Annotated in this window: 66 protein-coding genes and 1 pseudogene (2 of these 67 cut by a window edge); 27 read left to right on the forward strand and 40 right to left on the reverse strand. The window is 63.9% G+C overall.

Annotated features, from left to right (window positions below):
- From ACZ60G_RS03500 to ACZ60G_RS03510, 3 genes are all read left to right on the forward strand, one after another.
- Window positions 1–781, forward strand: the 3' portion of a protein-coding gene (locus ACZ60G_RS03500; protein ID WP_465806935.1) for an MFS transporter. Its footprint begins 674 nt before the window's first position; the window shows 781 of its 1,455 coding nt (coding positions 675–1,455); its start codon lies beyond the left edge, outside the window; its stop codon occupies window positions 779–781.
- A 395-nt stretch (window positions 782–1,176) separates the two neighbouring features.
- Window positions 1,177–1,560, forward strand: a complete 384-nt coding sequence (locus ACZ60G_RS03505; protein WP_465806936.1) for a VOC family protein — start codon at window positions 1,177–1,179, stop codon at window positions 1,558–1,560.
- A gap of 109 nt (window positions 1,561–1,669) precedes the next feature.
- A complete protein-coding gene (locus ACZ60G_RS03510; RefSeq protein WP_465806937.1) occupies window positions 1,670–3,010 on the forward strand; it encodes a family 1 glycosylhydrolase in 1,341 nt (446 codons plus the stop codon).
- Between the two features lie 60 nt (window positions 3,011–3,070).
- Here the strand turns inward: ACZ60G_RS03510 and ACZ60G_RS03515 are convergent, their stop codons facing one another.
- Complete coding sequence (locus ACZ60G_RS03515; RefSeq protein ID WP_465806938.1) at window positions 3,071–3,517, reverse strand: hypothetical protein; 447 nt, start codon at window positions 3,515–3,517, stop codon at window positions 3,071–3,073.
- A gap of 129 nt (window positions 3,518–3,646) precedes the next feature.
- Window positions 3,647–4,366 (reverse strand): SDR family NAD(P)-dependent oxidoreductase, encoded by a 720-nt coding sequence (locus ACZ60G_RS03520; RefSeq protein WP_465806939.1) that lies wholly within the window; start codon window positions 4,364–4,366, stop codon window positions 3,647–3,649.
- An 89-nt stretch (window positions 4,367–4,455) separates the two neighbouring features.
- Here ACZ60G_RS03520 and ACZ60G_RS03525 point away from each other — a divergent pair, with 89 nt between their 5' ends.
- Window positions 4,456–5,079, forward strand: coding sequence for a TetR/AcrR family transcriptional regulator (locus tag ACZ60G_RS03525; RefSeq protein ID WP_465806940.1), 624 nt, complete (start codon window positions 4,456–4,458; stop codon window positions 5,077–5,079).
- Here ACZ60G_RS03525 and ACZ60G_RS03530 read toward each other — a convergent pair.
- Window positions 5,031–5,681, reverse strand: a complete 651-nt coding sequence (locus tag ACZ60G_RS03530; RefSeq protein ID WP_465806941.1) for a hypothetical protein — start codon at window positions 5,679–5,681, stop codon at window positions 5,031–5,033. The genes ACZ60G_RS03525 and ACZ60G_RS03530 overlap by 49 nt on opposite strands.
- 18 nt (window positions 5,682–5,699) lie before the next feature.
- On the opposite strand from ACZ60G_RS03530, the gene ACZ60G_RS03535 reads away from it, so the two are divergent.
- The 3 genes and pseudogenes from ACZ60G_RS03535 (at window position 5,700) to ACZ60G_RS03545 (ending at window position 8,665) form a co-directional block, all read left to right on the forward strand.
- Window positions 5,700–5,936 carry a hypothetical protein gene (locus ACZ60G_RS03535; protein WP_465806942.1) on the forward strand — a complete coding sequence of 79 codons (237 nt, stop codon included), beginning with the start codon at window positions 5,700–5,702 and terminating at the stop codon, window positions 5,934–5,936.
- Window positions 5,937–6,161: 225 nt separating this feature from the next.
- Window positions 6,162–7,704, forward strand: a pseudogene (locus ACZ60G_RS03540) (sulfatase-like hydrolase/transferase).
- Window positions 7,705–7,807: 103 nt separating this feature from the next.
- Window positions 7,808–8,665 carry a MerR family transcriptional regulator gene (locus ACZ60G_RS03545; protein WP_465806943.1) on the forward strand — a complete coding sequence of 286 codons (858 nt, stop codon included), beginning with the start codon at window positions 7,808–7,810 and terminating at the stop codon, window positions 8,663–8,665.
- A gap of 57 nt (window positions 8,666–8,722) precedes the next feature.
- On the opposite strand, the gene ACZ60G_RS03550 is transcribed toward ACZ60G_RS03545, so the two are convergent.
- A complete protein-coding gene (locus tag ACZ60G_RS03550) occupies window positions 8,723–10,042 on the reverse strand; it encodes a cryptochrome/photolyase family protein (RefSeq protein ID WP_465806944.1) in 1,320 nt (439 codons plus the stop codon).
- 167 nt (window positions 10,043–10,209) lie between these two features.
- Between ACZ60G_RS03550 and ACZ60G_RS03555 the strand changes: the two genes are divergently transcribed.
- The 3 genes from ACZ60G_RS03555 to ACZ60G_RS03565 all read left to right on the forward strand — a co-directional run bounded on the left by ACZ60G_RS03555 (window position 10,210) and on the right by ACZ60G_RS03565 (window position 13,860).
- Window positions 10,210–10,629, forward strand: a complete 420-nt coding sequence (locus ACZ60G_RS03555; RefSeq protein WP_063040952.1) for a YciI family protein — start codon at window positions 10,210–10,212, stop codon at window positions 10,627–10,629.
- A gap of 9 nt (window positions 10,630–10,638) precedes the next feature.
- Window positions 10,639–11,916: an RNA polymerase sigma factor gene (locus ACZ60G_RS03560; protein WP_465806945.1), complete on the forward strand. Its 1,278-nt coding sequence runs from the start codon at window positions 10,639–10,641 to the stop codon at window positions 11,914–11,916.
- 480 nt (window positions 11,917–12,396) lie between these two features.
- Window positions 12,397–13,860, forward strand: coding sequence for a short-chain fatty acid transporter (locus ACZ60G_RS03565; RefSeq protein WP_465806947.1), 1,464 nt, complete (start codon window positions 12,397–12,399; stop codon window positions 13,858–13,860).
- 91 nt (window positions 13,861–13,951) lie between these two features.
- On the opposite strand, the gene ACZ60G_RS03570 is transcribed toward ACZ60G_RS03565, so the two are convergent.
- From ACZ60G_RS03570 to ACZ60G_RS03585, 4 genes are all read right to left on the reverse strand, one after another.
- Window positions 13,952–14,152, reverse strand: a complete 201-nt coding sequence (locus tag ACZ60G_RS03570; RefSeq protein WP_465806948.1) for a DUF6186 family protein — start codon at window positions 14,150–14,152, stop codon at window positions 13,952–13,954.
- Complete coding sequence (locus ACZ60G_RS03575) at window positions 14,149–14,553, reverse strand: hypothetical protein (protein WP_465806949.1); 405 nt, start codon at window positions 14,551–14,553, stop codon at window positions 14,149–14,151. Before ACZ60G_RS03575 ends, ACZ60G_RS03570 begins: the two co-directional genes overlap by 4 nt.
- Before the next feature lie 237 nt (window positions 14,554–14,790).
- A complete protein-coding gene (locus ACZ60G_RS03580) occupies window positions 14,791–15,447 on the reverse strand; it encodes a response regulator (RefSeq protein WP_465806950.1) in 657 nt (218 codons plus the stop codon).
- On the reverse strand, window positions 15,444–16,556 hold the full coding sequence (locus tag ACZ60G_RS03585) for a sensor histidine kinase (RefSeq protein ID WP_465806952.1): 1,113 nt from the start codon (window positions 16,554–16,556) through the stop codon (window positions 15,444–15,446). Before ACZ60G_RS03585 ends, ACZ60G_RS03580 begins: the two co-directional genes overlap by 4 nt.
- 167 nt (window positions 16,557–16,723) lie before the next feature.
- On the opposite strand from ACZ60G_RS03585, the gene ACZ60G_RS03590 reads away from it, so the two are divergent.
- From ACZ60G_RS03590 to ACZ60G_RS03605, 4 genes are all read left to right on the forward strand, one after another.
- Window positions 16,724–17,416 (forward strand): hypothetical protein, encoded by a 693-nt coding sequence (locus ACZ60G_RS03590; RefSeq protein WP_465806954.1) that lies wholly within the window; start codon window positions 16,724–16,726, stop codon window positions 17,414–17,416.
- A 22-nt stretch (window positions 17,417–17,438) separates the two neighbouring features.
- A complete protein-coding gene (locus ACZ60G_RS03595) occupies window positions 17,439–18,158 on the forward strand; it encodes a hemerythrin domain-containing protein (protein WP_465806956.1) in 720 nt (239 codons plus the stop codon).
- Window positions 18,159–18,232: 74 nt separating this feature from the next.
- Window positions 18,233–18,517 (forward strand): hypothetical protein, encoded by a 285-nt coding sequence (locus tag ACZ60G_RS03600; protein ID WP_465806958.1) that lies wholly within the window; start codon window positions 18,233–18,235, stop codon window positions 18,515–18,517.
- A 95-nt stretch (window positions 18,518–18,612) separates the two neighbouring features.
- The gene (locus tag ACZ60G_RS03605; RefSeq protein ID WP_387290730.1) at window positions 18,613–18,900 is read left to right on the forward strand and encodes a putative quinol monooxygenase; all 288 of its coding nucleotides are present in this window, start codon (window positions 18,613–18,615) and stop codon (window positions 18,898–18,900) included.
- Between the two features lie 425 nt (window positions 18,901–19,325).
- Here the strand turns inward: ACZ60G_RS03605 and ACZ60G_RS03610 are convergent, their stop codons facing one another.
- Window positions 19,326–19,559, reverse strand: coding sequence for a hypothetical protein (locus ACZ60G_RS03610; protein ID WP_433622908.1), 234 nt, complete (start codon window positions 19,557–19,559; stop codon window positions 19,326–19,328).
- Between the two features lie 216 nt (window positions 19,560–19,775).
- Here ACZ60G_RS03610 and ACZ60G_RS03615 point away from each other — a divergent pair, with 216 nt between their 5' ends.
- On the forward strand, window positions 19,776–20,147 hold the full coding sequence (locus ACZ60G_RS03615; RefSeq protein ID WP_465806961.1) for a hypothetical protein: 372 nt from the start codon (window positions 19,776–19,778) through the stop codon (window positions 20,145–20,147).
- Window positions 20,148–21,001: 854 nt separating this feature from the next.
- Here the strand turns inward: ACZ60G_RS03615 and ACZ60G_RS03620 are convergent.
- Window positions 21,002–21,454, reverse strand: coding sequence for an Lrp/AsnC family transcriptional regulator (locus ACZ60G_RS03620; protein WP_465806962.1), 453 nt, complete (start codon window positions 21,452–21,454; stop codon window positions 21,002–21,004).
- A 156-nt stretch (window positions 21,455–21,610) separates the two neighbouring features.
- Here ACZ60G_RS03620 and ACZ60G_RS03625 point away from each other — a divergent pair, with 156 nt between their 5' ends.
- The 3 genes from ACZ60G_RS03625 (at window position 21,611) to ACZ60G_RS03635 (ending at window position 24,405) form a co-directional block, all read left to right on the forward strand.
- Window positions 21,611–22,549, forward strand: a complete 939-nt coding sequence (locus ACZ60G_RS03625; RefSeq protein WP_465806964.1) for a DMT family transporter — start codon at window positions 21,611–21,613, stop codon at window positions 22,547–22,549.
- Window positions 22,550–23,585: 1,036 nt separating this feature from the next.
- Window positions 23,586–23,807 (forward strand): hypothetical protein, encoded by a 222-nt coding sequence (locus ACZ60G_RS03630; protein WP_465806965.1) that lies wholly within the window; start codon window positions 23,586–23,588, stop codon window positions 23,805–23,807.
- 268 nt (window positions 23,808–24,075) lie between these two features.
- Complete coding sequence (locus ACZ60G_RS03635; RefSeq protein ID WP_465806966.1) at window positions 24,076–24,405, forward strand: hypothetical protein; 330 nt, start codon at window positions 24,076–24,078, stop codon at window positions 24,403–24,405.
- 51 nt (window positions 24,406–24,456) lie between these two features.
- Here the strand turns inward: ACZ60G_RS03635 and ACZ60G_RS03640 are convergent, their stop codons facing one another.
- Window positions 24,457–24,801, reverse strand: coding sequence for a YrdB family protein (locus ACZ60G_RS03640; RefSeq protein ID WP_465806967.1), 345 nt, complete (start codon window positions 24,799–24,801; stop codon window positions 24,457–24,459).
- 279 nt (window positions 24,802–25,080) lie between these two features.
- Between ACZ60G_RS03640 and ACZ60G_RS03645 the strand changes: the two genes are divergently transcribed.
- Window positions 25,081–25,410: a hypothetical protein gene (locus tag ACZ60G_RS03645; RefSeq protein ID WP_465806968.1), complete on the forward strand. Its 330-nt coding sequence runs from the start codon at window positions 25,081–25,083 to the stop codon at window positions 25,408–25,410.
- A gap of 159 nt (window positions 25,411–25,569) precedes the next feature.
- The gene (locus ACZ60G_RS03650) at window positions 25,570–26,769 is read left to right on the forward strand and encodes an FAD-dependent monooxygenase (RefSeq protein ID WP_465806970.1); all 1,200 of its coding nucleotides are present in this window, start codon (window positions 25,570–25,572) and stop codon (window positions 26,767–26,769) included.
- Between the two features lie 673 nt (window positions 26,770–27,442).
- On the opposite strand, the gene ACZ60G_RS03655 is transcribed toward ACZ60G_RS03650, so the two are convergent.
- Entirely contained in the window at window positions 27,443–28,714 is a 1,272-nt protein-coding gene (locus ACZ60G_RS03655; protein WP_465806972.1) for a diguanylate cyclase domain-containing protein, read from the reverse strand.
- Window positions 28,715–30,974: 2,260 nt separating this feature from the next.
- Here ACZ60G_RS03655 and ACZ60G_RS03660 point away from each other — a divergent pair.
- The 5 genes from ACZ60G_RS03660 to ACZ60G_RS03680 all read left to right on the forward strand — a co-directional run bounded on the left by ACZ60G_RS03660 (window position 30,975) and on the right by ACZ60G_RS03680 (window position 36,124).
- Window positions 30,975–33,131, forward strand: coding sequence for a hypothetical protein (locus tag ACZ60G_RS03660; protein WP_465806974.1), 2,157 nt, complete (start codon window positions 30,975–30,977; stop codon window positions 33,129–33,131).
- 111 nt (window positions 33,132–33,242) lie between these two features.
- Entirely contained in the window at window positions 33,243–33,788 is a 546-nt protein-coding gene (locus ACZ60G_RS03665) for a hypothetical protein (protein ID WP_465806975.1), read from the forward strand.
- 722 nt (window positions 33,789–34,510) lie between these two features.
- Window positions 34,511–34,828 (forward strand): hypothetical protein, encoded by a 318-nt coding sequence (locus tag ACZ60G_RS03670; protein ID WP_465806977.1) that lies wholly within the window; start codon window positions 34,511–34,513, stop codon window positions 34,826–34,828.
- A gap of 176 nt (window positions 34,829–35,004) precedes the next feature.
- Window positions 35,005–35,907, forward strand: a complete 903-nt coding sequence (locus ACZ60G_RS03675; RefSeq protein ID WP_465806979.1) for an SAM-dependent methyltransferase — start codon at window positions 35,005–35,007, stop codon at window positions 35,905–35,907.
- Between the two features lie 58 nt (window positions 35,908–35,965).
- A complete protein-coding gene (locus ACZ60G_RS03680) occupies window positions 35,966–36,124 on the forward strand; it encodes a DegT/DnrJ/EryC1/StrS family aminotransferase (RefSeq protein ID WP_465806981.1) in 159 nt (52 codons plus the stop codon).
- Window positions 36,125–36,253: 129 nt separating this feature from the next.
- Here ACZ60G_RS03680 and ACZ60G_RS03685 read toward each other — a convergent pair whose 3' ends face one another.
- From ACZ60G_RS03685 to ACZ60G_RS03700, 4 genes are read right to left on the reverse strand one after another with little or no spacing between them, the layout of a single operon-like run.
- Window positions 36,254–36,556: a hypothetical protein gene (locus tag ACZ60G_RS03685; RefSeq protein WP_465806983.1), complete on the reverse strand. Its 303-nt coding sequence runs from the start codon at window positions 36,554–36,556 to the stop codon at window positions 36,254–36,256.
- Between the two features lie 12 nt (window positions 36,557–36,568).
- Window positions 36,569–38,047 (reverse strand): hypothetical protein, encoded by a 1,479-nt coding sequence (locus ACZ60G_RS03690; protein WP_465806985.1) that lies wholly within the window; start codon window positions 38,045–38,047, stop codon window positions 36,569–36,571.
- On the reverse strand, window positions 38,044–38,355 hold the full coding sequence (locus ACZ60G_RS03695; protein WP_465806986.1) for a WXG100 family type VII secretion target: 312 nt from the start codon (window positions 38,353–38,355) through the stop codon (window positions 38,044–38,046). The genes ACZ60G_RS03690 and ACZ60G_RS03695 overlap by 4 nt, the downstream gene beginning before the upstream one ends.
- Window positions 38,356–38,378: 23 nt before the next feature.
- On the reverse strand, window positions 38,379–38,696 hold the full coding sequence (locus tag ACZ60G_RS03700; RefSeq protein ID WP_465806988.1) for a WXG100 family type VII secretion target: 318 nt from the start codon (window positions 38,694–38,696) through the stop codon (window positions 38,379–38,381).
- A gap of 816 nt (window positions 38,697–39,512) precedes the next feature.
- Here ACZ60G_RS03700 and ACZ60G_RS03705 point away from each other — a divergent pair.
- A complete protein-coding gene (locus ACZ60G_RS03705; RefSeq protein ID WP_465807613.1) occupies window positions 39,513–39,776 on the forward strand; it encodes a helix-turn-helix domain-containing protein in 264 nt (87 codons plus the stop codon).
- A gap of 219 nt (window positions 39,777–39,995) precedes the next feature.
- Window positions 39,996–41,228: a hypothetical protein gene (locus tag ACZ60G_RS03710; RefSeq protein WP_465806990.1), complete on the forward strand. Its 1,233-nt coding sequence runs from the start codon at window positions 39,996–39,998 to the stop codon at window positions 41,226–41,228.
- Window positions 41,229–41,449: 221 nt separating this feature from the next.
- Here the strand turns inward: ACZ60G_RS03710 and ACZ60G_RS03715 are convergent, their stop codons facing one another.
- From ACZ60G_RS03715 to ACZ60G_RS03830, 24 genes are all read right to left on the reverse strand, one after another.
- Window positions 41,450–42,730: a tyrosine-type recombinase/integrase gene (locus ACZ60G_RS03715; protein ID WP_465806992.1), complete on the reverse strand. Its 1,281-nt coding sequence runs from the start codon at window positions 42,728–42,730 to the stop codon at window positions 41,450–41,452.
- Between the two features lie 19 nt (window positions 42,731–42,749).
- Window positions 42,750–42,944: a helix-turn-helix transcriptional regulator gene (locus ACZ60G_RS03720; protein WP_465806994.1), complete on the reverse strand. Its 195-nt coding sequence runs from the start codon at window positions 42,942–42,944 to the stop codon at window positions 42,750–42,752.
- Window positions 42,945–43,152: 208 nt separating this feature from the next.
- Window positions 43,153–44,361 carry a hypothetical protein gene (locus ACZ60G_RS03725; protein WP_465806996.1) on the reverse strand — a complete coding sequence of 403 codons (1,209 nt, stop codon included), beginning with the start codon at window positions 44,359–44,361 and terminating at the stop codon, window positions 43,153–43,155.
- Complete coding sequence (locus ACZ60G_RS03730; RefSeq protein ID WP_465806998.1) at window positions 44,354–44,659, reverse strand: hypothetical protein; 306 nt, start codon at window positions 44,657–44,659, stop codon at window positions 44,354–44,356. Before ACZ60G_RS03730 ends, ACZ60G_RS03725 begins: the two co-directional genes overlap by 8 nt.
- Window positions 44,656–44,895: a hypothetical protein gene (locus ACZ60G_RS03735; protein WP_465807000.1), complete on the reverse strand. Its 240-nt coding sequence runs from the start codon at window positions 44,893–44,895 to the stop codon at window positions 44,656–44,658. The genes ACZ60G_RS03730 and ACZ60G_RS03735 overlap by 4 nt, the downstream gene beginning before the upstream one ends.
- Window positions 44,888–45,073 (reverse strand): hypothetical protein, encoded by a 186-nt coding sequence (locus ACZ60G_RS03740; protein WP_465807001.1) that lies wholly within the window; start codon window positions 45,071–45,073, stop codon window positions 44,888–44,890. The genes ACZ60G_RS03735 and ACZ60G_RS03740 overlap by 8 nt, the downstream gene beginning before the upstream one ends.
- On the reverse strand, window positions 45,070–45,384 hold the full coding sequence (locus ACZ60G_RS03745) for a DUF7768 domain-containing protein (protein ID WP_465807003.1): 315 nt from the start codon (window positions 45,382–45,384) through the stop codon (window positions 45,070–45,072). Before ACZ60G_RS03745 ends, ACZ60G_RS03740 begins: the two co-directional genes overlap by 4 nt.
- A complete protein-coding gene (locus tag ACZ60G_RS03750; RefSeq protein WP_465807005.1) occupies window positions 45,381–45,707 on the reverse strand; it encodes a hypothetical protein in 327 nt (108 codons plus the stop codon). Before ACZ60G_RS03750 ends, ACZ60G_RS03745 begins: the two co-directional genes overlap by 4 nt.
- On the reverse strand, window positions 45,700–46,023 hold the full coding sequence (locus ACZ60G_RS03755; protein WP_465807007.1) for a hypothetical protein: 324 nt from the start codon (window positions 46,021–46,023) through the stop codon (window positions 45,700–45,702). The genes ACZ60G_RS03750 and ACZ60G_RS03755 overlap by 8 nt, the downstream gene beginning before the upstream one ends.
- Complete coding sequence (locus tag ACZ60G_RS03760) at window positions 46,023–46,340, reverse strand: hypothetical protein (protein WP_465807009.1); 318 nt, start codon at window positions 46,338–46,340, stop codon at window positions 46,023–46,025. The genes ACZ60G_RS03755 and ACZ60G_RS03760 overlap by 1 nt, the downstream gene beginning before the upstream one ends.
- A gap of 3 nt (window positions 46,341–46,343) precedes the next feature.
- Entirely contained in the window at window positions 46,344–46,775 is a 432-nt protein-coding gene (locus ACZ60G_RS03765) for an endonuclease VII domain-containing protein (protein WP_465807011.1), read from the reverse strand.
- The gene (locus ACZ60G_RS03770) at window positions 46,772–46,975 is read right to left on the reverse strand and encodes a hypothetical protein (protein ID WP_465807012.1); all 204 of its coding nucleotides are present in this window, start codon (window positions 46,973–46,975) and stop codon (window positions 46,772–46,774) included. The genes ACZ60G_RS03765 and ACZ60G_RS03770 overlap by 4 nt, the downstream gene beginning before the upstream one ends.
- Window positions 46,972–47,484: a WhiB family transcriptional regulator gene (locus ACZ60G_RS03775; protein ID WP_465807014.1), complete on the reverse strand. Its 513-nt coding sequence runs from the start codon at window positions 47,482–47,484 to the stop codon at window positions 46,972–46,974. Before ACZ60G_RS03775 ends, ACZ60G_RS03770 begins: the two co-directional genes overlap by 4 nt.
- A 74-nt stretch (window positions 47,485–47,558) precedes the next feature.
- Complete coding sequence (locus ACZ60G_RS03780; RefSeq protein WP_465807015.1) at window positions 47,559–47,855, reverse strand: hypothetical protein; 297 nt, start codon at window positions 47,853–47,855, stop codon at window positions 47,559–47,561.
- 396 nt (window positions 47,856–48,251) lie between these two features.
- A complete protein-coding gene (locus tag ACZ60G_RS03785; RefSeq protein WP_465807017.1) occupies window positions 48,252–50,576 on the reverse strand; it encodes a bifunctional DNA primase/polymerase in 2,325 nt (774 codons plus the stop codon).
- Between the two features lie 2 nt (window positions 50,577–50,578).
- On the reverse strand, window positions 50,579–50,815 hold the full coding sequence (locus ACZ60G_RS03790) for a hypothetical protein (RefSeq protein WP_465807019.1): 237 nt from the start codon (window positions 50,813–50,815) through the stop codon (window positions 50,579–50,581).
- A gap of 268 nt (window positions 50,816–51,083) precedes the next feature.
- On the reverse strand, window positions 51,084–51,320 hold the full coding sequence (locus ACZ60G_RS03795) for a hypothetical protein (protein WP_465807021.1): 237 nt from the start codon (window positions 51,318–51,320) through the stop codon (window positions 51,084–51,086).
- 193 nt (window positions 51,321–51,513) lie between these two features.
- A complete protein-coding gene (locus ACZ60G_RS03800) occupies window positions 51,514–51,849 on the reverse strand; it encodes a hypothetical protein (protein WP_465807023.1) in 336 nt (111 codons plus the stop codon).
- Window positions 51,842–52,456, reverse strand: coding sequence for a hypothetical protein (locus ACZ60G_RS03805; protein ID WP_465807025.1), 615 nt, complete (start codon window positions 52,454–52,456; stop codon window positions 51,842–51,844). Before ACZ60G_RS03805 ends, ACZ60G_RS03800 begins: the two co-directional genes overlap by 8 nt.
- Window positions 52,419–52,913, reverse strand: coding sequence for a hypothetical protein (locus ACZ60G_RS03810; protein ID WP_465807027.1), 495 nt, complete (start codon window positions 52,911–52,913; stop codon window positions 52,419–52,421). Before ACZ60G_RS03810 ends, ACZ60G_RS03805 begins: the two co-directional genes overlap by 38 nt.
- The gene (locus ACZ60G_RS03815; RefSeq protein WP_465807029.1) at window positions 52,910–53,329 is read right to left on the reverse strand and encodes a DUF6915 family protein; all 420 of its coding nucleotides are present in this window, start codon (window positions 53,327–53,329) and stop codon (window positions 52,910–52,912) included. The genes ACZ60G_RS03810 and ACZ60G_RS03815 overlap by 4 nt, the downstream gene beginning before the upstream one ends.
- Entirely contained in the window at window positions 53,329–53,508 is a 180-nt protein-coding gene (locus ACZ60G_RS03820; protein ID WP_465807031.1) for a hypothetical protein, read from the reverse strand. The genes ACZ60G_RS03815 and ACZ60G_RS03820 overlap by 1 nt, the downstream gene beginning before the upstream one ends.
- Window positions 53,509–53,715 (reverse strand): hypothetical protein, encoded by a 207-nt coding sequence (locus ACZ60G_RS03825; RefSeq protein ID WP_465807033.1) that lies wholly within the window; start codon window positions 53,713–53,715, stop codon window positions 53,509–53,511. It abuts the gene before it with no gap.
- Window positions 53,712–53,716, reverse strand: partial view of a helix-turn-helix transcriptional regulator gene (locus ACZ60G_RS03830; RefSeq protein WP_465807035.1) — the 3' portion only. It continues 283 nt past the right edge of the window; 5 of the gene's 288 nt are visible here — the last part of the coding sequence; the start codon falls outside the window, past its right edge; the stop codon is at window positions 53,712–53,714. The genes ACZ60G_RS03825 and ACZ60G_RS03830 overlap by 4 nt, the downstream gene beginning before the upstream one ends.

Raw genomic sequence — 53,716 nt, forward strand, 5'->3', positions numbered from 1 at the left:
CGGCGGCGGCCTGGTGTGCCTCGTGCTCGGCATCAACCGCGGGTCCAGCTGGGGCTGGACCTCCGGCGCGGTAACGGGTCTGTTCGTCGGCGCGGCAGTGCTGCTGACGGCGTGCTTCTTCGTCGAACAGCGGGTGCGCGAGCCGCTGATCGATATGCGCATGATGCGCACCCCCGTCGTACTGGGCACCAACCTCACCGCATTCCTCACCGGCGCCGGAATGTACGGCGCATTCGTGCTGGTACTCCAGTTCGTGCAAACACCGAGCCGGTTCGGCTACGGCTTCGATTCCGACGCCCTCGGCGCCGGGATGACCCTGCTGCCGCTCACCGCGGGCACCCTCTTGGGCGCTGTCGCTGTTTCAGCGCTCATCAGGGCCGTCGGCCCGAAGTGGCCGATGTTCTTCGGCACCATCGTGGCGACCGTGACCTTCGGATTCCTGCTGCTGTTCCACGAACAGCATTGGCACTTCTACGTCGCCACCGGCATGCTCGGCCTCGGACTGGGCCTGGCGATGGGCGCGATGCCGACACTGCTCAACAGCGGCGTCACCCCGGAACAAACCAGCGTCGCCAACAGCGTCAACCAGACACTGCGCTCGGTCGGCGGCTCGATCGGCACCGCCGTAGCCACCGCAATCCTCGCCTCCCACAGCATGGCAGGCACCCCACTACCCACCCTCGACGCATACAGCATCGCCTTCGCGATCTCCGGCGCAATCTGCATCCTCGCCGTCATCGCCGCCGCCCTGGTCCCCTACCGCCACAGCGCCGTTGAATGAGCCCCTGCCCCTGCTGCTTTGGGTGATCGACCGGATGCCTCCGACTCCTCGCTAAGGAAGCTGACGTTCGCCGTATGGCACCAGATGGGGCGACCACACACCCTGGATGCGATGGGTGACAACGCGGTTGAAGCGGGCGAGTGCGCAAGGAAGTACGAACCAATTCGGTTGGGACACAGGCGACATGAACGGCCGACACGTCACGGAAACGATGGCACTGCGCCAGCGGCGGGACCATGCCCGCGGCCGTCCCGAGCGACCGGCGAATCAGGTTGGCTGCCAGTAAGGTTGACCATCGTGCGATCGTCTCGGCACCGGCCGCTAGTAAGCCGGCCGAAGCCCGTGATGCCATGACGCACCACCTGAAAACCGCCCGGCGTCTAGGGTCTGAGCGTATGAGCTGCCGCCTGTCCGAACTGATCGTCAAATGCACCGACCCCGTTGCCCTGTCCCATTTCTGGTGCGCCGTGCTCGATTACGTCGAGCTGGGCAGGGAGGAACCGGAGGACGGCATCGAGATCGGGCCGCCGTCCGGATTCGGCGGGGCCGCTCCGACGCTGGTGTTCAGCCGGGTCGACGAGCCGAAGACCGCGAACCTCCGGCTGCACTTCGACGTGAACCCGGTCGACCGCGACCAAGACGCCGAACTGGAGCGGCTGCTGTCGCTCGGTGCGCGACCGGCCGACGTCGAGCAGACCGGTGACGAGCCCTGGCACGTGCTGCAGGATCCGGAGGGCAACGAGTTCTGCCTACTGCGTCAGCGGTTGCCGGAGCTGTAATTCGCGAATAACCGAGCGCCCCATAGCGGGCGAACGCTGGGCACCCCCCAAATCTGCCCAGCATTCTTGAATCGTCCATCGCCAGCGGCGATCGAGTTACCCTGAATTGATGCGTTGGTTCCGTCGGTACGTCCTGGCCGCGCTCGCCGCCGCCGCGTCGACCTTGCTGCTGTGCACGAACTCCTCGGCCGTCCCGCCGATCCGGTCGAACGCGCTACCGGTACTGGACTCGGATTTCCTCTGGGGTGTCGCGTCATCCGGCTTCCAGTCCGAAGGCCATGCGCCCGATAGCAATTGGACGCGTTACATCGCGAACTCCGGCACCGACGAACTGCGCGATTCGGTCGACTTCTATGACCGGTACGCCTCCGACATCGACCTGGCGGCCGAGCTGGGTGTGAAGGTGTTCCGGATCGGGATCGAATGGGCTCGCGTGCAGCCCGCGCCGGGCGCCTGGGATGCCGGCGCGTTCGGTTTCTACGACGCGGTGATCGCGAAGATCGTGGCTGCCGGGATGCGACCGATGATCACCCTGGACCACTGGGTCTATCCCGGCTGGGCCGCCGACCGCGGCGGCTGGCGCAATCCGGGTATGGTCGGGGATTGGCTGGCCAATATGCGCACGGTCGTCGACCGCTACGCATCCCGAAACCCGTTGTGGGTCACCGTGAACGAGCCGGTTGCCTACATCGTGCACGAGACCAGCCGGGGCGCGGCGAGCGGACCCGAGATGCTCGATCGCCTCGCACAAGCCCACAACGCCATATACGACTACATCCACCAGATCCAGCCCGGCGCCCAGGTGACCAGCAATGTCGGCTACGTGGCCGGCTCGGAGGCGCAGGTCAACGGCGAGTTCGTCGATCGCATCGCCAACCGGCTCGACTACGTGGGCGTCGATTACTACTTCGCCTACGATCCGGTGCAGTCGCTGCTGAGTTCCATCACCAGGGCCATCGGGTCGGCAATGCCGCAGCTGCCCGGACAGCGCATCTGGGAACTGCCGGTGCGTACCGAGGGCATCTACTATGCGCTGCAATACTATTCGCGCCGCTTTCCGGGCAAGCCGCTCTACATCGTCGAGAACGGCATGCCCACCGAAAACGGTATTCCCCGCGGTGACGGCTATACCCGCAGCGATCACCTCCGCGACACCGTCTACTGGATCCAGCGCGCCAAGGCCGACGGCATGAACGTCATCGGCTACAACTACTGGAGCCTCACCGACAACTACGAATGGGGCAGCTACACACCACGATTCGGCCTCTACACCGTCGACGTGCGCACCGACCCGGCCCTCACCCGCCGCCCCACCGATGGTGTCGGCACCTACACCCAGATCATCGCCACCGGCGGTCTCCCCGCCGACTACCGCCCCACCCGCGGCCCATCGCTCTGCGTGCTCGTCGACCCACCGGCCAGCTGCCTGAGCCCGGTCGCAAACCCCTAGCGTGCGTCGCAGTGTAGGGACGAATCAGATCACGCAACGCTCCGATGACGTGGTGCGTGATCAGCGGCTCGAAGCCGCTGAGTGTGGAGTTCGTTCAGCGCCATGTAATAGACGTTCCGCGCTGCGGGCACGACGGTGCGCGGCATATATGGCCTGCGTGTGCATCGCCGTCAGGGCGACCAGCAGATACAGGCGCCAGTTCGCCGGGTCCAAGCCGGTGACCACTGACATCGTGAGCAGTCCGAACCAGACCGCTGCCTGTGCCGCGTGGAAGCGGCGCTGTCGACGCGCGGCCAGCTCGCCCTGTGCGAGCGGGGAAGCCCAGGCCGAGGCGTCGACACCGGCGGGCAGCTCACCGATCGCTATGGCATGCGACACCTCGCGATTCGCCTTGCGGTCGGCCGCGTTGAATTCCCGCACGGGAAGCAAGTATCTGTAGAACACCAAGCTCGAGGCGAGGGCGATACCGAAGAGGGCGACCACAGCAACGGTCAGGACAACATCCATGCGAATAGCGTCGCCGCTGGGGCTGTTGCAGAAAACCGACCCATGGGTGGGAATCGCACCACCCATGGAGGGCTGAGCAGAGAGGCTGCCGCGGCTCGCCACATGGTGCGTTCCCGCGCTCCAGCCGTGTCACCGGCCGAGAGCGTCGAAGACTGCCTCGGCGCGGTCGCGCGTCTCATATATTCCCCATGCGGAATCGGCAATTCGGTCGGGATCGAGCGTATATCCTTCTGCGACACCGTATTTCGCTGGGTCAGCGGTGACCATGGCATGGATGTCGCCGCGTTCGACCAAGCCGCCGATGGTGAGCGTTCCGGCGTAGATACCGCGGTCGGCCAGCGCGGCGTTGAGGGTGAGCGCGTAGTTGCGCAGCGCCGCGGCGGCCAAAGCCAGTTGGCCCAGCATCGGCATGGGACGCACACTGGACAACCCGCCCGCGAAAACCAGCCCGCCGGTACCGCGTTCGACCATGCCTGGCAGCACGGCGCCGACGACGTGCACCGCTGGCCATACCCAATCGAATGCCGATCGCGCGATCGCGACATCGATCTCCGCGATCGGGACCGGCAGCTGCGTCGGGCCGGGACCGTAATAGACGAACTCGACATCTCCGCTGGCGCTGATCACATCCAGGACCTCGGTCAGTCGATCCGGATCGGTGACATCGGCTGTGTGGGCGGTGGCGTCGATGCCCTGCGCGGCGAGATCGGCCAGATACGCACCGTGCCTGGAGTCGCTGCGCGAGATCAGCGCGACCCGGAATCCTTCCCGACCCCATCGACTGGCCATGGACATACCCAATCCCGGTCCGACACCGACGATTACGGCTGTGCCTGCGTTGTTCGCCATCTCTACCTCCAAATATTGAGGGGTGCCTCACTTTCAAGAAGAGGCTAGCACCAGACTGAGGGGGCCCTCAAGTTTGTATGATGGTCGTCGTGACTCGACCGATGCGCCGCGACGCGGCCCGCAACCGCGACCGGTTGCTGCAGGAAGCCGCCGGCGTGTTCACCGAACAAGGACTGTCCGGATCGCTGGAAGAGATCGCACGGCGGGCCGGAGTCAGCATCGGCACGCTCTACAACCACTTCCCGACGCGCGACGCCCTCATCGACGCACTGCTGCCGCCTCGCCTCGCCGCCGTGGACGAACTCGCCGAACAGGCGGCGGCTGAGCAGGATTCGTGGGCCGCACTCACCGGTTTCGTCGAAAATCTGCTGACGCGACTCGCCGCCGACCGTGGGCTGCTCGAAGCATTCACCGGCGATCACCCCGCCGCCGCACAACTCGCCCAGGCATGCGCGCGGGGGATGACACATCTGTCGACGGTGCTCGACCGCGCTCGCCGCGACGGGACGCTACGCGCCGATGCCACCGACGACGACGTGGTGAAGCTTGTCTGGGCGCTGTCGCTTCTCGGCGACAACGCCGGCGAATCGGCATGGCAGCAATCCCTGCGGTTCGTACTCGACGGACTCCGCGCTAGCCGACGCACATCACACCATCGGCCCGGTCAGGAGTCGGCGGGTGTCTCCACGGCGATTTCGCCCCCCAGCTCGTAACCGTCACTCAACTGCAGTCCGTCGCCACTCCAAAACCGCCCGGGGTCATACCAATTCGGGCTTCGGTCCTGCGACAGCAGCCCCATCGACTGATAGGTCGCGGCCACGATCTCCGCGCAATACGCGCTCTCCAACTCCTGGACGACCGTTCGGCGCGACCGGCGTCGCGGGAGGCGTGCCCGGCCGCGTAGCCAGCGTCCGGCGAGACCGGCAGTGGAAGGAAAGGGGGTTCCGTCGAATCGGGCGATGGTGCGCAGCAAGCCGTCCTCCATCTCTTCGGTTGCCGGACGGTTCAATTGGCGCAACCACGCCTGCTGACCGTAGCGATGCGCCCACACCAGTACCGCATCACGCAGGTTGTGCAACTGGACGCCACGGTGCGCGACACCCGACCACATGTCGGGCAGCGATCGACCGAGCTCCGCATGCCAGATCAACGCGGGCAGATCATCGAGCACGACCGACATTCCCACATGGTTCACCGGACTGTTCGTTGTCATCCGAATCGCGCGATCGGCCGCCGAATGCCCACGGAACAACCAGATATCGCCAGTTCTGGTGAGCTCGAGCGCCCGATCGAGACTGATGCTCGTCCCCGTCATGGAAGTAGCCTATGCGGTATGAGGTGGTGGAAGGCAGTGGGATTGGCAGGTGCGGCCGGTGTGGTCGCCACCGGCGTGGTGGTCGTGCGCGCTGAGCGCCGTCGCCGCGCCTACACCCCGGACCAGGTCCGCGAACAGCTGCACGTGCGATTCGCGCAGGCAACATCGGCCGAGTCGACCACCGAACCCGCCACTCCCCTACCCCCGAACACCCTCGGCATCCGCAGCCGCATCCGCCGCCTGTTCCACCGCTGACTCGGGGATCGAAAGCGTGTCGCTCAACCCGATATTCGACGTTCTCCGTTCGACTCGAGAGTGATGGGCACAAGCCTGCGACCGGGGCCAGCACACGACAAGCGTGCGTCGTCCCGCTTGGTGGCGTCCCTTCGTCGGCGCTGTTCGTATCATTCGAGCAACTCTCTAGCAATCATCAACGACCAGTGGTTGGCTGAGAAAGGGGCATCGAAGAGGAGACATACCATGACCAAACCGTTCAGGGGTGTAGTCAACCTCGACATTCGCGACTCCGTACCGGACTGGGGTCCGTACGAGCAACCAAAAGCACCCCCCAGCTCACCGAACGCGCTGTACATCGTCCTCGACGACGTCGGATTCGGCGCCCTCGGCTGTTACGGCGGGCCGATCGATACTCCGAACATCGACAAGATCGCCGCGAACGGTCTGCGCTACAGCCAATGGCACACTACGGCCCTGTGCTCGCCGACCCGTTCTTGCCTGATGACCGGGCGTAACCACACCACCAACGGGATGGCTTGCATCAGCGAAGCGGCCATCGGATTCCCGGGTGCGAACGGGCACATTCCGTCCGAGTGCGCCACCCTGCCCGAGGTTCTGGTCGAGCACGGTTTCAGCACGGTGATGGTCGGCAAGTGGCACCTGTACCCAGAGGACGAGATGAATCTGGCCTCCACAAAACGTAATTGGCCCATCGGCCGCGGCTTCGAACGCTTCTACGGATCGCCGCCCGCGGCGAAACCCGCGACCAGTATCACCATGCCGTGGACCTGGTCCCAACTGTGCTGGACTGCCTCGGGATCGAACTCCCGGCCACGGTCAAGGGGTACTCCCAGCTCCCGCTGCAGGGCGTGAGCATGCGATACAGCTTCGACGCGGCAACCATCCCGACGGCCAAGCACACCCAGTTCTACTCGATGCTCGGCACCCGCGGCATCTGGCACGACGGCTGGAAGGCCGTCACCACCCACCCCGCCGTCAGCGGCTGGAGTCACTTCCCAGAGGACACCTGGGAGCTCTACCACACCCAGGTCGATCGGTCGGAGCTGCGCGACCTCGCCGCCGAGGAGCCCGGGAAGCTCGCGGAACTGATCGGGCTGTGGTTCTACGAAGCCGGTGCCAACCAGGCGTTCCCGCTCGACGACCGGTCCGCCGTCGAGGTGCTGACGACCCCGCGTCCGCAGCTCGCGGCGCCGCGCAACCGGTACGTCTACCGGCCGGGTGGGGCCGAAGTTCCCGAGTCGGTGGCGGTCAACATCCGCAACCGCTCCTATTCGATCGGGGCACTCGCCGACATTCCCGGACCGGGTGCGGCGGGGTGCTGTTCGCGCATGGCGGCCGATTCGGCGGCCATACGCTGTACGTCAGGGACAATCGGCTGCACTACGCATACAACTTCCTCGGCAGCGAAGAACAGCGAATCGTCGCCACCGAGGACCTACCGACCGGCGAGAACGTAATCCTGGCCGCCTCTTTCGACAAGGACGGTGAGGACCCACCCGGCACCGCCCACGGCACCTTGAGCCTGTTCTACGGGGACCGGAAGGTCGGCGAAGGCCGGATCCGAACGCAGCCAGGCAGATTCACCCTCGCCAGCGAGGGTCTCAGCGCCGGCCGCGACACCGGAGAACCCGTCACCGACGACTACCCGGGCACCGCGCCCTGGGCGTTCACCGGCGGCACACTGTACCGGGTGGCCGTCGACGTCAGCGGCGAACCGTATGTCGACCTCGAGCGCGAAGCCGCCGCCATGCTCTCCCGCGAATAACCCACACCGCGTCCGCCACCCGGTTCCTGATGCCGGGTGGCGGCACATGCGAGCACCGGAGCCGAGAAGGCATTCTCGAGCCACGAACAGGCAGAATCAGGTCATGCCGCACCGTTCGATGCCCGCTCCGGACCAGGCCGGTTATTCGGTCCGCACGGCGGCCGAGCGGCTCGGGATCCCGACTGCGACGCTGCGTAGCTGGAATCGCCGATACGGAATCGGGCCGCAGCCGGAGCGGCCCGGGCGGCACAGGTTGTACACCGAAGCCGATATCGGGGTGCTGACCCGGATGCTCGAACTCATTCGTGCGGGCGCAACACCGGCCGGCGCGGCCGCCACGGCGCGCGGACCCGCGCTGGCCTTCGGCGACCGGCAAGCCCTGCTGTCCGCCGCGTTCGCCCTCGACACACCGATGGTGTGCGAACTGCTGGACAAGCATGTGCGCGCCTATGGGGTCGTCGACACATGGGATCGCCTGTGCCGCCCCGCTTTTGCCGATATCGTCGCCCGCCAGCTCGACGGCGAGGGGTGCGTGGATGTCGAGCATCTGCTGTCATGGTGCATCATCGCGACTTTGCACCGGACCGTACCGCCGACGCGCACCCATGATCCGGTGCCGACGATCCTCGCCTGCACGAGCGGCGAGTCCCATTCCCTGCCACTGGAGGTGGCGCGCGCCGCGCTGGCAGAGCGTGGCACGGGTGCGCAGATGCTCGGACCTGACGTACCCACCGACGCGCTGCACCACACGCTCACCAGAACTACCGTCCCCGCAGCCGTCATGCTCTGGTCCCAGCAAGAGGCGACGGCTCTGACCTCGGCAGTACTCGCTTGCATCGACGCCGGTGCCCGGGTCTACCTCGGGGGACCTGGCTGGGACCATGCGATCCTGCCCGATGCGGTCATTCGGATAGGCAGTCTGGCCGAGACGGTCGAGCGGCTCGGCCGGACTCCGGTCTAGCCGGGCACGCAGTGGTCCGGGTCCGAGCGCCCCAGGCAATACCGCGCTGAATCATGCTCACATTCCGTTGAATTCGACGATCGGCGGCGGGTAGTCGGCAGCACGGACACCCGCCCGCCACGGTCGATGGATCTCCGCGCCGGGCAACATCGCCAGCTCGGGCAGCCAGCGCCGCACATAATCGCCTTCGGGATCGAACCGCTCGGCCTGGCGCAGCGGGTTGAGCACACGACTGGAGCGGGTGTCGGTGCCCGTACCCGCCATCCACTGCCAATTCAGCCGGTTGTTCGCGATATCGGCATCGACCAGCCACTGTTCGAAATGTTCGGCCCCGGCCCGCCAATCCACACGCAGCGTCTTCACCAGGAAACTCGCGGCGATCAGCCGGGCACGTCCCGGCATCCACCCCTGGGCGAGCAGCTGTCGCATCCCGGCGTCGACCATCGGGTATCCGGTGCGCCCCGCCCGCCAGGCCGCCTCGGCCCGGGGATCCGAACGCCACGGTTCGTGCGGTGCCTTGTAGTCGGACACGGCCACCTCGCACCGGTCGGCAAGCACCTGGTGATAGAAGTCGCGCCAGGCCAGTTGCCGCACAAAAGCGTATCCGCCCGGATCAGCCGTATCGGTGCATGTCACTACCTCGGCCGCGGACAAACAGCCGAAATGTAAGAAGGGTGATAGTCCCGAGGTGCCATCGGCGGCGGGCACATCCTTGTCCTCGGCGTAGCGGCGCACCGGCCCGGACAGCCACTGCTCCAACATCTTTCGGCCTGTAGCCTCGCCGCCCACCGCCAGTTCGGGTGAACCGGCACCGATGTCGGTGGGGTCCGGTATCGGCTCACTGGTTGTCCGCGGCACCGTGACCATGCCGGGCGCAGCGAGCGGTCGCCGTATCGGCGTATCGAGCCACCGGCGGAAGTACGGCGTGAAAATCGCGTAATGACCGCGCCCGGTATCGGGCCGAATCGCACCCGGATCCACGGCGGTGATCGAAGCCGCGTGACACCGCACGCCGCAACCGATGCGCGAAAGCCGCTCCCGCAGCGCGTGCTCCCGGCCACGGCTGTAGCGGGTGACGTCGGTGGCGAGGTGCAGACTCCGCGCACCGACATCGATCGCAACCCGCTCGACCTCATCGACTACCCGGCCGCGGCGGATGATCAGCCTGCCACCCCGTGCCCGCAACTGCTCGTCGAGCTCACGCAGCGCCGCGGCCAGGAACCGCATCCGATTGGGCGCATTTCGCACCCTGGCCAGGATGTCGACATCCAATACGAACAGCGGCACCACCGACTCGGCTTCGCGGCATGCGGCGGTCAGCGCCGGGTTGTCGTTGACGCGCAGATCCCGGGTGAACAACACGATGGAGGCGGCCATGTCCTCACTGTAGATTCATATTGATGCACAAACGATGCAGTTGCATTCGCGTGCCGCTATAGGCGTGGAAAAGATTTTTCGGCGGCGCGTCGATCTTCGGCATTCTCCGTTCGACTCATGGGTGAGAGGGTCCGAGAGAGACCCGGATACCCGAGGAGAAAAGAACCATGAAGTACATGCTGATCTGGCGCGCCACCGACGAGGCCTACGCGGGGATGGAGAATTTCGACTTCGACAAGATGCTCGAGACCGTGGGTCGGTACAACGAGGAGATGATCCGGGCGGGCGTGCTGGTCGCCGCGGAGGGTCTCGACGATGCCGCCGATGGCGTGGTCGTCGACTATTCCTCCGAGACGCCGGTGGTCACCGACGGACCGTACGGCGAGACCAAGGAGCTGTTCGGCGGGTTCTACATTCTCAACGTGGCATCCAAGGAGGAGGCCGTGGAGTGGGCCAAGCGGTCGCCGCTAACCGGTCCCGGCTTCAAAACCGAGATCCGCCGGGTCACCACGATCGATGAGTTCCCGCAGGACAACGAGTGGATCCAGAAGGAGCGCAAGTGGCGGGAAGCGACCGGTCAGCTCTGAGCGGATCGAATGGCTGAGCACACCGGCCGCGCGGCGGTCGCCGCCATCTGGCGGATCGAGTCGGCGCGGATCGTCGGTGCACTCGCGCGGTACACCGGCGATTTCGCGCTGGCCGAGGACCTCGCCCAGGAAGCACTGGCCGAGGCCCTGGTTACTTGGCCGCGTGACGGCGCACCCCGCAATCCCGCGGGGTGGTTGCTCACCGTCGGCCGGCGTCGCGCGATCGACGCGTTCCGTCGGCGCTCCGCTCTCGATGAGAGATATGCCGTCCTCGCCCGTGATCTGGGCGAGGGCGGTGTGCTCACGGGGCGCGAACCCACCAGCGAAGCCGAGGACATGCTCTGGGATCCGGATCGCATCGATGACGACGTGCTCGCATTGATATTCATCTCCTGCCACCCCGTGCTGGCGCGGGAGGCGAGGCTGGCGCTCACCCTGCGGGTGGTAGGCGGCTTGACGAGCGATGAGATCGCCAAGGCGTGCCTCGTGCCGACGGCCACCGTGCAGGCCAGGATCACCCGGGCGAAGAAGACCTTGGCGGCGGCGCGGGTGCCGTTCGAGCTGCCGTCGGCCCGAGAGCGGGCCGAGCGCCTCGGCTCGGTGCTCAGCGTGATCTATCTGATCTTCACCGAAGGTTCCACGGCCAGCTCCGGTGATGAGCTGATCCGATTCGAGCTGGCTGGCGAGGCACAGCGCCTGGCGCGGGTGCTGGCCAGGCTGGTGCCGAACGAGCCCGAGGTCTACGGTCTGCTCGCGCTGCTCGAACTGACCGCGGCGCGCTTCCCCGCCCGTACCGGCTCGGACGGCGAGCCGGTGTTGTTGGAGCAGCAGGACCGTCGCCGCTGGGACCGTGCCGCGATCCGCCGGGGACGGGCCGCCCTGGCCCGCGCGGAGCAGGTCGGCCGTGGCCTCGGGACCTACGGCCTGCAGGCGGCGATCGCCGAATGTCATGCCGTCGCGGCCTCGGTCGAGACGACGAACTGGGAGCGCATCGTGCTCATCTACGAGGCGCTCGGCAGACTGGCCCCGTCCCCGGTGGTCGACCTCAACCGGGCGGTGGCAGTCTCCATGGCCCAGGGACCGGCTGCGGCGCTGCCGATCGTGGACAAGTTGGCGGCGGCTGGCGCGCTTGCGAATTCGCATCTCCTGTCCAGCGTTCGCGGTGAGCTGCTCACCCGCCTGGGACGCACCGATGAGGCGCGCACTGAATTGGAGCACGCGGCAAAGTTGTGCGGCAACGAACGCGAGCGAACGGTGCTGCGGCGCAAGCTCGCTGAGCTCGGCTGACGGTGAACACCCGCAGCTGTGCCCGGTGCGGCTCCATGTAGGTGAAATCGGTTGCCTGTAAGGCCAATTCGTCATTGATGAAAACAGCGATCGGACCGGTGCCCAACGGGCCCGATGCGGCGCCGCTGAAACAGCTTTTGTACGCCAACACCGGCTGGACCGGTCGCGCGCACGCCGAGCACGGCAGACAACTCGCTGATCACCGCGGCCCGCGACGCCTCGCATGCACTCGGCCTGCCCAATTCGGCGCCGCCCGGCTCGGTACCGCGCAAACGCCGCTGATAGCGGTGGATTCCATGCGGAACCGAGTCACCTGGAGTGCCACACCACCCGATATTTCTGCATTTTTGCAGACGGTACCTGCAACTTTCCCTCTTGCCTGGACACAAACGAGGCATCGATACTCGCCAGGCGAGTCTTGTGCGGTGCGTCACATGCACCGGGCAACATCGTGCGGAGAGAAAGATGAGGAACGACGGGATGACGTCCGCCGATACAGAAACCAGCACCGACAAGGTTGAAGCAGCCAGCTCTGAGAAGGGTCTCGCGCGAGTCGCGCAGTCCCTCGCCAGGTGGACGGAGAAGTGGTTCCCGGACGCCTACGTCGTCGCGCTGGCGGGTGTATTCATCGTGGCGGTCGCCGCACTGGCCAACGGCTCGTCGCCGCGAACAGTCGCGAACGCATTCGGCGACGGCTTCTGGGATCTGACCGCTTTCACCCTGCAGATGGCAATGGTGGTGCTCACCGGATACGTCATCGCCACCTCCCCACCTGTCGCCCGGCTGATCGACCGACTGGCGACCTTGCCGCAAACCGCCAGCAGCGCAGTGAGTTTCGTTGCGTTCCTCGCGATGTCGATATCATTTCTGAACTGGGGACTCAGCCTGGTTTTCGGCGGTCTGCTGGCCCGCGCGATCGCCCGTCGGGCCGATCTACGCGTGGACTATCGCGCGCTGGGCGCGGCGGCGTTCATGGGGTTGGGTGCGGTGTGGGCGCTGGGCATATCCTCCTCGGCCGCGCAGCTACAGGCCACCGCCACCTCGCTGCCTCCGGCCCTGCTGAAAATCACCGGTGTCCTCGACTTCGGGCATACGATCTTCACCTGGCAGTCCCTGCTCATGTGCGCCATCATCATGGCGCTCACTGTGCTGATCGCACACTTCTCCGCGCCGAAGGACGCAGCGATCAAGACCGCCGAGGACCTGGACGTCGATCTGGATGACCAGCCCGCGGAAGTGACTCCACGCTCGCGTCCTGGAGAATGGCTCGAGTACAGCCGCATCCTGCCGGTCCTGGCCGCGGTGTTGACGGTGGGCTGGTTGATCTCCCAGCTCACCAGCAAACCGGTGCTTACCGTGGTCAGCAGCCTGAACGGTTATCTGCTCGTCTTCCTCATGCTCGGCTTGGTGCTGCACGGGACCCCGCGCAAGTTCTTGCAGGCCATCTCCCTCGCCGTACCCGCCACGGCCGGAATTCTCGTCCAGTTCCCGCTGTACGCCGCCATGGCCGCGATCCTCACCAAAGCCAAGGGCCGGGGCGGTCTCACCATCTCCGAACACCTCGCGCACTTCTTCACGAGTATCGGCGGCGGCGGAAGCTTTGCCATCGTCATCGCCCTCTACACCGTGGTACTCGGCGTCTTCGTCCCGTCCGGCGGTGGAAAATGGCTGGTCGAAGCCCCTTACGTGATGCAGGCATCAACTGATGTCCACATGAACCTCGGCTGGACGGTGCAGATCTACAACGTGGCCGAGGCGCTGCCGAACCTCATCAACCCGTTCTTCATGCTGCCGCTGCTGGCAGTGCTCAAACTGCGGGCGCGCGACCTCGTCGGATTCACGTTCCTGCAGTTCCTGTTCCATCTGCCGGTGGTTCTGCTTCTCGTATGGCTGCTCGGCATGACATTCGAATACGCGCCCCCGATCCTGCCCGCCACCCCGTGACCTCGGCCGGTCCAGCGGGCCCTTCGGGGCATCGGCGTATTCGATTGCCTCTTCGGCGATCTCACGACCGCGGACCGCGACGAGCCTCCGGCTACCGGGCGAGAAAGTGCCAGCCGACCCACGCCCACACGAGCACAGCGACAATCCTCGCCACCCGATTGCGCGTGAGGTACGCGATCGTTTCCCCCAGGGGCGCGACCAGATCCCGGCGCACATGCGTGACCACGACCACGCCCAGCGCGACCACCAGCACCACCAAGAACCCGACGATCACGATCACCCGATCGCTCATCTCGACACCAGCCAGCAGCCGGCACCCAGCCACACCAACCATCCGGCCAACCGCAGCGGCAACTGCTCGAGTGCCGGATCCAGCAGCGTCGACAACGTCGGGTGCAGATCGCTCGCTCGCGTCCAATCCGGTTGCCGCACAAAGGCATACACTTCCCACACCGACGCGACGACCACCAACGTCGACCAAACAACCACTCCGCGCCGCAGCCGGATGGTGCGTGGAATCTGCTCGGGTCTCACGCGGAACGCCAACACAGCCACCACGACCACCGGCACCATCACCAGCACGGTTGCCTGCCAACTGAACGGCCGGGTCGCGGCCCCACCCGTCGCCAGCACAACACCGACGACCAGCAGCAGCATCCGCCGCCGAAATGGTCGCGCCGATTCCCCTGTCACCTGGGCAGAATAAGCCCCTGAGCACCGAATTCCGGCGTTCGGCGACACCGACACCGCGGCTGGTCGCTGGCATACACAGCACCGACAAATGAATCCACCGCGGTGTGCGGCAGCATCCTCACCGCCATCACCGACCACCTGGCGCCGGATTCGGGCAGTCGGTCGATGCCGATCCCGCCGCGGTCGGTCAGCTCGTCGCCGGCGAATGGTCAGCAGCGACGCCGCGGGCGGCTGATCTCACATACGACGGCGCGGTTTGAGTCCCGCATCACGTGCTGCCAGCACGGCCTGCGCTCGATCACGCAATTGCAGTTTGGCGAAGATGTGCCGCACGTGGGTCTTCACGGTCGCCATGCTGATGAACAGTTCCTCGGCTATCTCGGTGTTGGTCCGTCCGGCGCCGATCAGCGCGAGAATCTCGGACTCGCGACCGCTGAGATCGCCGAAGCCCGGCGGCAATTGCGCCGGCGCGGGCGGGCGGGCCGAGAAGTGATCCATCATTCGGGCAAGGACCACCGGCGACACCACCGGTTCGCCCGTGGCAGCGCGGCCGACCGCGTCGATAAGACCGTCTGCGGTGACATCTTTGAGCAGAAATCCGCATGCGCCCGCACGCAAGGCGTCGACGACATGCTTGTCGTGGTCGAAGGTGGTCAATGCGAGCACCCGAATATCCGCGCCGAGTGCGACAATCCGACGCGTCGCTTCGACCCCGTCGACGCCGGGCATCCGCAGATCCATCAATACGACATCTGGCTGCAATGCGGTCGCCGCCGCAACCGCTGCGGCGCCATCGGCTGCCTCACCGACCACTTCCACGCCGCCCAGTTCGAGAATCGTGCGCAATCCCTGGCGCACGAGATCCTGGTCATCGACCACCAGCACGCGGGTCATCGCACACCCGCATCGAACGGGATGGTGACCGTGACATCGAACCGGCCACGTTCGGCTCGCGAAGCGAAGGTACCGCCCAGCAACTCCGCCCGGTGCCTCATGCCGGTCAATCCCCGGCCCGGGCGCGGCTCGGCGTTGCGCGTCATCCGGTTCGTCGAGCGCAGCGCGACCCGATCCGGCAGCCAGTCGACGGCGATATCGACCTGTTCGCCCGGCGCGTGCCTGCCCGCGTTGGTGAGACATTCGCGCACAATGCGATTGACCGCGAAGACCGCGTTCCTGCACTCGGGCGGCGGCGTGCCGGTGACGGTGAGACTGTTCGCGATCCCGACCGATCCGGCGTTGTCGGCCAGCTGCACCAGGTCCGAATCATCCTGCACGCCTGCGTCATTCAGCGGGGCAAGCACGTTCAGTACTTGACGGATCTGCGCCAGCGTGTGATGCGCCGTCGAGCGGATCGCCTCCACCGGCACGACCGCCTTGGCGGGTGCGATCTTCAGCGCCGACGCCGCCGCCTCCGCCTGGATCGCGATGAGAGTGAGTTCGTGGCCGACCACATCGTGCAACTCCCGGGCGATACGGGCACGTTCGGCGGCGACCGCGGCCTCCTCGGCCCGCTCGCGTTCGTACCGCAACTCCCGGGTCAATGCGCTGATCTCCGCGTTCTGGCGACGCTGAATCGCGACCACCCGGCCCGCCACCACCGGGGCGACGACAGCGAGCACTCCGCCGATGGCCGCTACCGGCTGTTCGGGGCCGAGCAGTGTGCCGACGACCGCGGCCAGCGCCGCCCATGCGGTGACCGCGGGCACGGCGATACCCCGGCGGCCCCAGGTTCCCAAGGCATAGAACTGCAGCACCACCGCCACGAATCCCGGCACTGGGAAACCGTCGAGCGGGATCAGCCAGGTCAGCGACGAAACCAGCGCGGACGCAATCGGATACGTCCGACGCCAGGCCAGCGGGAGCATCGACCCGACCACATACACCTCGCCGACACCGCGGCCCGCGATGGGAAAGATCGCGGTCTGCACCAGCCCGGCCACGACGAATACGGCCGCCAGCACCGCATCCGACGGCGTGGTGCCCAATCGTTCGGCCAGTCTCACCGACCGAGCGTAAGTGAGGAAGGAACACGGCGTCGTCATCCCACGGGGTGAGCGTGCGACCAGCCCATACGCCGAGTCCCTTCCCGCCCGCGGGCCGATGTGTGCCCCGGGTGGCGGTTCCTACTCTTCGGTTGTCCGGATCTGTCGAGCGCAAGAGGAAAAGCCCAATGGACGCAATACATCTCGATCCAGGCGCGACGCTCTCCGGGCCACAGCGCGTCGGTGCCCGCTTCGGACTGGCGTTCACCGCATCCCAGCTGACGGTCATGGCGGCAATGGCGGTTTTCGTGCTGCCCCGAGCCGGCGCACCCGGCGCTGCCCCACTCGAACGCGGCGCGAACGTGCTGGACGCCCAGCTGCTCTATCGGCTCGGCAACTTCGCCCTCATGGCCTCGGGAATGCTGTTCCTCGGATTTCTCGGCGTGGTGCACACGCGTCTGCGCGAAACCGATGGATCGGGAGCGCTGGCGACCGTCGCGGTCGCGTCCGGCACGCTGCTGGCGCTGATCTGGCCGCTGGCAGGCATGCTGCACGACGTCGCTATCGACGCCGCCGAAGCAAGCGCAGACCCGAGGTTTCTCGCCGGATGGGACTCCGTCGCGCCCTTCGGTCTAGCGCTGTCGGCGATGCCGCGACTGCTGTTCGTCGGCGCGATCGTGCAGTGTCTGCGCCGCACCCGTGCGCGCGGCGCGCAATGGCTGCGCCGCGGCGGCACCGCAGTGCTCCCGCTGAGCCTGGCGGGCAGCGCCACACTCGTCCACTCCGCACTGTTCCCGGTGTTGGCCGTGAGCACGCTCGCCTTCCAACTGTGGGTCGGTGCCGTCGCATGGCACTGGCTGCACACCGAGTCCCCCCGCTGATCCCTACCTCGAGGAGAAACCAATGCACCACAACGCCGCTCAGATCGATTTGCCGGGCCAGGCCTGTATCGCTGACGGACCGATCGACCACACCGGCATGTACGTCATGCATTTCGCGCTCCGACGCGATATCGCCGACCTGGTCTCCGCAACCGCACTGACACCGCCGACGGAGACCGTGACATGGCGTGCGCTCGCCCGCTACTGGGCGCTGTTCGCCGAAGCCCTACACCACCATCACACCGCCGAAGACGACCACTACTGGCCTGTGCTCACGACAGCCGTCCGGCAGCGGGGTACGGCCGCCGATCGAGCCGTCATCACCGCCATGGAACACGAACACTCAGAAATCGGCCCCGCCGTCGCCGAATGCCGCACCGGATTCGCGAATATGCTCGCCCAGCCGAATGCCGAGACAGCCGCAGTCCTCCATCAACACCTCGATGCGCTCGGACGCCTACTCTATAACCACATGGCCCACGAGGAGCGCGACGCACTCCCCATCGTGCAACGGCTCCTGACCCCGGAGTCGTACGCGCAGATCGAGCGCGCAATCGGCCGGTCATACCCGCTGCGCCTGGTCTGCACCCTCGTACCCTGGGCATTCCACGGCCTGCCCGCCCCCACGGCCAAGGAACTATCGATGAGGGCGAAACCGCCGGAGCGACTTATGCTGCGCCTCAACCGCCCCCGCTTCGAACGCCGGCACACAGCCGCGTTCCGGTATCCAATGGGCACGTAGCCCGGCCATGGAATGCCTTGCCTGCGTTGCGATCTGCGCCGAGAATGAATCGAACGGCGGGCGGAGGAAAGCTTATGAACGTGGATTTCGGTGCACATCCACTGTTCTCTTGGTACGTGGTGCTTCTGCTGGTGAGCGGGATCGTCCTGCTGCTGCTGGCCGTCCCGCGGTCTCTGGACCGCTGGTGGCGCCTGGCCGATGCAGCTTGCGGCAGCTTGTGTGCCGGGTACGGGATCTATCTCGGGTTCTTCTACCACACCGGCACCTACCTGGTGATTCTGAAGTTGTTCGTATTGCCCGCCATGCTGGTCGTCATATCGGTCTCGGATTTGCTCGGCAAAAGATCAAGAAACAGGTGATCGGCCGAGACGGACGTTCGGCGCCATCAACCAGCCCGCCGACTGAGCATCGATGAAACCATGCAGTCTGTAGTCCACTCACCCCGAGGAGAACCATGCTCGCAGTAACCGCAGATGTGACCGTCAAGGACGGGTCCGGCCCCGAGTTCGAGTCCGTCGTCGCCGACCTGGTCGCCCAGGTACGGGCCAACGAACCCGGCAATCACGCCTATCAGTTGGTCCGCTCCCAGGCCGACCCCAACAATTACCGCTTCTTCGAAATCTATTCCGACAAGGAAGCTTTGGACGCCCACAGCCGCTCGGACCACTTCCGCGCCGCCGGCAAGCTCATGGCGCCACTTCTGGCCGCGCCCCCGAAGCTCGAGTTCTTCGACACCCTCTGAACCCCACCCTCTGCGGACCCCGAACCGTCCGCAGAGGGTAATCCAGCTCGCCGCCCGTACATCCGCCGAACGAATGCTTCGGCGGCCGGGATGGACGCAGTGGCTCAGCGGGGAGCAGATACCCAGTGGTCGGTGTGGTTCGAACGCGGCAGCTGATCGTCAACGGAGCTCGATGGGGCCGCGGATCTGGCGTACTGCCCGGTCCCCGGGACCCGCGAATCCTGTCACGAGTACGCACCTCGGTCACATGCTGCCCTCGTTCACATCGAGCCTGCCACGGCTCATCGTGCCACCGCCGACAAGAATCGGCCGAGGTCGAAATATGCTGCCGACCAGGAACACTCGATCTTTTCATCTCTTGATCGGCGTTCTATTAGCTGGATCCGTGCCGAGCTCTGACTGAAATAGCTCATCGACGCTTCTCGTCATCTGGTCTGTTTCTTCGCCTTGTTCGGCTTCTTCTTCGTCTTCGGCTTGTCGTGGTCGGGCTCCCACTCGAAGCCCGCGAGGTTCTGCTCGCAGTGCCAGTTTTCGACTACAACATCGTCTTGGTCTCGTTCGCACCAGCGTTCCGTCTTGCCGCACGCGGTGACGCCGAGTCCGGCGGCTACCGCGATCGCCAAGGTGATCACAGCGGCGCGGAAGCGGGTGTTATGCATTGAGGTTTCTCCGATTTCGGTGATTACGTGCAACTGCCAATCCTCGCCGGTGCTCTCGGCGACCGCCGGCCGGGCCGGCGGTCGCGGCGGTGCGGGAATCCATTGGTAGATCCACGGTTTGGGCACCAATCCTCGCCAGTCGGCCTTGCAGGAACCTTAACGATTGGTAACTGAATACCGGGCGCACGGGCAGCCCGGCCGCGGCGCCCGCCTGCCGTGATCGCCGACGTGCTGCGCTACAGAGTCCGCCGCATCGGACGAGCCACATGGCTTGCCGCCCGACATCTCGTCACAGTGATCACATCGATGATGATGCTGCGGCCGCAAGCGGCAGCGAGCATTGACTTCGCCCTGGCGTCATCGAACGTCTGCGGCCAGCGAGAGACACGGCTGCTGCCCGAGACACGGCTGAATCCAAGCCGCCGCTACCCCAAAAAACAGCTCCAGAGTTGTCGCCCGGAAGGCACTACTCCGCTATTCGCCGCAGCCTTGGCAGGCTACGACGCCTGGGCAATCGGCAAAGACACCGCACGCTACGAGCTCGAGACCCAAGGGTGTGCTGGCGGTTCCACGACGACGCGCAGATGATCAACGGCAGGCGTGCTCGTACTCGCGGACCTCGACTTCGAGTTCGCGATGCTGCCGTGGGCCGATACGGACGTACGTTCGACGCCTCGGCCCACAAATCACTGGGCCGGCCGGTCGTGCTTGTTCTGGTCGGGCGGCTGCTCGGGCTGGGTCTCCGGTGTCGGCTGTGGGTGCTGCTGCTCGAGCAGAGGCTCATCGGGCGAAGGCTCATGCGGCGGAGGCGGCTCGGGCAGTGAGTAGTCGGACCGGGTCACTGTGGCCGACGTAGCGCCGACGTTCGCGATCGCAGTTCCCCCGAGCACGAGCGCCAGTGGAACCGCTCCCGTCACGACAATCGAGACCATCTTCTGTCGACGCGGGTGGGGGGCCCTGTGTTTGCTTGTGCCCATAGAAATATCCCCTTCTTACGAAAAGAGATTTTGGACTCGAATATTTATATCCGACAGCCATATCGACGACTTCGGAGTATCTCCGAGCATAGGTGACAGTTTGCCGCATGTCCATGGCACCTGTTCGGTCCGTATGAATATTCCGGTCGATGAATCAGGTAATCCGCGACTCTGAATAAGACGGGCGATTACCGTGGCTTCGGATGCTCGCATCTCGCACCCCACCGGACTTCGCGATCAGGTGACCAGCGACGACGTGCGCGTTCACCCAGGTCGACGGTGGCATACCTGTCAACCGGGAACCAGATCCCGCCCCGCCGCCGGGACTTGACTTTTCGGTCTGCCCATCGCTGATCTGGCATCCGAAATTTCGATTCGCACGGTTACCTGTAATTGTTCGGACTTATTTTCAGGTTCGTCGCCGGGCTGACGTCGCCGGTAAGCAAAGGACCGATCGGGAGAGCTTCAAATCGGCTCGATGACGTTCTTCCGCAGGTGCCCGTAAACCACCGAGGTGCGTACGTCCGCGAGCTCCTGCCGCACGGTCAGCTTGTCCAGGACCACCGCGTGCAGATGGTCGGTGTCGCGAACCGCCACATGGAGCAGGAAGTCCTCGGTGCCCGTGAGCACGAAGACTCCGATCACCTCGGGCATCCGTGCCACGAAGGCCTGGAACTGCTCGATGATCGCACGCGTCGGCGGCCGTACCCGCACGGCGATGATCGCCTGCAGCCCCCGGCCGATCGAGGGGAGATCCACCTCGGCGTGAAATCCGAGCAGCACACCGCGCTCACGGAGGGAGCGCACCCTTTCCAGGCACGTGGAGGGGGCAATGCCCAACTCCTGTGCCAGGTCCCGGTTGGTGCGCCGACCGTCTTGCTGCAGAAGCCGCAGCAACGCCGAATCTAGTTCGTCCATGTTCCGTCTCACTTACAGGGGGCCGAATTTCATTCGGCCAGCGTGCCATGTTCCCGGACTAATTGCTAGCTTGCTCGCTGTAGTTCCGTTCATGATGCGCTTCTCCACTATGCGGTCAGGCGGAGATGGAAGTTCGGATGGGAAGGGGCATCAGGGGTGGACGAGCGGAGGACCAGGATCTCGGCGATCTGTTCGGTCGTGGCGGCCGCGCTGTTCTGGAGCAGTTCGTACACGGTGACCAAGCAGGTGCTGGCGGACGTCGGACCGTTGACCATCGGGGCCATCCGCTTCACGCTCGCCGCCGCGCTGCTCGGGATCATGGTGCGCATGCGCCGTACTCCGGTCGCGCGGCCGGATGCCCGTCAGCGGCGGATGATCTACCTGAGCGGCGCACTCGGCATCACGGTCTACTTCGTGCTGGAGAACATCGGCGTCGAACTGTCGACCGCCTCCGACGCCTCTTTGATCGTGGCCACCTACCCGCTGATGACCATGCTCGTGGAGCTGGTGGTCTTCCGGGCCGGAATGCCGCCCCTGCGGGTCGGTGGCGTGCTGCTCGCCTCGGCGGGAGCCTTCCTGGTCGTGCGCAACGGGGCGGAAGCCGGAGGCAGTGGGCGCTGGTCCGGCGATGTCCTGCTGCTGCTCGGCGGGCTGGTGTGGGCCGGGTACAACGTGCTGGGCAAGTACGCGGGGCGCGGGCAGGACGCGGTGAATCTCACCTACTACCAGACCGTGGCGGGCGCCGCCGGGTTCCTACTCGCCTCGCTCTTCGAGATCGCGGACTGGCGGCTCCCGGACGCCACGGCCTCAGCGCTGCTTGCCTATCTGGCCGTGGCATGTTCCGTCGGCGGCTTCCTTCTCTACAACTATGGTCTGCGCCGGATGACCTCGAGCGTCGCGGTCAACATCCTCAACCTGGTACCGGTCTTCGGTGTGCTGGGTGCGGTGGGAATCAACGGCGAGGCGGTCCGGCTCGGGCAGGTCTTCGGCGGCGTGATCATCGTCGCCGGTGTGACAGTCGGATTGATCGAGCGCCGAACGGCGGTCGAGAAAGCCGCGGTTTCCGACCCGGCCCCAGTCGGCGAGTGCGCATGAAAGAGTCCGGCCCGGGGATCTGCGGGCTCTCGCCCTCGAGCGGGGCACGGTCGCGCGCCAGCCATGGGCCGCCATCGTGTAGCCAGTCCTCGGCTCTGCCCATGCCGCCGTGGTCGGCCACCCGCTACACCCCTGTCAGTGGCCTCGGATTCTGGAGCCCGCGATGCGAGTTACTCGTCAGCCGGGGAGGTGGTGGCTCCCCCGGGAGTGTCATCGGGATCGGGTGCTTTGGACTTCGGGTCGACCACCGGATGTGTAGCGCCTCCAACATTCGCGCCGGTCCCCTCGCCCGCTCTGCTGCTGGTAATTTCATCGGCGCTCGTTCGGCGGCCTTCGTAGGGCGGTACGGCCGGTTCCGCGTCTCCCGGGGGGAGGGTCCCGCTCGTGCCTATCTGTTCTTCTGCCGGGTTGTGGTCGCGTGTTGAGGTGACTTCTTCTTGGTCGAATGTGCCAGTCGGGCGATCTACCGATCCGCCGCCCGGCGTATCCGATCCGGTGTCTCGCGAGCCCTTGGCTCCTCGTTCCGATTGGGGTTCTTCAGGCAGATGTTTGCCAGCCATAGCTGCATCGTCTCCTCGAATAGAGCGCTGCATTATATGCTCTGCACTTCAAGCCTGATGCCCGATTGAACCGCAGTCAAGCCATCGTGCTGACGACGGGACGGCCGAATCGGCCCATCGAACGTTCTGCCGATCAAAGCAATCCGCATCGAATCGACCACGCCACCGTCCAGACCTGTCCCGGCGTGCGTCAGCATGCCCTCGGTTTGCTGGACTCCGCGACCGACGCCGTCGACCGCGGATCTGCGATGAATGCGAGGCAGCCTCGGTGACGTCCCACCCAGAGCGAACCCGTGGCCCGGGGTGCGGCTGACCGCACCCCGGGCAGGTGTTCGACGCACTGCGCACGCTTGACGCCGCCCGCTCAGCGTAGTTAACTGAGATATAGATCATATATGATGAAATAGTCAGGAGCATGGTATGGTCTCCGATTCGACAGCGGTATTCGTCCGACGTTGCCCGAGAATGCCCAGGCCATGACAGCCGACACACGGCTCCGGCCCGGCAGTGATGTGCATCTGCGAATCTGGTTGGGCGGCATGGTCTTCGACTACGCGGCAACCATCGTCGCGGCGCGCAATGTGATCAACGATTGGACACGAAAACGTTGGTTCACAATCGAATTGATCCATTATGCGGTCGAGGAACGTCTGCTGCTGCCACGGCTACCGTACGAACGATTGTTTCTCTGGCCATGACACCCCACTGAGAGCGTGTCGTTGGCCGAATTGGCCGCACCCCACCTATGCCGTCACCATCAAAGCCACTGAGCCGCAACAATCCGAAGCTCGTATCGTCGAACTCGTCTCGAAGCCGATCTCCGTCGCCCTGCTGCCACTACTGCGCGCCGCCGCCGAACCCGACGACCCGGTCAATATCGGCTCAGTAGACGGCATCCGCCCCTCCGATATGGACACTTACAGCTACACCGCGAGCTTGTAGGTGAGTTTTCGGAGATCCTCATGCGTGACATCATTCACCGAACACGAGCGCACCCTCACCGAAGTCGTCGGCACCTTCGGTGACCCCAGCGTGCTGTTCGGCAGCACCAACCCGCTCTACGGCAGGACGCTGGCCTACGCCACAGCCGACACCTCCGACCCGATGGTGATCCTCCACCTCTGGAATGGCACCGACCCCGGCACAGAGCCGAGCTGGCCGCCCAAACACCCGGAACCGATCCTGCTTGCGATCCGATGGGGCACAGGCGCGTTCCCAGCATCTTTCACATTTACCCCGCAAGGCCACCGACGCCGTCCCGCCCAGGCCGCTGACGAGAACCGCACACCCGACTGACTCGAGTGCGCAACCGGCGCGCGGCCTCGCTGCCAACATCACGCGGCGTGCTCACAAGGTCAGGTGCCCAAACCTGATCGCCAGCAGATTCGCTACCAGGACGGCGACGAAGACGACCGCGACCGATCGGTAGCTCACGGCCCACAGTCCGACCGCAGCGCTGCCGAAAACCACGACCTTGGTGACGACCGCGAGCAGAGGGTTGTCGAATGTCGCATGCGGCGCCGCGAAGAGGCCCCAGGCCAGCGCCGCGAGGAGGGGTGCGCCTACAGCCAACACGAGCTTGACCGGAGTCATAGTGGCGGTCTTCCAGCCCCACAGTCCCAGCGCCCCGAGCGCGACCAACTCCATCCCGAATGCCAGCGTGAGGTTGGCCCATTTCCAGACTTCCTGCATGCCCGTTCTCCCATGATCCTACGAGAGCATTGCTCTCTAATGAGAGCAGTGTGCATGGTGAGTTCAGCTTCGTCAACCCTGTTTGTCGCAAGCCCCGTGACCTGTTGCTTTTGCAGCCTTCGCCACCGGCTCCCTCCGCCACGGAGTACGCGGGCATCCTCGGATTGGGCAACGATGCGGAAGGCGGCGGCATTATAGATGGGCCAACGCGACCACTTCTGGAGTTCGGCCAAACCGCGTAGAATTCGAGCAGGTCGGGACAGCATTCGGAGCCCTATCATGACTGAGAGAAAGAATTCACACACGAAGTTCGGCCGGTTGGCGGCGGCGGCCGGTATAGCCGCAGTTGCCGCGATTCCGGTCGTCGCAGCGGCGGCGCAAGCGCCTACCGCACACGCAACGACGCCCGCATCTGCAACCCAACTCGTCGACAGCCCCGGTTGGGGTCACGGCGGCGGTTGGGGCGGTTGGGGCGGCTGGGGCAACGGCGGCGGCTGGGGTCACGGCGGCGGTTGGGGTCACGGCGGCGGTTGGGGTTGGGGCGGCGGTTGGGGATGGAATCCTGGCTGGTGGAACCCATTCGGCTGGGGTGGCTGGGGCAGCTTCTAGCGCCGGTGACCGAGCCCGGACACGCACAGCGTGCCGGGCTCGGTTGCATCGAGTACCGATCATGTGAAGCCAGGTTCGACCAACCGGGCTGGCGCTGGTGACGAGATGAAGATTGTGTGTATCGGTGGCGGGCCGGCCGGGTTGTACTTCGCTATTTCGATGAAGCGACGCGACCCAGCCCATGACATCACGGTGATCGACCGCGATCCCCCCGGGTCCACCTATGGCTGGGGCGTCGTGTACTGGGACGACCTCCTCGACATTCTGTATCGGAATGACCCCGACAGCGCCCAGGCGGTGCGTGCCGGGTCGGTCCTATGGCGTGAACAGGCAATCCATGTGCGCGACGACCAGACCGCACATTTCGGGGGCTACGGGTTCAGCATGGGGCGCGCGGCATTGCTCGACGTACTTTCCCGACGGGCGAGCGACCTGGGCGTCGATGTCCAGCACGGGCGAGAGGTCCACGATCTGTCGGGCTTCGACGACACCGATCTCATCGTCGCCTCCGATGGCGCGAACAGCCGGGTACGGCAGCTGGGTAATCATCGTTTCGGCACGTCCGTCACACTCGGCGAGAATCGATATATCTGGCTCGGTACGGACAGGGTCTTCACCCGATTTACCTTCGCCTTCGAACGCACCTCGGCCGGTTGGATCTGGTTCCACGCCTACCCATCGGTTGCCGAAAAGATCAGCACCTGCATCGTTGAGTGCCAACCGCAGACTTGGCATGGACTGGGATTCGATTCCCTGGACAACCTGGAGAACTTGCGTGTTCTGGAGAACATATTCACGCGCCTTCTCGACGGTCACTCGTTGATCAGCAAGACACGAGGCGAGTTCGCAAGGTGGAGCCGCTTTCCCGAGGTAACCAACAAGACCTGGTATCACGACAACGTGGTACTGCTCGGCGATGCAGCGCACACGACGCACTTCACCATCGGTTCGGGCACCCGGTTGGCAATCATCGACGCCATCGTGCTCGCACAGAACCTGTACGAGCATGCCGAGGTCGCCGACGCGCTGGAGAACTACGATGCGCAGCAGCGCGCTGCGCTGCGCCCGATACAGGCCGCCGCCCGTACCAGCATGATCTGGTTCGAACACGCCGACCGGTATCTCGACCGCAGCGCCGTGCAGTTCGCCTATGCGATGGCGGCTCGGCACGGGCTGCAAATGCCGTGGCGATATCAGCTACACCTGCTCACACAGGTACCCACTGTGCGCAAGATCCGGCGTGCCATCGACTCCGGACAGCGGCGGTGGCGGGCTGCCCGACGGGGGGAACTCGCGATGGCACTGCCCTCGCCACGGCGCCCACCCGAACCGACCCCGACCGATCAGTCGATGTTCTGATCCCCGCACAAGCCGGGCACCGGCACAGGGCAGCAACTACTCGACCGGTCTACCCGTGGAGCGACATAGCGGTGTCGACGACGCGGTTCCAGTTGTGTTGGCGCCCTGCGAGATCCCCAGTGGTGACGATCGATGAGTCGCGGATAGCTTTCAACCCGGATGCGACCCGCTCATCGGAGGTGAGTGGACGGATCGCTGCGGCGGATCTTTCGCGCTCCTCCGGCGTCGCGAATCACCTTTTCCGGCACAATCATTCGAATCAAAGGCAAAGGACTCATCCGCCAGGAGTAGACCAAGACCGACTCGGGCTAACTTCCACCGGCTGTCGCGCCAAGCCCGCGGCGAGAAGTTCGCGTGGGTTGCCCCCAAGACCTTCCGCAAGACGGTCGCATCCCTCACCGCCGACCAATACGGCCCACAGGCCGCAGCCCAACAACTCGGCCACGCCAACAACTCGGTCACCAAGCGTCACTACATCGACCAACCGACCGAAGCGCCCGACTTCACAGCGACCTTGGGACGGCTCTCGGGCTGAAAGCGTGTCGTTTCCGTGTCGTTCGACCCCCGAAACGGACAAAACCAGGGTCGAACTGGTACGTTCGCCCTGGTCACAGCTCGCGGCGTTGCCTTCAGCTCCACAAAAACTCCGGGTTGCCGCTGCTGGGCTATGGGCCTACTGCCTGGTTGCGGGGCCGTTGTCGGTGCGGCGCAGTACCCAGGTGCCGCGGCCGGCGGCCTTGGCGCGGTACAGGCCGACATCGGCGTCGTCCAACAGCTTTTCGGCATTCGCGCCGGCAACCGGGGTGACAACAGCACCGATGCTGGCCGACATCGACAGCAGATCACTGGGACCGACTGGAATCGGGTTTCGCAGCGTCGAAAGCATGGCCTCGGCGGCCGCGTGGGCTGTGTCGTCGTCGCAGGGCGGTGCGAGCAGCGCGACGAACTCGTCTCCTCCGATGCGGGCCAGCGTGACCGTCGGCGAGGTCAGGGTCGCATCGAGCCTGCGGCCGACCTCGGCCAGCACGCTGTCTCCCGTGCGGTGGCCGTAGCGGTCGTTGATCAGCTTGAACGCGTCGAGATCGAGGAAGCACAAACCGATGTGATCGGCGGGACGGGCGACCGCAACGATGGCCTCCAACTGCTCGAGCAAGCAACGCCGATTCGGCAGACCCGTCAACGGGTCGTGACGGGCCTGCCACCACAGTTTCTGCTGCATAGCCCGCCGCTCGGTGATGTCCTCCCCGACGGCGAGCACGCGCACGTCGCGTCCGCCCGCGCCGAGCACCAGCGTCATCGTCCATGCACCCCAGCAGACGCTGCCGTCGGGGCGGCAGAAGCGGCCTTCGAAGTGCGCGGTACCGCTCTTGCGCTCGAGTAGACCGACGACCTCCTGACGGAGCTTCTCGCGGTCGTCGGGGTGCATCAAGTCCAGACCGGATACCCCCGGCAGGTTCTCCCGGTTCATCCCGACCATCCGTGCCGTTGTGGGATTGGCCTCGAGCGTGATGCCGTTTCTGTCGTAGAGCGCGATAGCCACCGCGGCGTTGTCGAACACCACGCGGAAGCGTTGGTCGACAGCCTCCTGGTTGCGGGCGTGGACGTTCAGCAGTTCGGTCGTGTAGCCGCGGCCCAACTCTCCCAATAGCGCGCCGAACCGTTGTGCCCGATCCGGCCGGTGTGACCGCTCCAGTAAACCGGCCAGCACCGCCGCGGTCGGGGTCATCATGGCGGGGATCGTGAGGTTCGACTGGACCATCTCGACGCCGACTCGGCATGCGGGCGACGGGTCGAACGACTCAGCCGACAAGGCAGCTTCCAGCTCGACGATCCATCTTGTCGTCAACTGGCGGATGTCGTGCGGCAGAGATGCCGGCACGCCACCGCAACCGACCAGGGCTGCCGACCAGTCCCGCGCCATGTCGGCAACCTCGCGACTGTCCATCCGCGAGGACCTTCCTCCATCGCTGGACCTTCAAGGTCCAGCACTGACGACCCTCCCCATCCGCTAACAATGAGCATACGAAAGAACCGCACCGCCTGTATCGGAGGCGCCACAACCGTTCGCCCTACGGGGCGGCCCGCGCCCGATCGAGTCGACAACCGCGCCCGCCCCAGCCATCGTGAAACTGTCCAGGCAGCCTTGTTCACCCGCGTCCCGGTACGCCTTCTTCCCGTCACCGCTCGATTCTCACGGAAAGGCCAGCAGCACATCGACATTCATTGGCAAGCATCGACTTCTGGCCATTCATCCGTGGTCAGAAACGGTCAAGTCCCGGGGCGTGGTGTAACTCGGGTGGTCACCGCATGATCCGAGGTTCGGTCAGGCAGTGAGTTCTGCTGGTGCTTGATCCTCCTGTTCGTCGCTGGGTGCCAGCCTGGTCACGAGCCTGCCAAGACAACCAGGTCCTGAGCCTGCACAAAACCGGATCAACCTGGGGATTTCCGTGAACGCTGACAATCCGCGAGGTCGTGACGAGCTCCGGTTTCGATGTGGTGGAGCAACGTCCGATCCGCAGCCCCTGGTACAACCGTCCGGTACCAGACGTGCTCACCGTGGGCCGACGCCGCTCATACGGCTCCCACCCCGAGCCCGGCCCACAGTCGAGGGCCTGGGCTCCCTGCCTGTTCCGGTCGGCGTCGGCAGGCGCACCACGAGCTACAAGAAATTTTCAGTGCCCTGACCTCGCCGTACTAGCGTTGATCGTCGAAGGACCCCTGTTCAACCTGTTCCACCCCTTCTTCAACAGTGGCATTAACGAGATCGATCGGAGGGCTCGGATGCGTCCAGGTTGGGTTGGTGTCGTTTGTGCGCCGCGTTGGTACTGCGTGATGGTCGGGGTATTGCTTGGCGTGCGGGGCCGTGACGACCCTGGCGAGGGAAGCGAGTTTCGGCCTTCCCGGTGACGGTTGGCGAGCTGCGTGGCAACTGGTGTCGCTGTCGGTACTGGTTGGTGGGTTTCGCGTGCCCGCAAGCGGCGTGGCCGGCCGTGGCGCTGGTCGGCGTGGTGTACACGGTCGCAACCGGGCTGGAGGCGTTTCATGGCGCCGACCTGTTGGGGGTGGTCCCGGTCGATATGCGGGACCGTATCGTGCACCCGCTGCTTGCTGGCGTGGCCGGTGGCTGCTTGCTGCTGGCTCGTCGTCGAGCCGACGTGACAACTCGAGTCTGAATCCTCGGATCATGTTGCGGGTGAGGCGCCTGCGCCGGCATTCGCACCGGAACTCCCAAGCCGTGGATCATCCACCGCCAAGCGCAGTGCCCACGCCGACAACGCCCAACTGCGTTGCTACCGCACCGTCAACGAACCCTCGTTCGAACGTCGCCCGCCAGCCACCGAACCGGGCTCAACGTCCCAACCTCGACCAGGCCGCCAAACACCCCGGGGTCAGAAAGGGGCGTCCTCACTCGTCAAGTCGACCACCTCGAACAGGCGGTCGGCGTCCCACTCCCGGAAACCGTGCCCGACCCTGGCTGCATAACCGTGGCTCCGCCGTCCAGAAATTTCGCTCGGGAGGTACCACATCACCATCACCCAGCTCGACACCACCACCCCTTCGAAGGGGCCGCGAGAAACGAATTGAGCCTAAACCTCCGGCGATCGGTGCTGTAGCGCGGAAAGTTATAGGATTTCAGATCGCGTGACATGTCGGTCTTGGTTGACCTGCGGCTTCGTCGGTTGTCTCACCGATTGTCATTCGGCTCGAGTCTCAGTTCCGTGGCATTTCTTCAGGTTTCGCGCTTTCTGCGCCTGCAGCGTCGTAACTTGTTCGGTCCAGCGTTGCCCAGGACTGCTGCCTGTACGTCGGGCGCATAACGCGCCGAGACGTCGCGGTATAGCCCGGTTGGCCGACCCATTCAAGGCTCACCCCCAGGTACCCGGCACCGGGGCGACGCCGAACCATCAAGCGGCGCAACGTGATTGAACTGCACTTTCACAACGCAAACAGTGGCGGGCCATCGCCACTCGCTACGACAAGTTGGCTCTGACCTATCGAGCCGGATTCGTGCTGGCCCTCATCGTCGAGTGACTCAAGCTATTCGGCGATACCTAGTCCGCTCCAAAGGCTCTCAGACGTAAAAGATTCGGGATCAGCGCACGCTGGAGCGAAGAGAGGCGGATGATCTGTGGCGTGACTGATCCATCCGGCGGGGGCAGTCGAGTCCTGCCATTAATCCTCCAGTTCCGAAACACGACGAAGTAGTGCGCCTGCTGCAACAGGAACTCGCGCAAGCCAATCAGAAGGTCACTGGCAGTCTGGCATCGGCATACGCGTCAGCAGCGGTCGGTGCCGCACTGATCGCCGCCGCGCTGCTGAACATCCCCAGGCCGTGTTCCTCGGCTGCTGTGACGGACAAGTGCGTTCCGTCAGAGTGGAACGGCATGTACGCTGTCGTGCCGATGCTTGCGGTGCTCGTTGCACTGCTATCACTGCAGACGGCCGCACGTTTTATGGCCCTTGGGATCTACATTACTGATCTCGAACGCCATCTCAACCAGCTTCAGCCACTGACCATCTGGACGGTGGACGGTGACGGACGTCGTCAGAACCGCCTGGTACCGTCGACTGAGCAGATGTTCGGGGGTTTCGTTGGAAAGGGAAGACGGAAGTACAGCATCCGACCCCTGAACGGCGTCATCTGGGTCGCCTGCCTGGCCATACTTGTGGCAGGCATCGTTATTCCGCTCTGTCTGGTGGAGTCTATTCCACTGCGGATCGTCGCAGCGGCGGTCTATGCACACATGTCATTCCTGATCGCCCGGTTCACCACTGTCCTGTCTACCCAGCCGCGACGCTATACACACGAACTGTGGGAGAACGGGCTCAAGGCTGCCTACACGTCGGAAGAACGACATTCGAAGAAGAGCGATAATCGAGAGTTCATCAGCTTCTTGATCTACCCTCGGCCGCTGAGCGACCACGGCGTCAAGTTGGCAATTTCGCTAACCGCTCTGGCGGCGGTCTACTTCGCTACCCCGCATGGTGAGATCGCGATCGTACGAGGCTTCCTTGCATGGGTTTTCCTGGAGTTGGTGCTCTACCCAATTCGGTACCAGATCAACGATATTCGCGATCGCGATGTTGACACGACGCACCCTGCCAAGGATGCGCGCCGCCGCCTCAACTTCGACTGGTCCGAAGAGCGGGAACAGATCATTGCTGCGTCGATGGGCTACCGCTTCCTTGCTTTCTTGGCTTTTGGCTTCGTTTACCGCTTCACATGGCAGGAGTGGGTGGGCATCGGCGTGATGTGCGCCATCTTCGCCACCTTCACCTGGCTCTACGAAACCACGAAGGCTTATCTCCGGCGCGAAGGAAGGGAGGTGCAGACTGAAAAGGGAAGGAAGGAAGTCAAAGGGGGACGGATGAAGTCGCTGTCCGATGCCACCCCTTGGCAGGCGAGGTTCCTGATCGGTCTATGCGCGGTGGGTTACGGCGTCCGCGTCGGCTTTGTGTTCGTAGCGGCTGCCTCCGCGGCATTCACCCCCTTGGTTATGTGGTGGATGGTGGCGTTACTGAGTTCGATCACCCTAGCCGAGTACTACTTGCTCAAGAACCAGTGGTCGGTCGAAGGGACGAGCTTCGTCGAGCCCCCGTTCCCGGCAACAATTGCGAACGCTCAGCTTGTTAACAAGGCGCACATCGTGTTGGCGCTCCGAGATGCGGGTGTGCTTGCACGGGATCCGGCTCCGATCGATCCGCTAAGCATCGATGAATTGTTGGATTTGCGCTCGAAGCGCCTTGAGCAGAAAAAGCCGGGCACGCAGGAAACGAAAGAACTCACCACTAATTCGCGGGCCGAACTGCTTGTCCCGCGCTGGGAACAGCTCTTGAAAAGGCGCTTGTCGCTCACCACAAGCCATATCGCCTTCCTTGCATCAGTAATAATCGCCGTACTGGGCACTGCAATAGTCGGTCCGGCAGAGCACGCGCTGACTCGACTTGGAGTTGTCGGCATGTTCGGTATAGCGCTTTTTGTCATCGACCAGGCCATCCTATGGCGCCAGCGTGTCACGCTCAGACGCACAGCCCAACGTCGCGTCAGCGAATGGCCGGAGCCCGATTATAAGTCTGAATATAATGCTGAGTGGTATCTGCTATTGCCGTTAAGCTTGGCCGCTCTCGCCGGTACGACCGTTTTCCAGTTCTTTTATTTCGGTATCAGTTTTCGTCAGAGCTTTCTGGCCGTCATCCCACTAGCGCTGTGGGTAATGATCCTTATGGGGGAAACGTCAAGCTACGACGGACAGAAAAAAGCAGTCGACGGCCTTAAGGATAAAGTCAAAAAGATTCTCAGCCTCCCCACGGACATACGGCACAAAGTCTTTCGAACCGCGGCATCGCCTCAATCGCCGTAGCGCCTTCAAGCCATCCGTCAGCTGACAGCCTGTGGCGAGATCGCACCACTCTTCTCGACGGATCACCACCCAGCTGACCCGGACCGAAGATCCTTGACTGAACCTTTCACGGTGCCACAGGGCCACACCTCCGAACACGACGAGCGGTTCTACCTGGACATTGACGGCGTCAAGGCCGACCGACTCAGCGAGCCGTTTGCCGACCTCCACCAGGCCGCAGACAGCGGTAGGCAGTTCCACAAGGCGATCACCAGGTCGATCAGCGGAGGCAAGAGGTCCAGAAACGACGAAGGTGGTCCTACCCTTTCCGGGGTCAAAGACCCCGGTTCGAGTAAGACCACCCTTGTGGACATGGCGGGAACTTACTCGAACCGGACCGATCTGCTGGAAGACTTCACCGAGCTGCAGAGACGGATCGAGCAAAGCGGACCGCGCAGGTCGCGACCTTCACGGCCAAGAGCGTCTAGCAGCCCGAAGAAGCAGCTGGCTCCCGAGGAAGCCACCGAGATCGTGGCCAAGTACGAGGCCAGCACGTCGATGGCTCAGCTGAAGGTGGAGCACCACATGGCCAAGCGGACGGTGGCGAAGGTGCTGAGGGAGGCCGGAGTCGTGATCAGGCCGAGGCGGAAGAAGGAGGGCCTCCCAGCTTCACCCTGAGTAACGCTCAACGGCTAACCACAACCCCTGGACACGTCGGAGACTACGGCTCGCGGACCTCCGCTGAGGTTCGCGCTCGGTGGCCCCGCTGGACGCACCCGAACGTGACTCCTGAACCAACCGCACCGATCACGGCGGCCCCAACCGATGGACCGGCGACGACAACCAGCCCAAGCAGTAGTACGCCCAAGAGCGTGATCAATAGCGTAGCTCGGCGAAACCTGAACGGGTCGACCAACACGTTGTCGAGTAGTCCAAGCCATGACCGAGGCGGAGGAATGTCGTAGCGTGGGGGCAACCGTCGATGCCCTCGATTACCTGGATGGCGGGGAGCACTCACGTGGGAGCGGTTGTCCGGCAAACCCTTTCGACGGCTCATCGTCGACTGCCCGCAATCCCGAAGGAAGCTGGAAGACGACGCGGAAGTCGACGTGTGGAGCGGCTCGAGATTTCGACGGTCGGTATCTCGTTGCTATGTAAGATCTTTCGAGCATCATCAGTTGCGGAGCGCGTGGGTTGTGGGCCGACGATCGGCCCGGCCTTGGCACGTTTGTCGCCGGTACCGGGCTGGGACCGTTCGGCCGCACCCGATGTGATGTGCCAGCCGAGCTGCTCGCGAATTATCTTGCGGCACTCCAAGAGTGGACGCCTCCCGAACACCCCGATGGCGGGGTGTCATGTCCTGCGCCTTCGGGGGCAACCACATCGCCGGAGGGCGCTAAATGACCCGGGACATATTGCGCACCACTGAATCACCTGATGGTCGCCAGGTCGCCAAGTGGCGGCTGATCGGTACGGTGCCGCGCATCTATCAGGTCCAGAACCGCGCGGATGCTTCGGTCGCCTACCGATGGCCCGATCACAAACAGATACCCAGCGCGCCGCGCGGCCTGATCCTATTCGATGAAGCGTCCCCACCGGATCTCGTCACTGCCCGCGAAGCGTTCCCCGGATTCACCGATCTCTGGGACGCGATACGACACGAACGACTTTCGTTGGTATTCAACCTCTCTGAGCTACACACCGCGGGCGGGGCATGAGTGCCTGCCCCTCTCATGCTCGTCAGCCCCATTGACGCGCGAGCGCGCGCCGCCGCATCCGCCCCGACGCTGGGAGGACCAGCGAGCGGGGAAACGAAGCTCTATCAACGTCATCAGCGCCCCGGCCGTCCCACCCCTTCGGCCGGGGCGTGGCCCGACAACAAAGGCGTGACCACGTGCCCGATGCTTGGCCGTTCGATACACCCCCGTCGATACCGATTCCGGGGACGACACCGATCAATGAGGCAACCAGCCCAGACCTGATCCTGCCGCGACACACCGAACACACGACCGACGAGATACGCCAAGACGTTCCGACGCCGGCACGCGTCCACAACTGTCTCCTCGGAGGGCAGGACAACTATCGCTGTGACCAGTGGGCCGCCGCCGAGGTATCGCGGCTGTACCCGCAAATACGCACCGCAGCGCACGCAGGCCGCGACTTTCAACGTCGAGCCACCGAATACCTTGCCGCGCAAGGCATCCGCCAGTTCGTCGACATCGGAACCGGGATGCCGCATTACCCCGCCCTGCACCACATCGCTTTCCTACACGCTCCTGGATCGCGAGTGGTCTATATCGACAACGACCTGATCGTCGCCGCGCACGCCCGAGCCCTGCTGGTCGGCGAATGCCCCGAACGCATCGACTTCGTGCGCGCCGATCTGACGGTACCCGCGTCGATCACCGCTACCATCGGCCGCACGCTCGACCTCGACCAGCCCATTTGGGTCTCGCTGGTCTCGGTGCTGCACTGGATCGAAGATCACCACGACCCCCACGCCGCTATGCGCCACCTTCGTTCGGCGCTGGCGCCGGGTTCATTCCTGGTCGCCTTGCATATCACCGGCGATTACAACCGGGAAGCGACCGACGCGGTGACACTGGCTTGCCAGAAGCACAGCCTGCCGTTCCAGGCACGAACACACGCGGACTTCGCCCAGTTCTTCACCGACTGCGACCTCGTCGAACCCGGCATCGTCAACCCCTATCACTGGCACCCTGACACCGGCGACGTGCATTGGTCGACCATCTCAACTGAGCTGCCCTGCTACGTCGCTGTGGCCCAAACCCGATGACTACCAGCGATACCATCTCCCACGCGACGGCGTCTGATGCTGTGGCCGGACCTCAGCAATGGACACATTCGAAGACGAACTCGCCACATTCCTCGGCATTCCCGATTGTGTCGCGGTCAGATCGCGCACCGCCGCCCTACACACAGGACTGCTCCTGGCCGGTGTCGGCCCAGGGAACGAGGTGATCGTGCCCTCGCAAATCCGCGCAGGCAAATGAACCCTCACCGCCGCCGACCCACTACCAGCCGAACTCCACGACTTCCTCACCAACTCGGCCCAGACGGACTTGCGCACTAAATAGACCGTAGTCGGGTCCGCAAGTTCATCGAACTCGGAGAGTCAAAATTCATCCGTAGTATTTGTGCGCGGTCTCGGGAAGTTCGCCCGCTGAGCCGATCTTGCGCAGGATCGCTAATGCAATCTGACGGAGGAGGTTCGGATCGATGCCCTCCGCCGAGCCGTCTCGCACTCCGTCCGACCTGAGGATCAGGTCACCAATCGAGTCACCGTTCTGAGTGCAGGGTCGCACAGTGTTGGTGTCGGGGTACACCCGAACAAAACCTTCATGTTTGGCCGCACCCCCATAATCGGACTCCCAGCGATAGACCGTTGTGCCCGGCTGGCGCCAAATTCCGATCGAGTATGCCACCTTGTCCCTTTCTCAGTTGCTCCACTGGTAGCCTAGCCCGTCTTTTGCCGCCGCCTCGGGGTCCCAGCGGAGACCAGCATCAATGGCTGCCTGGTGCGCGTTTTTGTAACTCGGGCCGTGCGCACGCATGTAGTTGGACTCATACAGCTCGTGCCGCAACAGATCGACGTCGGCGGAGTGGGGATTGCCTGCTTGCAGGCGTTGCCACGCCTCCGCCATCCGGGGGTTGGATTCGAAGCGGCCCATCGTCCCCGCGTCATACGAGTCGAGCAGATGCTCTTCTTTGAAGACGTGGTTCTTGATCTGCTCAATATCCGACCGCGAGAATCCATATTTCTCGGTGTTCCGGGCAATATCATCGATGTCGGCATCACTGCGACGGATCGTATCGTAGGCCGAGTCCGCCCACTCGTATTCGAAGTCGGCATCGTTGCGGGGCCTACGTACCTCGCCCCCGGTCTGACGACCCTGCCCGTTTTTTCTCCAGTTCTTGAGTTTTTCGACCAGCTTGTCTTTGAGGTCTTTGATGCGTTGGATGGATTGTTTTGTTTTGGCCGTGACCCGTTCGATCTTGACCGCGGCCCGGAGTTTCGCTGCTTGGACAGCCCTCTTGATCAGGTCGACGAATTTGTCGATGATCTTGGCGACTTTGACGGCAGCTTTTGCGGCTACTGCAGAGGCACCGACGCCGAAGCTGACACACGACGCGAGGACCGAGAGTGCGAGGTCGACAGCAACCTCGGTGGCGAGCTCGATGGCGAGATCTTTGACCAGCTGCTCGAGGTCGGCCCGCATGTCGTCGTGGGCTTTTTTCTGATCCCGGCACGACTGGGCGAGTTCGCCGTAGGCCCCTGCGAGATCGCTTGCGGCGGTTTTGAGTTCACGCAGATCTTCGTCGATGAAGTTCGCATCGGGGGAGGTGATTTGTTCGAACATCGCTGCCGCGCGTTCGAGTTCACCCGGGGTACCGGCGACGGTGGCGTTGGTGGCGAGGGTGTTCCAAACGTCGGCGGAACGCGACAGCTTGGTCGTGTCGCCATCCGGGATGGGGATGCCGACCTTGACGGCCAATTCCAGACCGTCATCGACGAGACCACGGCCTGGCCCGCCCGCGGAAGGCGGCACCAACAGAGACGTGAGCTCTTGCGGGGTAAGGGTGAACGAAGGATTCAGGTTCGGGGCCGCGGGCTCCGGTTGACCGCTGTTCGGGTCGTAGTCGGCAAGAGCATGGTTGTAGCCGGCCTGCTTGAGGATCTGGGCGTAACCGTCGAGCGCCAGCACCATGTCGATGGACATCGAGTAGATGTCTTTGCATTGCTGGTCATAGGATTCACCCCACTTCTTGCCGTCGCCGATGCTGCCGGCCATGGTGGTGGTGTCGCCAAAGGACCTCATCGCGCCTTTGAAGGCTTCGAAGTATCCCGAGGCCGCCTTCGCGCACAGGTCGCCCGCGTCGTAGTAGGTCTGCGCGGAGACGTCGAGGACCGTCACAACTGGTTACCAGTACTGCGGCCGAGCATCTGCAGGTTCGTCGTGACGGCCGACTGATAGCGCTCCCGCGCGGCCATGGCCGCGGTACGCATGGTCTCGATCCCCTCGGCGACTTCCTGGGCGCCGGTCACCCACTTCGTGAACGCCTCGTTGGCGGCCGTAGCGGATGGGCCGGTCCAGCTGGACTGCAATGCCGCAGTGCGTTGCTGGATACCGGTGACACTGTCAGTGAGGAACCCGACGAACCCCTTGAGTTGCGTGGCGATGTCATCGAGTTCGGTCAGATCCACCCGGAACGAATCGGTCATGAACTTACTACTCCCCCAAGGTATTACGGCAAATCCAGCGAGCTGGTGCCAGCGGCACGCTGCGTGTCGAGCGCGGCGTGGGTGTCAGCTACCACGCCGAGCAGTCCGGCCAATGTTCCCAACGCCTCGAGGACGGCTTCCGCGCCCTTGCGTGTCTCCTCCCAGCCCGAGCGATAGGAGGTGGCGGAGTTCCCAGTCCAGTTCTCCAGTAACTTGCTGACATCGGCGTCTATCGAGCGCAGTCCGTTCACCAACTCCTCAGCCGTGAGTTGAACGTAGCGACCAGCGTCGGTTACGTTCGCCGGGACGACATCGAATTGTCCATCCCACGATTGCGACATGAGATCCCTTCAAAGAACAACGGGCACAAGCTTACCGACTCGCCGACTCAGGCTAGTAGTTGGCCGGGCGTCGACACCATCGAGACGAATAGCACTTGATACACGCCGTTGAGCACATAGCATCGCGCGCGAATCCGCCTTCAGTGGCGCAGATCTGGGATTTGGGGTTTCATGAAGGTTGGGGATGAATCGCGGATCGGGTGAGAATTGAGTTACCCATGCATTCGTTCCGCAATGGTCTGTCCGGCACACCTCGGCCGTCATTCATTGCAGCCCCACGCACACAGCTAGGTACCAGCTCGAGCCGATGGCTCGACTTCCCTGCGGGCTCGCGAGAACAGCCCAGCCCGAAGCACTCTCACGTTCAGACCGCCACTGCCTTGGCGATGACTACGCCGAGGGCCAACTGGGACACGGTGTTTCGTTCGGGAAAGATGGTGAACGCTGACCAGGTCTGGCTCGCTGCCGACGATGTTGGCGAACGACTGAGAGTTCCGACGGTTGTCCGATCTTGCTGGACCCGAATGACCGTGGTACCAAGGAATTTAGCTTCTCAGGGCGTCTTTCAGCACACACTGCCGCCGACACGGGCGCGGCAGAAACCTGAGAAGTAGGGAACTCCGTTGAGGCGGACTCCCAATCATCACCGCGGCCTCGGGCGTACGTTCTCGCCCCGACGCCTGCCATCATTCCTAGTCCGAGACAACCTGACTCGCGCCTCTTGCTCGCCGCCATCTCTGCGCCGTCTGCCGACGGTCTGTCCGGCACACGACAGAGATTCAGCTTCCCCGAGGGGCTCCGTTGAACTCCGATGACGTGTGGCTCAGCACGGAAGAACTGGCCGCACGGCTCAAGATTCCGGCGAAGACGCTCGCGGTCTGGGCTTCTGCTGGACGGGGTCCCAGATATGCGCGGATAGGGCGATACCGGCGGTATCGGTTGAGCGATCTGCTCGCGTGGGAGCAGGAACAACTCGACAAGGGTGGACGGCCCGATCCCGATGCGTCGACCGATCGCGCACAGGACTCTCGACGTCGGCCACCAACGAAGGAAGACCGCAGCCACCGCCGGAACCAGTAAGCACGGGAGATCGCCATAGCCGTCTTTCGGCAATCAATTTGCTCTTGTCTGCATTGCTGACATCTAGCAGTTTGTGCGGTGGCTCAATCATCGAAGCCAGGCATGCCCGATCCCGCACCCGGCGCTCTCGAATGCTTCGCAAACTCCTCGCGTACACGCCGGGGCCGTTCGCATCGAGGTCAGCGGCCGCCCAACCACCACTCCCCGCAGGAAGGACAAGTGTTGCCCAGACAATCTCTTCCGATCGGTACCTACGGCCGGATCACCACCAAGAAACAGCCGAACGGCAGCTGGCGCGCCGTTACGCGCTTTCGCGACCACGACGGAATCACCCGAATGGTGAACAACTACGGCCCTACCAAGGGCAAGGCCGAAGACAACCTCCGCGAAGCCCTCCGGAACCGTGACGGCGGACGCGGCGAGCTGATTACGCGAGACACGAAGCTCTCCGTACTGGCCGATCTCTGGCTGGCCGAGAAGTCGCTGCAAGAAGGTGTGGCCGAGCAGTCGCTGGACCTGTACCGGTCAGAAATCGAAGTCTCCAAAGATATTCGAGCCAGCAAGGACACCATCAAGATCAAATCCGCACTTGGCGGACTCCGGCTGTGGGAGGCCACCACCTCACGTATCGACGCACACCTGAAGCGGATCATGCTGAATGGACACCGGGAGAAGGCGCGGCGGCAGAGGGTCATTCTCTCCGAGATGATGAGCATGGCCGTCCGTCACGACGCCATCGACCAGAACCCGGTCCGCGAGGTGGCCGACCTGCCCCGCAAACGCCAGAAGCCACGGGCGGCCGATCTCGAGACACTGACCGAGCTCCGAGTACAGCTGAGATCGTGGCTGGCGGGCGAGGACATCGACGGCACCCCTGGGTACACGAGCGGCCCCAAGCGCAACCCTCGGGTCTTGGACGTCGCCGATGTCGAGTTGGGCACCGGACCCCGTCCCGGGGAGGCGTTGGCGTTGCGCTGGTCCGATGTGGATTTGGAGTCGACTCCACCACGACTTACCTTCTCCGGCACCATTATTCGCATCAAAGGCAAGGGGCTGATCCGTCAAGAGTGGACGAAGACCGATTCCGGATTCCGGATTCCGGACGGTGATCCTGCCGCAGTTCGTCGTCGCCACGCTCGAGCGCGTCAAAGCCGAAGCGGTGGACAACACGTTGGATCTGGTGTTCCCGAACCGCGACGGCGGGATTTGGGACCCCCACAACTTCAACCGACTCTGGCGTCAGGCACGCGGCGAAAAGTTCGCGTGGGTCACCGCAAAGACCTTTCGCAAGACCGTCGCATCCCTCATCGCCGACCAATACAGCCCACAGGCCGCAGCCCAGCAACTCGGTCATGCGAACACTGCCACCACCAGGCGGCACTACATCGACCAGCCGACCGAGGTTCCCGATTTCACAGCCACGCTGGACAAGTTTGTGAGCTGAAAGCGTGACGTTTCCGTGACGCTCACGGGCATCAAAAGGAAAAACCAGGGTCAAACTCTAGCGTTCGCCCTGGTCAAAGCTCCCCCATCTGGACTCGAACCAGAAACCTGCCGGTCTAGACTCCCGACTTCCCGGCTGACACTGAACCCTCCCAGTTACTCCCGATGTCCCTGTGTACCAGCAGTTTTGACATCCTGGCAACTCCCACGCGATCCCGGCTTCTCCCGATTTAACTGTGGGAGAGTTGTGGGATCGACTCATGTCCTACCGCCCCATCGAGGATCGCCGACGAGTCCGGTGCCAGCGTTGGGCGAACGATGTAGTGCTGCTCCGTAACCCGCGACCCGGGCGCGTGCCCGAGCTGTCGACCAGCCGTCGCTGCGTCGCTCTCCTCGGCGATCAAGCTGGCCACGGTCGCACGGAACGTCTTGGGCATCACCCACGCGAAGCTCGACCCCCGGGCCTGGCGCCACACTCGGTTGAAATTGTTTGTGCTCCACGGCGTACCGGTGCGCGACGGGAAGATCAGCGTCTCGTCATCGCGCCGCCAGTCCTCTGCGCCCAAGTCCCGAAGTACGCGCACCGCAAACCCCGGCAAGTGCACCGTGCGCTTACCGCTCTCGCCGGTCTTCACGTGGTCCTGGCGGTAGTAGCCCTTGTTTGGCATGTAGACGATCGTTCCGAAGATGTCGGCACGCCAAGGCGTTGAAGTGGTGTCGATGTCGCAGCGTCGCAATCCCAGCACCTCGCCGGGCCGGGCACCGGTACCCAACAGGATGTCAGCCACTTGCAGCACCTTCGGGTTGCGCGGTGCGCCGCTGACGAACGCTGGTGTGCCGGGAATCTTCTTGCCAGCCAGCCAGGTGCGCAGCTGTGCACGCAACTCCGTGAGCTGTGCGGCCTCGAGCGCTACCGTCTTGCCGCGTTTAGCGCGAATCGGCTTCAACGCCTGGACCGGGTTCACCTCGATCGCGCCATGCCGGACCGCCAAATTCATCATGCCTTTGATGATGATCGACTGCCGCTTCGCCTTCGTTCGAAAGCCTTTGGCCAGCACCATTTTCACGTGAAGGTCGACGCGCGGAGTGTCCAACTCCCGGATGCTGAGTGCACCGAGCGCGGCCTTGATCTTGGTGGCTGCCGCCGTCGCGCGAGCGTCTTCTACGTCGGACACCTCGATTTCGTGCCGATACAGGTTGATCGACCGCTCGCACAGCCCCTCGTCCATCTCGCACTCAGCGAGCCAGAGATCGGCGAGCAGGGACATCTTTGTGTCCGGCGTGATCAGCTTGTCGCCGCTGCCGCGCGTCTTCCGGCGTTCGCCCAGTGCCTCGGTCAAGCGGTCTTTGGCGATCGACTTGCTTTTGCCGGTCCGCTCAACTGGCCGTATCACGCCGTCGATGTCTTTGTATCGGGTGCGCGCCCGATATCCGATCGTCTTGCCCTTCTTTTTGATTTCGGTGTAGCTGATCTCGCCGGACTTCTCGAGTCGGGTTTCCTGTCTTGGCACTGCTCAACTCCAGGTGTCGTTAGGTGTCTTCTTGCGCCCGCTCGAACTCGACGACATCGGCGAGCCGGTAGCGGGTGTGTCCACCGCCGAGCCGGATGTACTTCGGACCTTTGCGCGGTCGCATGGCCGCCCAGTTGGTCAATGTCTTCTCTGACATCTGCCAGCGCTTCGCGAGCTGTGGGCGGGTGAGGAAGACGTCCTCGGTGGTGGACACAACGAATCTCCTTGTGCGGGTGTGGATACGACAAGAGCCCGGCAGATCGCCGGGCGATAGCTATGACTGGCCGCTGAGTTCGCGAAGGGCCGCCAAGACGGCCAGCGTCGCGTGAACCTGCGCGGTCGCAGCCGTCAAACGCGCAAGGTCGCCGCCCATCGAATGCTGAACCTCGCGAAGACGCTTCTCGGCCTCGCGGGCGTGGTGCTCAGAGGAATGCAAGATCACTCCACTTCAACGGGAAGTGGTCGCCGACGAGGAATGCGATCAGGCCAGCACGCGCATACTTGCCGGTCTTGTCGCGCAGCCATTTCGAGCCGCCGTCAATGCTTGGGCATTGGAATGCGGCCGTACTACCCAAGTCGAACGCTTGGAAGTTGTGCCGGTGCGCGGTCACCCAGATTTTCGCGGCGTGCGCGCGAGCATCGCCACGGACTTGGCCGTTGAGCCACTTCTCAAACCCGCTGGCGTCGGCCCCCGGAATCTTGTGGCCGTGGCAAAAACCCATCGGCACACCCGCGGCTTCGGCGTAGACGATCATCTCGTCGTTCGGGATGGTCCAGCGGACATGTCCGAACTCTTTGCGCTCAGCCAGGATTCGGCACAGCGTTTCGGCGAGGAATCCGCCGGCGTTGTCGGCGTCGGTCGTCTTGTTGTCGCGCCCGTTCTGCCGGGACAGCTGGCCGTGGTTGCACAGCACCGAGACGAACCGCGCCCGCTCGAATTGCGGGAACAGCTGGCGGGCGTAAACCTCCCACGTGTCCAACACGAAATTCATCTGCCCGCGGGCATCCAGTTCGACCGAGAACAACTGATTGGCGTAGCTGCCGTCGCAGCCTTCGAGCGGGTCGCCGTTGTTGACCAACACGATTTCGTTGACCTCGTGATGCTCACGTACGCGGTCCAACCAGCCCTGCACATTCTCTAAGCCGTCGAGTAGGCGTTCGATCGTCGATGCGACGCCACCACCTTCGGATTTACCCGCTTGGATATCGGCGAGATTCACCACGGCCGCAACCGGCTGCCCGGTCAGAGCGATCGGCGCGGGCGCGGGCAGTTTCCACTGGCGCACAGCGGCGCGGTGCGCCTCGATCTCCTCGTCCGTCAAAGGCGGTTGCGGCAGGCGTTCGAACGCGACGTCGTAGCTGTACGAGTGGAGCGTGACCGTACTGCGTTCACCGTTGTCGAGCGCCCGGGACTGCTGCCACTCCGACATGCGCATGCGCACGGTGTCGTTCTTCACGCGGAAGTAGCGCGGGTCTTTGCCGAACTTCTCGAATACCGGCGTCCAATCGGTGTCGATCCGCTCGGCTACGGTGACGTTCCGGAACTCGAGGCCATCGGGCGTCTCGATGCATTCCGCACCGCGTTTCGCTCCGGCGCCTACGGCGTTGATGCTGTCTGCGATGTCACCCATGCGACAGTGCACCCCCGATCGAGGCGGAGAGGATCGGAACGGGCGTCAACTGCTGCACGCAGCGATCGAGGTCGTCGATCATGAAACCGGTAATGCCCTTGCCGTAGTATTTCCCGCCGACAAACTCGGTCCACGTCAGCGGGAATCGGATTAAGGCGTCCATGTCTCGGGCCATTCGCGCGACATCCCGTGCGTGCCAGTGAGTTGAGCAGACGATGTACACACCCGATTCGGCGGCGGCGGCCCGGATGATCTCGGTCGTCTTCCCGGCCTGCCGAGCGCGGTGTATCAGCTTCATGATTCGTCGTCCTTTCGGCAGCCGCATAGGCCGTGATGATGCAGCGTCCATGTTGAACGCGCGACCGTCGCGCCGTGCTGACGCGCGACGAGGTACGACGCGTGCATCTTTTGCGCGGCAAAGTCGTTCAGTGCGGCGCGGTCTTCTGGCGAAAGCGTGTCGAGCCACTGCCCGGCGACACACGGAGTGCTGGGCGGGGCCTTCGCCGCGGCGATCGCGGCGCGAATATCACCCATCGCTCTTTCCTCTCGGCAGGGCCTGCTGTCGGTAGTTGAAGTACGGCCGGGATGAGACCAGCCGGAACCAACCGAAATCCGCTGTCCTGGTCTGCCACAGCCCATCCCATCGCCATTGGACGAGCATCCCGGGAATGAGTTCGGGGAGGATGGGCTTCGGCCACTCGAGGAGGCTCATCGGATACGCCTCCACGCGATGATCCGGCCCTCTCGCTGTGCCCGTTCGATTCCGAACGCCATTCCGTTGGTCACGCCGAGATCCGCATAGACCGCTGTCAGGTCAGCGCATTCGCCCCATGCCAGCCCGGCCTCGATTCCCTGCGTGCGCTGCTCGGGGTCGGTGTCGTCCAACACTTGGGTGTAGAGCAGGTGACTTGCCAATGGGCATTCGCCGCGGTCGAGGCTGTCGCGCATCGCTTCTCGCGCATAAGCGAGGTTCGCTTCGATGTCCCCGGCGTACGGGGATTCGATGATGACGAGGACGCTCACGCACTCACCTCCCGCTCGTACAACACGACGACAGGCAAAGGCACTTCGTCCAGGTCGAACCCGAAGTCGGCGCCGTAGCCGGTCCATGGATGCGTCGCCCGCGCGCGGTGATCGACGGTGATCTCCAGAACATCGCCGTCCTCATCGCGAATGACCGTTGTCGGCGGCAAGGCGTCCAGTTCTTCGCGCTTCTCGATGATGCGAGCAGGCGGACGCCAACCGGCGGCGAGGACAGCATCAGCCACTTCATCCGGATCGGTGCTGATGAACTGAACTGCGGACGACACTGCGTCGACCAACGATTGCCGGGTGGGGTCACTCATCGGCAACCCACTTCGTGACGGTCACAGTCTCTTCGACCGCGTGAACCAGTGTGAGTTGGAATGAGCCGGACTCCGCTGGGCCGATGCTGTCTTGATACTCGGTCAAGCCTTCCTCGTAGATCCAGGCGTAGTGCTGACCGGAGGGTGCGTGTGTGACGACCTGGACAATGTCGTACCAGCGAGATGTGTCGATCACCTCGCGGGCCACGGTGGCAAAACCGCCGGCTCCGGCTCCGACCGAACTGAGCGCGTACCAGTCTTCTCCGAGAATGGCCTTGAGTCGGTCTTGCTCGGTGGTGGTGTCAATGCTGGTCACTAGTCGTCCGCTTTCGGGGTGAGGGTGTATTTCGCGAGGATGGCGTCGGCGATGTAAGTGCAGCCCGTTCTGGAGTCCGGTCCGGCCTCTTCGATGACGTCGAGCAGTTCGGAACGCGCTGCGCTGGCGCGGAACTGCTCGAGCAGGTATTCGGCGATCTCCGACGAATGCTTGCGGATGTACCGGTCGATCATCTGGGCCGGGTCGTCGGCGCCCGCGTCGATATACAACTGGGGTAGCAGGTCGGTAGAGAACCAGACCCGGTAGCCGCCGCCGTAGGGGTCGTCCAATTTGATGGTGAGTTCACCGGAGATCATGTTTCAGTCCAATGCGATGAGGATTGCTTGCGCGGGTGGGCGTCTGAGGTACATGGCGGCGCGAGAGAAGAATTCGGGATCGTCGCGGCCGTGGCCGAGCATCTTGTTGCACGGACCGCACAACAGCCCGCGAGTGCACTTGCCGCACGTCGGAGTTTTCGGGCAGCAGGAATGGTCGTGGTCGACAGGTAAGCGCCGCGCCGCACCCGTCGCCCTCTGGCAGAGGTAGCAATGACCGCCCTGCGCCGCGTACAGCGCCCAATATCCTTCGCGCGGCAAGTTGTACGTCTTTTCGACCATTCGCCCGTGCGCGGCTAATCGGGCAGCCTTTTTCACGGCTCGGTGATGGCTTACGCATCGCGGTCCGGGATGGGGCGCGGGCCGCTTGGTGGTGACGCCCTGGGCGCGGCAGTCTTTGCATTGCACTGCGGTCATGCCGCCGCCTCGAAGTCAAAGTCGAAGTCGACCGCGGACAGTTCCGAGACCGGCGCAGCGAAACGCACGCCACCGTCGGTCACTACCTCGGCGTAGGTGATGGGCCATCGCCATATCGCGCGAATCTGCACGAGACCCGGCACATCGGGATGAACCGCGTAATCGCCCACGTGCAGTATTGCGCTGTCAAATCCCCTCATGCCGCTGCCTTCGCCCTGGCAGCAGCCTTGAGTGCGCGACCATGGCGCTGGTAGCACGTGCGGCACATGCCTTTACCGCAGTGTCGGCGGTGGTCGGCCGGCGCGTCAGGTTGATAGGGACCGCAGTACAGCGTGTATTCGCAGCCGTCGCCTTTGCATTGCCGCAAACCCTCGTCGACGGGCAGCACTTCGCGTACATAGGCCGCTGGGGCGTATTCCACGCCGAGCCGCTGCGCGAGCCGTTTGCGCGCCTTCTCGATGCGCTCGGCCCCGTTCACCATCTCGGGAAACGCGACGCCGCCGTACACCATGCCGCACAGGTAGCTTTCGCGGCTGTCGGAGGTTTTCAATGCCCACAGCCCGCATTCGCGTTCCACCTCGCACGGTGCGCACAGCGCGGCGGCGATCTTCGGTCGCTGGTTGGTGTTGGGAAGACTCTGGGTCTCCCAGTCGATGGGGGCGCCGGTGCGAGCGCAAAGCCCGCGGCGGCGCCAGTCGCTCGACTCCATTTTTGATCCCTCTTTTCTCTCGCAAACAAAGTTTCACATGGTGTACGTATTTCTTGTCCAGGATTTAGCTGCAGCTAGAACCCGGGTTCGTCGCTGACAGGCTTCGGTTTCCACACCAAAGGCAGCGGAATGGCTACGCCACATTTATGCTCGCGGTGTACGGCACCGGCGATCGGCGCGGGAAACATGGTTATTTCCGCTGCCGTGCGGCGCATGACGTTTGTTCCGTAAATGACGAATGTGCGCGCACCGCTGATTAGTGCATCGACTTCGCCGAGTTGGGTCAACCGCCAAGGGTCGAGCAGGAGTTCGATCGCGTCGTACAGCACTTTGAGTACCGGGGCTTTGCATTGACAGGTGGCCGCTTTCACGCCTTGGCCTTCCCGATGTTCTGGGTGTGTGGAGGTTTTTCCGGTGTGGAGGAAGTGTGGAGGCGCGAAAACGCTGTGACCTGGAGTGGAGCGAGTGGAGCATGTGGAGGTGCCTCCACGCCAAAAATTTCCTACGTCTCGCGCGTATAACGTAAAAGACCTATTTTTTTACACTGTATAAATAGGTATGTCTTACCTAAGTTGTTGGTCGGTAGGGTCTTTTTCGCCAAAAATCGGTGTGGAGGTTTTCTCCACCTCCACAACCTCCACAGCATGTCAGCGGATGTTTTCGCCCCTCCACACGCTTCTCCACACCGGAAAAACCTCCACACCGGGCATTCTGGAATATGGATTAGTCACTGTGATGGCGGTCGCCTCGTCGGAGGGCTCGGCAACCTAGGCCGACTGTGGAGTGACGCCGGGCACACCCGGTATGGACACGTTTCCGTCGCTGTCGACAACCACTCGTCCCGCCTCGATGAGACCTCGTAGCGCGGGCTCGTAGTATTCGCGGCGCTTCGACCACAACCCGCGATACACCTCACTCGACCGTTTCGGGCCGTCCGACAGTGAGCGGATGATCTTCGCGGACACGCTGTTGATGCGGTGGTCCTCGATCGTGTCTTCCGCCGCCAACCTCATTTGTCCGGCAGCTTCACCGCGCTCGATATTCTCTTTCTTAGCGGCGATCTGCAATTCTTCGGCAATAGCGGTGCGGGTGTTCTCTGACATTTCCATGACCATTCCAGACAAAACCCAATCGGCCTCGTCCATATAATCGCGCCCGTCCAAAACAGACAAGGCGAACGCGACTTTCTCGCGAACGAAAAGGGAATGCCCGTCGAGCGCGTCACCTTCACCACGCTGGCGTTTCACATGGTTTTCCAGTATGGCTGTCTCAACCATTTCCGGAATCTTGACCATGCTCGACTTCCCCGCCCACTCCCGCGGAGCGAAAATCGCCAACGGTGCAGGCTCGGCCGGGCGATCGTGCAGAGTGATGCGCGGGTCCGAAGCGGGCAACCAGATGAACCGCTGCGGTGTGCCGCCGTCACCGTCACGCAACAGCGCCGCAGCCCGGCCCGGCTGCACGCCCACGACCATGCACAGCCGATAACCGTGACGACCCAAGCGAATCCGCTTGCTCGAATCGGCATAGCCAAACCCCAGCTCTTCGCCCGAGAACGCCTCGCGCAGCTTCGACAGGATGGTTGAGCCGGTGCGCCCGCCCAGCGCGGTCAAGGTGTCGACTTCCGGCACCGAGAACAGCACCGACGTGCGGTCGATCATCTGTTCGCCTTTTTCCATGTGGGCGTACTGGTGCGCGAGCCCTTCGCCGCTGCCCACAGGCGAGACATAGACGTCCGCCGGCAGCAGTTCCGATGCCGCCGACTCGCTCGCGCCTTTACCGCCGCCCGAGCGCGCGACCAGGGCGACAAACAGGTTGAGCGAACCCGGTCCGCCGATCAGCGGAGGCAGCATCACCCAGGGCGGGACCGTGGCCAAGACGCGCGCCAGCACCACGCCCAAGACGCTCCACGGGCTGCACATCCTGGCGAAGGCGAATTGCCGGATCGCGTGCAGTGACTCGCGCGACGACCAGAACTCTTCGAACGGGTCGACGGCATCGGCCGACGACTCGTCTTCGGCCGCTGCGGCGGCAAGAGCCTGCCAGCCTGGCCCTTGCGGGCCGAGAACATTCGCCGCATAGCCGACATTGCCGGGCTCGAGCTCCTGCGGGCGCTGCTGCACTTTGGCACTGAGTTCGGCCAACTCGACCTCAACCACGCGCGACGTCGGAGAAGGGTTGGCCGCGATCAACGCGTGCCCGCGCTGGTTGGTGACCATCCGCCAAAACTCGGCGCGCGCGTCCGACCGCTCGTCGCCGACCGCCGATGTGTAGGCGTCGGCCAGTGCACGCAATGCGCTCGGCACACCCAGTTCGCCGCGCTCGGCGTACCGCAGCATCGTCATGACGTGCGCCAAGGTTGTGTCGTGCCGAGACTCCACCGCGTCTGCGCCCAGGTCTTTCAGCGCCTGTTCCAGCCGATCACTGACAGCCAAGTCCATGTGTTCGTCGTCGGACATGCCCGCGAGCACAGCCGTTACGTCGACATCGCCGAGTAGCGGCACGTCGTCTAGCGCGGCCAACGCCTCGAGCCACGCATCCGGCAGCCGCGGCAGTTCATCGATTCGCGGCGCGGAAGTCCAGTACAGATCGCCGGTGTCGAGCCACTGGTACGGCTTGCCCGTGTCGGGGTGGATGCTCGGCGGCGCCACGACGTAGCGGTGGCTGTACTGCACGATCTCGACGTTGCCCAGCTTCAGATCCGGAAACCCGAGCTTGGTCACGAGCCGCGTACCTTCGGGCACCCGATACAGCCGAATGCCGCTCGCACCGTCCGTCCGACTGGTCGACGCCCAAGTCGGCGGCAGCGTGCCCCACAGCGCGACGCCGTGCGCGAGCGTCTTGCCGCCGGTCTTGCCGGCGTAGTTGTCGACATCGATCCCAATGACGCCATCAGGCAGGCGCAACGCGATATTGCCATCGGGCCGAGTGTCGATCCAGGTTTGGACGTCGGGCCATGACGGCACTACGCCGTTGTATCCGGTGTAGCCGTCCGGCGGGGACGCCTTGCGCCGCGGCGGCAGCGGCAAGACTCCGCGCCAGCCCAACGCCCAAAGCTTGCCGGCGTTGTCGGCGTACACGCTCTCTGGCACGGTCACTCTCCTTTCGTGTCGCGGCGCTTCGCCTCGGCTTCGCGCCACTCCAGTAGCTCACTGAACAGCGCGGCCAAGGTCGGGTTGTAGTCGTCTGCGTAGTACTTGGAGAAGGTGTTGCGAGGCAGCGGGTTCGCGTCGAAGTCGTGGTCGCCGTCCACTGCCTCGTGGTCGAACTCAGCGTCGTACAGCCATTCCCGCAACTGCTCATCAGTGGGCCGGTCCGGCGCGTCAGCCACGGCTATTCCCCTTCCACTGCGCTACGCCGGCGCGCCGCGGCCCGGCGGTGCCCTAACAGGTGGTCGATAATGTCGATGGCGTGCGCGTGGGTCGGAGAATCCAGCCACGTCCCGCGGGGCGTGGTCACCCGCCAGGGCAGCAATGATTGCGTCTTGCGGACCTTGAACCGGGGATCACCCATGCATTCACCGCGTAGAGACCCGTCCGCCTGGCGCACCTCGCGACATGCCAGGCCGGCCCCTTCTTCGGGGCCGTGGTTGTGCACCGTCATTGGCCTTGCTCCAGCTCCGCAATGCGTTCCGCGTCGCGTCGCTGTTTGGCCGCGATAGCCGTGAATGCCTGCTGTGTGTCGTTGTGCAGCTGCTGCAGCTCGGCACGGGCTTCGTCGCGCTCCCTTTCCAGCTCGGCAACCTGATCGGCCAGCGCTTCAAGGGCTTCGAGTTGCCCAGCGCGGGCGCTCATCCGGGCTTGGGATCGGATCTGATCCGCGAGGCTGTAGGTCATTGGTCGTACTCCTCATCCATGCATTGCTCGCACACGATGTCGCCGTCCGTGGTGCGCCCCACCAACTCGCCTGGCATCCACCTACGCAAACAGCGCGGGCACATGCCGGGCTCGGTGGCGACGTCGATGTCCTGAATTTCGGTGCGGCAGTGGGTGCACCACGCCAGCGGCAGCCCTGAGCGCAGGCAGACCGCTACCGCCACGGCCACGGCCGGGCGTGCAGTCCGCGCCACAGTTCTTGCCAGCCCCGCGCGTCCTCTTCGGCCTGCCGTTCGGGGTCGGCTTCGGCTGCGGCCTGGGCTTCGGCAGCGGCTTTCGCCTCAGCTTTGACCCTGCGGTTCTCGGCCGCCTCGTAGTCGAGGAACCAATGGCGCCGACCTTTGTCCACGTCCTCACCGTCGAGGATGTGGACAGGGTCACTGGCCGGCTTGCCGCACGAATCGCCGAAGCCTTCGGCGTCGAGAACCATGACCGCGCAGACCATTCCCGTGTAGGAGGCTTGGAATTCGTGCGCGCCGGGCTCAGTCATGGTCGTAGAACTCCACGGCGAATCCCTCGCGCGTCGCGGTGACCTGCGCTGGGTCGCCGAAGACCTCGTTCAGCGTCACGTCGTGCGCGCCCGAGCCAAGCGCCGAGTTAAGCGCATTGTGAGCGGCTTTGATGTCGTTGCGGATTTCGCCGTTCACGAAGTACCGCCGATCCTTGTAATCGGCCTGCAGCTTGGCCGGGTCCGATTCGTCGACCGACTCGTACCTGTTCGTCCAAGCGTTGTAGCGGCTTGTCTTGTGCTTGTACTCGTGGGTGTCGAAATAGCCGGGCGGGTAGGTGCCGCTGTTGTCGCGGAAACCGTCATCGGATTCACCGCCGGTGCCCTCACCCACGAACTTGACGTAGGCTTCGCCCGTGCCGAATTCGCACGCCTCGCCATCGTTGAAGTAGGGCGTGTACTGCTCCCAACGCACCGCCTCGACCTCGGGGAAGCGGAGCAAGTTGTCCAACGCGATGACGAATTCGACGATCGGCCGCTGCTCTTTCACGTCCTCGCTGCGGCGGTTGATTTCGCCATGGACGGGACGGCCGGCGAAGGTCGTGTTCTTGTCACTCATGCTCGTAGCCTTCGACGTCGAATCCGTCACGGGTGGCGGTCACTTCGGCCGGATCGCCGAAATGCTTGCGCAGGTTGACTTCGTGCGCGCTGTCTTCGATGGCGCCGAGAGCGGCAAGGACTGTGGCAACCAGTTCGTCACTGAGATGCGCGTACTTGCGGGTCTCGCCGTACTTCTCAGCGTGCTCGAGGTCCCACCGAAGGTCCCATGCGGACAGGTAGCCGTCTCCGTCTTCCCCGGAGTTTTCGGCGATACCTTCGAGGCGCACCGCTGCACCGCGTACGCCGAATTCGCAGGCGTCGCCGTCGTTGAAGTACGGCGTGTACTGATGCCACCGCACCGACTGCGCCTCCTCGAACGCGAAAAGCGCGTCGAGGGCTGCGAGGAAATCTTCGATCGGCTTCTGTGTGGTGGGGTTCCGGCCGTAGTGGCTGATTTCGCCGCGAATCGGACGGCCGCCGAGGGTGCTGGTTTTGGCCATGGTCATGCTGGTGTTTCTTCTTTCTCTACTGGTGTTCCGTGCGCTTTGTTCGGGTGCGGCAGTGCGGCGTCCAGAAGTTCTTGGCGCCCAATGAATTTGTTGCGTTTACCGCCCATCCAGACCTTGCATGTCAGGCAGGCCGACCAATCCGCCGGTGACGGCAGCCAGCCCATGTCCTCGACGATGTGGTTTTCGGCGATATCGCGGACGAGGATTTGCATGCCCGCGGTATTGGTGATGGTGCGGCCGAAAACTTCTTGCGCCATCCACGGCCCGTGACTGTTGTGCCGGTACTGCCGGTGGGTGACGTCGCCGACCATGCCTTTGAAGGCATCGATCCACTCGTGGACCTTGATATAGTCTTCGGGCACCCCGCCGAAATGTCGCGCCGAGGCTTGCGCGTGAATCCATGACTGCGCCATCAGTCGACCTCGATATCCAAGCTGCGCTTGATCTTTCGCGCGGCGTCGTCGATAGCCTTTTTGAGAACGTCGTCTTTGGATTCGAAATACGGATAGCCGAGTTGAGGCTTCCTGGCGGCCACGACAACATTGATGACGTCGCCGTTGTCCAATTCGACTCTGATCGCCACCATGGCCATTTACCGTGGCTCCTCGAACTGCGAGGTCAGCCCCAATTCGGTCACCCGGCGAACGGTCATCATCCCGGCGTCGCCCGGGTTGGCCCGGTTGAACGTGACGGCCTCAGACAGGGCTTTGCCGTAGTCCCACCGCAGCGCCTCGACACGCTCGACACCGGTGTCGAATGACACTGCGACCAACGCCCATTCGGGGTAGCTGATGCTCATC

Source organism: Nocardia sp. NPDC102475, assembly GCF_055584605.1.

Excerpts from the sequence above, each read along its gene's own strand:
- ACZ60G_RS03505 (WP_465806936.1), top strand. The coding sequence starts at position 1,177 with ATGAGCTGCCGCCTGTCCGAACTGATCGTCAAATGCACCGACCCCGTT.
- ACZ60G_RS03510 (WP_465806937.1), top strand. The coding sequence starts at position 1,670 with ATGCGTTGGTTCCGTCGGTACGTCCTGGCCGCGCTCGCCGCCGCCGCG.
- ACZ60G_RS03515 (WP_465806938.1), bottom strand. The coding sequence starts at position 3,517 with ATGGATGTTGTCCTGACCGTTGCTGTGGTCGCCCTCTTCGGTATCGCC.
- ACZ60G_RS03520 (WP_465806939.1), bottom strand. The coding sequence starts at position 4,366 with ATGGCGAACAACGCAGGCACAGCCGTAATCGTCGGTGTCGGACCGGGA.
- ACZ60G_RS03530 (WP_465806941.1), bottom strand. The coding sequence starts at position 5,681 with ATGACGGGGACGAGCATCAGTCTCGATCGGGCGCTCGAGCTCACCAGA.
- ACZ60G_RS03535 (WP_465806942.1), top strand. The coding sequence starts at position 5,700 with ATGAGGTGGTGGAAGGCAGTGGGATTGGCAGGTGCGGCCGGTGTGGTC.
- ACZ60G_RS03545 (WP_465806943.1), top strand. The coding sequence starts at position 7,808 with ATGCCGCACCGTTCGATGCCCGCTCCGGACCAGGCCGGTTATTCGGTC.
- ACZ60G_RS03550 (WP_465806944.1), bottom strand. The coding sequence starts at position 10,042 with ATGGCCGCCTCCATCGTGTTGTTCACCCGGGATCTGCGCGTCAACGAC.
- ACZ60G_RS03555 (WP_063040952.1), top strand. The coding sequence starts at position 10,210 with ATGAAGTACATGCTGATCTGGCGCGCCACCGACGAGGCCTACGCGGGG.
- ACZ60G_RS03560 (WP_465806945.1), top strand. The coding sequence starts at position 10,639 with ATGGCTGAGCACACCGGCCGCGCGGCGGTCGCCGCCATCTGGCGGATC.
- ACZ60G_RS03565 (WP_465806947.1), top strand. The coding sequence starts at position 12,397 with ATGACGTCCGCCGATACAGAAACCAGCACCGACAAGGTTGAAGCAGCC.
- ACZ60G_RS03570 (WP_465806948.1), bottom strand. The coding sequence starts at position 14,152 with ATGAGCGATCGGGTGATCGTGATCGTCGGGTTCTTGGTGGTGCTGGTG.
- ACZ60G_RS03580 (WP_465806950.1), bottom strand. The coding sequence starts at position 15,447 with ATGACCCGCGTGCTGGTGGTCGATGACCAGGATCTCGTGCGCCAGGGA.
- ACZ60G_RS03590 (WP_465806954.1), top strand. The coding sequence starts at position 16,724 with ATGGACGCAATACATCTCGATCCAGGCGCGACGCTCTCCGGGCCACAG.
- ACZ60G_RS03595 (WP_465806956.1), top strand. The coding sequence starts at position 17,439 with ATGCACCACAACGCCGCTCAGATCGATTTGCCGGGCCAGGCCTGTATC.
- ACZ60G_RS03600 (WP_465806958.1), top strand. The coding sequence starts at position 18,233 with ATGAACGTGGATTTCGGTGCACATCCACTGTTCTCTTGGTACGTGGTG.
- ACZ60G_RS03605 (WP_387290730.1), top strand. The coding sequence starts at position 18,613 with ATGCTCGCAGTAACCGCAGATGTGACCGTCAAGGACGGGTCCGGCCCC.
- ACZ60G_RS03610 (WP_433622908.1), bottom strand. The coding sequence starts at position 19,559 with ATGCATAACACCCGCTTCCGCGCCGCTGTGATCACCTTGGCGATCGCG.
- ACZ60G_RS03620 (WP_465806962.1), bottom strand. The coding sequence starts at position 21,454 with ATGGACGAACTAGATTCGGCGTTGCTGCGGCTTCTGCAGCAAGACGGT.
- ACZ60G_RS03630 (WP_465806965.1), top strand. The coding sequence starts at position 23,586 with ATGACAGCCGACACACGGCTCCGGCCCGGCAGTGATGTGCATCTGCGA.
- ACZ60G_RS03640 (WP_465806967.1), bottom strand. The coding sequence starts at position 24,801 with ATGCAGGAAGTCTGGAAATGGGCCAACCTCACGCTGGCATTCGGGATG.
- ACZ60G_RS03645 (WP_465806968.1), top strand. The coding sequence starts at position 25,081 with ATGACTGAGAGAAAGAATTCACACACGAAGTTCGGCCGGTTGGCGGCG.
- ACZ60G_RS03650 (WP_465806970.1), top strand. The coding sequence starts at position 25,570 with ATGAAGCGACGCGACCCAGCCCATGACATCACGGTGATCGACCGCGAT.
- ACZ60G_RS03655 (WP_465806972.1), bottom strand. The coding sequence starts at position 28,714 with ATGGACAGTCGCGAGGTTGCCGACATGGCGCGGGACTGGTCGGCAGCC.
- ACZ60G_RS03670 (WP_465806977.1), top strand. The coding sequence starts at position 34,511 with ATGACCCGGGACATATTGCGCACCACTGAATCACCTGATGGTCGCCAG.
- ACZ60G_RS03680 (WP_465806981.1), top strand. The coding sequence starts at position 35,966 with ATGGACACATTCGAAGACGAACTCGCCACATTCCTCGGCATTCCCGAT.
- ACZ60G_RS03695 (WP_465806986.1), bottom strand. The coding sequence starts at position 38,355 with ATGACCGATTCGTTCCGGGTGGATCTGACCGAACTCGATGACATCGCC.
- ACZ60G_RS03700 (WP_465806988.1), bottom strand. The coding sequence starts at position 38,696 with ATGTCGCAATCGTGGGATGGACAATTCGATGTCGTCCCGGCGAACGTA.
- ACZ60G_RS03725 (WP_465806996.1), bottom strand. The coding sequence starts at position 44,361 with ATGGGTGACATCGCAGACAGCATCAACGCCGTAGGCGCCGGAGCGAAA.
- ACZ60G_RS03730 (WP_465806998.1), bottom strand. The coding sequence starts at position 44,659 with ATGAAGCTGATACACCGCGCTCGGCAGGCCGGGAAGACGACCGAGATC.
- ACZ60G_RS03735 (WP_465807000.1), bottom strand. The coding sequence starts at position 44,895 with ATGGGTGATATTCGCGCCGCGATCGCCGCGGCGAAGGCCCCGCCCAGC.
- ACZ60G_RS03740 (WP_465807001.1), bottom strand. The coding sequence starts at position 45,073 with ATGAGCCTCCTCGAGTGGCCGAAGCCCATCCTCCCCGAACTCATTCCC.
- ACZ60G_RS03750 (WP_465807005.1), bottom strand. The coding sequence starts at position 45,707 with ATGAGTGACCCCACCCGGCAATCGTTGGTCGACGCAGTGTCGTCCGCA.
- ACZ60G_RS03760 (WP_465807009.1), bottom strand. The coding sequence starts at position 46,340 with ATGATCTCCGGTGAACTCACCATCAAATTGGACGACCCCTACGGCGGC.
- ACZ60G_RS03765 (WP_465807011.1), bottom strand. The coding sequence starts at position 46,775 with ATGACCGCAGTGCAATGCAAAGACTGCCGCGCCCAGGGCGTCACCACC.
- ACZ60G_RS03770 (WP_465807012.1), bottom strand. The coding sequence starts at position 46,975 with ATGAGGGGATTTGACAGCGCAATACTGCACGTGGGCGATTACGCGGTT.
- ACZ60G_RS03775 (WP_465807014.1), bottom strand. The coding sequence starts at position 47,484 with ATGGAGTCGAGCGACTGGCGCCGCCGCGGGCTTTGCGCTCGCACCGGC.
- ACZ60G_RS03795 (WP_465807021.1), bottom strand. The coding sequence starts at position 51,320 with ATGACCTACAGCCTCGCGGATCAGATCCGATCCCAAGCCCGGATGAGC.
- ACZ60G_RS03800 (WP_465807023.1), bottom strand. The coding sequence starts at position 51,849 with ATGACTGAGCCCGGCGCGCACGAATTCCAAGCCTCCTACACGGGAATG.
- ACZ60G_RS03810 (WP_465807027.1), bottom strand. The coding sequence starts at position 52,913 with ATGACCATGGCCAAAACCAGCACCCTCGGCGGCCGTCCGATTCGCGGC.
- ACZ60G_RS03815 (WP_465807029.1), bottom strand. The coding sequence starts at position 53,329 with ATGGCGCAGTCATGGATTCACGCGCAAGCCTCGGCGCGACATTTCGGC.
- ACZ60G_RS03820 (WP_465807031.1), bottom strand. The coding sequence starts at position 53,508 with ATGGCCATGGTGGCGATCAGAGTCGAATTGGACAACGGCGACGTCATC.
- ACZ60G_RS03825 (WP_465807033.1), bottom strand. The coding sequence starts at position 53,715 with ATGAGCATCAGCTACCCCGAATGGGCGTTGGTCGCAGTGTCATTCGAC.